This is a genomic window from Nocardia sp. NPDC058519, assembly GCF_042719755.1.
GTDB lineage: Bacteria > Actinomycetota > Actinomycetes > Mycobacteriales > Mycobacteriaceae > Nocardia.
Window position 1 is genome coordinate 1 of record NZ_JBHXNK010000043.1, and the last position, 56,299, is coordinate 56,299.

The following is a 56,299-nucleotide window of genomic DNA, read 5'->3' on the forward strand; positions in this document are numbered from 1 at the left end:
CGCACCGACACTGCGGTCACTGACCGCCTACGACCACTGATCCGGGTGTGGTGGCCTGCTCTGCGGGCCACCACACCCTGGAATCAATCATCTAGGGTGGCGGTCATGATCATCGTGAGCACCGACGGGTCCTGCCTGCGCAATCCCGGTGGTGCCATCGGCTGGGCATGGGTGAATCATTCCGGGCCCGCCGACAGCGGCGGCGCGGCCAGCGGCACCAACCAGATCGCCGAGCTCCGCGGCGTGCTGGAAGCCATCCTCGCCCACCCCGGCGCCGAACCGATGCTCATCGAGAGCGACTCCCAGTACGCCATCAAGTGCGCCTCGGAATGGATCACCAGCTGGCGTCGCAACGGCTGGCGCACCTCCACCGGCGGCGCGGTGAAGAACGTCGAGATCATCAAGCAGATCGACCGGGCCATCACCGGCCGCGAAGGACCGGTGCGTTTCCGCTGGGTGCGCGGTCACGTGGGCAACTACTTCAACGAACAAGCCGACAAACTCGCAGGCGAAGCGGCACGAGCGGTCCGGGAGAACCCGGCTCTCAGCCGAGAGTCAGCGCCGGTCGCACCGGAACCAGCGAGGCTTCGGCGCCGGGAACCCGCGGCGCCCGTCCCCACGAATTCGGTCTCCACAGGGAAGTCGGTCGCAGCGCAAGCACCGGTAGCAGGGACTCTCACCCTGTTCTAGGTGCGGTGCGACCGGAGTGGGACCGCACAATGAAACGCCGCGGGCGAGGAATCTGCCCGCGGCGTTTCGGTTGGCTCAGGTCCCGGTGCTCAGTTCCCCGGTGTCGGGGCGGGCGCGGGAGCCGGGGCAGGGGCCGGAACGGCCTGACCGGGTGCCGTACCACCGGCGGCGCTGCCGCCGCCGTTCTTGAGCAGCGGCGAGTCCAGCTTGCTGACCAGCCACTTGTCGCCGGAACGCTCGAGGCTCATCTCGATCGCGAACATCATCCGGTCGGGCTGGGTCTGGGTGAAGTTGGTGCGGTACTGGGTCATGGTGACCATGGCCTTGACGTCGTCGGTGCTGCCCGACATGTAAGCGCACTGCACGTCTTCGCCGGTCGACTTGACCTGGGCCTGCACCATGGCGCCCTTGAGCGCCTCGCTGGCATCGCTGAACTCCTTGAGGTAGTCGCCGGTGGCGCCCGCCTTCATCGACGCGATGTAGCCGTCGAGATCCTTGGAGTAGTCGTAGTTGGCCAGGATGGCGCCGTAGTCACAGGCGGCCTTGGTGGACTCGGCGATGGCGTCGAGCTTCTCGGCCTTGTTGTTGTTCTGCAGGAAGAACACCACACCCGCGGTGATCGCGCCGACTGCGACCACACCGGCCACACCTGCGGCGATCCAGCCCGTCGAGCTCGATGTCGCGCTCGGGGCAGCGGCCGGAGCCGGCGCCTCGGTCACGGTCTGTGCCTTGACAGTGGGCTGATCGACCTCCGGAGTCGCCGCCGCACCCTTCACGGTGTCGTCGGCCTTGGCCAGATCGGGCTTGTCTGCCGCGGCAGCATCGGACTTGCTCTGGGCATCGTCGCTGGTCATCGAATCAATCCTGCTCTTTCCCGGCGCACATATCGCACCGATTTCCTATGCATGGTCCGTGAGCCGGGCCACACGTCTTCCCCGCGAGTATGCCCGGTCGAGCTGTGAACAGCCTGGCCGGGCATCCTCTCACTTGGCGGGAATCGGCGTCCGCTCCTTCGGGTCGACGCCAGGGGGCATCTGCGCGCCGTTGTTGGGCACGTTCGGGCGCGGGGCGTTGGCCGAACCACGGATCTGCAGGTCAGAGGTCGGGTTGGTGCAGTAGTTCCACTTCGGAATGCTGCCGTCCTGTACCTCTTCGTTGCGCCGGTACTCGGTGTCGTAGTTACACGTCGGACGCGGCCAGACGTCGAGGATGGTGTGGAATTCACCGTCGTGCGCCGGGGCGCCGATGGACCCGAGACCCAGCGCCAGCGACGGGAACAGCAGCCGCATGGCGGGCGTACGCAACTGCGCCGCCCTGGTGATGGCCACGAAGTTGGCCGCCAGCGAGCTGATCGGATCGGCCGTCGAATCCAGCACCGCGCCAAGGGTTTCGAACTGAGCGGGCGCGTTGTCGAGCACGCCCTGCAGCTCGGCGTTGGCGTTGTTGAACTGCGTGAGCAGCGCACCCGAATTGCTGGTGAGCGTCTGCAGATCGGGCTGGGCGTTCGAGGTGGTCTCGGCGATCACCCGCAGGTTGGCGATGAGGTTCACCGTCTGCGGCAGCAGGTTGTCCAGACCCGCGACCACCAGGCTGACGCCGTTGATCAGGCTGCGCAGCTGGTCGGGACCGGCGCCGAGCGCGATGTCGAGCTCGTCGAGGATGACGCTGAACTGCTTCGGATCCACCGAGCCGATCAGCGCACTCGTATCGTCGAGCACGGCCCACACCGGAACCGGCGTCTGGATCTGCTCCGGGCTGTACTTGATCACCGCACCGTCACTGAGGAACGGGCCGACATCGCTCTTGGGACGGAAGTCGATGTACTGCTCGCCCGCCGCCGACAGCGCCGCCACCTGGATCATGGTGTCGACCGGGATCTTGAAGTCCTTGTCGATCCGCGCCTTGGCGGCGATCGCCTCGCCGTCGTTGATCAGTTCGATCGAGGTGACCTTGCCGATCCGGAATCCGCGCATGGTCACGTCGTTGCCCGGCTGCAGACCGCCGGAGCGGTCCAGGTTGACGGTGACGTCGTACTCGGACCGCAGCGGATTGACCCGCATCACGTTGACCAGCAGATATGTCCCGCCGAGCAACAGCACGACTACGAGCGCGCTGTTCGCCAGCAAGATCTTGCTGCTCGCGAACTTCTTCAGCCTGCTCATCGGTGGCCTCCCACTCGGCCCTGAACGACCTGCAGCACCTGAATGAAGCTGCCGACGAAATCGTTCACATCTTTCATGTCCCAGAGCTTGCTGTTCGCCGGGTCGGTCAGCAGGCCGACATCGAGGTTGGTCAGGGTCGCGTACGGCGCCAGACCCTTACCCTGGAACGTCTGGTTGGCTCCGGGACGGATCGCGTGCAACTGATCCATCACATAACCGAAGTCGTTGCCGGTCGCGGCCAGCGCGTTCATCAGGTTGTCGAGATTGGTGAGCAGGTCGGAGAGCTGGTCACCGGTGGTGTTGGAGTAGTCACCGATGGCCGCGGTGGCCGTGGCCAGCTTGGTGAGCAGGTCGCCGATCGCCCGGTTGTTCTCGGCGATCGCGCCGATGGCCTGGGGGAGGGTGTCGGCCACCTGGCCGAGCTGACCCTTGTTGGCCTCGATGGTGTTGGCGAGGGTGTTGAACTCCGTGAGCACCGAGTCGACCTTGGTGCTGTTGGCGTTCAGTTCGCCGATGACGCCGGTCATCTCGTAGATCAGATGCCCCAGCTCACCGCCGTGCCCGTTGAGGATCGAGCCGAGTTCGGTACCGAGCCTGCTCAGGCTGGCGACACCGCCGCCGTTGAACAGCATCGACACCGAGATCAGCAACTCTTCCACCGTGGCGCCTGCCGAGGTGGAGTCGAGGCCGAGGGTCGCGCCCGCGGGCAGGGTCTCCGCGCTGGTGATGTTCTTCGGCTGGTTCAGCGAGATGAAGACGTCACCGAGCGGGGTGGCCTGGCGCAACTCCGCGGTACTGCCCTTCGGCAGCTTGAACTCGGTGTTTATCTCCATGTCGACCACGGCCTCGAAGTTCTTGGTCCTGATCGACGACACGACGCCGACATCGGAACCACCGACCTTCACCTTGGCCTGGTCAGGCAGGTTCAGGGCGTTCTCGAACTTCGCGTGCAGGGTGTAGGTCTCGCCGCCGGTGCCCGGCTTGGGCAGCGGCAGATCCTCCACGGTGAAGCCACAGCCGGTCGTGATCGTGACCGTGGCCAATGCGGCTGCGGAGAGCAGCGCGCGGCGGGCCTTCATCGTCATTCGCTGGTTCATTTCGTCAGTCCGAGCAGTGCGGCGGTGAGCCCGTAATCGGGGCCGAAATCCTGGACGTTTCCGGTGCGGCAACCATCGGCCCGCATCTGGATCCGCTCACAGAACACGCTCACGAGCTCGCCCGAGAGAGCGGTACCGATCAGCGCGTGCAGGCGGACGAAGCCCTTTTCCTTGTTGATCGCGCCGTCGATGTTCTGCATGAGCAGCGGCACCACGTCGACGATCTCGACCATCGCGCCCGAGTTGGCACGCAACTGGTTGGTGACGGTGGTCAAGCCGGTGAGCGAGGCGGCCAGTTCTTCCTGATGCCCGGCGAAGGTCGTCGAGGTGTTGTTCAGGAACTGGTTGAGCTGGTCGAGGGTGGCCTGCAGACCGGGTGCCTGCTCGGCGAGCAGCCCCGACATGGCGGTCATCCGGTCGCTGAAGTCGCGCACCGACTGGTCGTTGTCGGCCAGCATCGTCGTCAGCTCGTTGAGCTTGATGATGATGTTGGCGATGGCGTCCTTGTTGTCGACACCGACCTTCAGCGCGCCGGAGAGCGCGTCGAGGGTTTCCCTGATTTTCTGGCCGTTGCCGTTGAGCACCGGGTAGAGCACCCGGCCCGACAGCGGGCCGAGACCCTCCTGGCCGGGTTCGGGCTTCAGCGCGGCGGCGAACTGGTCGATGGTCTTGATCATCGTGTCCAGCTCGACCGGCGTCCTGGTCCGCGCCTTGGGCAGGTGATCGCCGGACTTCAGCGCCTCACCGCCGGTGAAGGGTGGGCTCACCTCGATGTGCCGGTCGGTGACGATCGAGGGCGAGATGATCGCGGCGATCGCTTCCTTCGGGATCTTGACGCCCGCGTCGATGGTCATGTGGACCTCGACGTAGGTGCCCTTCGGCACGATCTTGTCGACCTTGCCCACCGCGAGGCCGAGGACCATGATCTCGTTGCCCTCGTACATGCCCGCGATGTTCTCGAAGTCGGCGGTGATCTTGGTCGAGCGGCCGAGCGCGTCGTCGAACTGGCTCGGCAGCAGCGAGCAGCTACCGAGTGCCAGCGCGGTGGTGGCGATCATCATCGTCCGCGCGATGCGGAGCTTGTTGGTCAGTTTCATCCTTGGCACCCCTGGATCACCTGAACGAAGCACAGCCAGTTGTCGGGGAACAACCACGGCAGTGCGACCGAACCGTAGTTACCGTTGCCGAGCGCGTTGTTGAAGTAGCGCGCGGTGGGCTGACCGATCTGCAGCAGCTTGTCGAGATTGTCCTTGTTCTTCTGCAGGCCCTCGGCCATGGTGTTGAGCTGGCTGATGGTGCCGCCGAACTGGTCGCCGTTCTGGGCGCCGATCTCCTCCAGCTGACGGGTCAGCGTGGCGACGTTGTCGAGCAGCTGACGCAGCAGGCTCTGCCGTTCCATCACCCGGTTGGCGATGGCCTCGCCCTGGGTGATGACGAGCAGGATCGAGTTGCGGTTGTCGGCGAGCAGCTGCGTGACCCGGTTGAGGTCCTTGATCAGGCTGTCGACCTCACCCTTGCGCTGGTCGACGACCTTGGCGACCGCGCCGACGCTGTCGAGCGCCTGGGCAACCAGCTCCGGCGAATCGCCGAGCTGGGAGTTGATGGTGTTGAGCGAGGCGGCGAGCTTCTTGGTGTCGAGCGCTTGGAACTTCGGCGTCCCGACCTGGACCACATCGGCGATGTCGTACGGCACGTCGGTGTTGCTGCGCGGGATCGTCTTGTTCTTCAGACCCGATCCGTCGCCGGGCTGCAGGTCGACGTAGCGCGCGCCGAGCAGGGTCGCCATCTTGATCGCGGCGTGCGCGTCGGGACCGAGCTTCAGCGAGCTGTCCACGTCGAGGGTGATCACCACGTGGTCGCCCTCGATCTTCGCACCGGAGACCGTGCCGACCTGCACACCGGAGACCGCGACCTTGTCGCCGGTCTTGATGCCCGCGGCCTGCACGAATTCCGCGTCGATGGACTGTTTTCCGAGCCCGATGAACTGGAAGATGCTCGAACCGACCAGCAGCAGCACGATGCACAGCGCACCGACCACACCGAGCCAGAAGTTGCGGTTACCGACGAAGGCTGACTTGATCTTGCTCATCTGCACACCTCGGAATGGCCGTTGCCACCGATCTGGCTGAACAGACCGCGCGGGAAGAGGACTCCGTAGAGCGATACGTCCAGGCCACACAGGTAGGCGTTGGCGTGGGTGCCCTCCGATGTCATCCGGCCGAGGTCGGCGAGCATGGACGGCATGTCGATGGCGACCTGGTCGAGCTTGGCGCCGTTGGCCAGCAGCAGATTCAGCGCCGCGGTGGTCGAGTTCTGGGTCGTCGCGAGCTTGGGCTGGATCTTGCTCATCATCCCGACCAAGGCGGTCGTCGAATCGGCGAGGGTGACCGTGGAAGCCTGCAGCGACTGCCCCTGGTCGTAGAGCCCACCGATCAACGCCCTGGTCTGGGTAATCAGGGTCTCCAATTCATCCCCTCGCTTTGCCAACCCGGCCATCACACCGGACAGGTTGGTGATCACGTCGGACAAGATCGCGTCGCGACGCTGGAAATCGGTGGCCAGCTGGGCCGCCTGAATGATGAACGCCGACAGCGAAACCCCATCGCCCTGCAGCGCCTGGATCAGGGTCTCCGACATCGCGTTGACCTCGGCGGGCTCGAGCGCCTGGAACAGCGGCTGGAAACCGTTGAGCAGGGCCGAGATATCGAACGAGGGCTCGGTGCGGTCGAGCGGAATGGTGGAACCGCTCTTGAGCGGCTCCGGGCTCGGTGCCGCGCCCGGGGTCAGCGCGACGTAGCGCTGACCGATCAGGTTCTGGTACCTGACCAGGGCCTTGGTGTCGTTGAACAGTGTCTGGTCGCTCTGCACGATGAACGACACCTTGGCGTCGTTCTTGCCGTCGAGCTCGATCTTCTCGACCTTGCCGACGCGCACGCCGGCCATCCGGACATCGTCGCCGGGCCGCAGCCCGAGGACGTCAGTGAAGATCGCGGTGTACTTGCGGGTGTCACCGTCGACCGTGCGGGCCAGTGTGTTCCACACGACCACGGTGACGAGCAGTGAGACGAGCGCGAAGATACTGAACCCGATCAGTGGCTTGCGGATACTCATGCGCCACCCCCGTTTTCGGACACTTGCAGGGTTCCGCCCTTCAAAATCGGACCGAGCAGCAGATATTCGGACGCGTTCGGCTTGCGACCGAGCAGCTGAGTCATCGCCGCGTCACCGGAGTAGGAGATCGGTGTGGCGGCAGGCACCGTCGCCGGAGCGGGCGCCGCGGCCGGAGCGGCCGCGGGAGCGGGCGCACCACCCAGACCGGGCAGCCCCGGAATCTGGATCGACGGGACGAGACCCTCGAGCGGGGTGCCCTGGAACGGCTTGATCTCGGTGCCGTTGGCCGTGTGCATCGGCGAGACACCGGGACTGGTCAGACCCGGAATGTCGGGCATGCCAGGCAGCGATACCAGCGGCGGGAGACCGGCGGCCGCGTCGAGCTTGCGCGGACGCAGGTTGTCCGGAATCGGCGGCAGGGAGACCTCGGCCGGTGCGGTGAAGCAGCTCGGTCCGAGCAGATCGCCGTAGCGCGGGCAGTCGGCGACGGTGTTGGGCTGGTACGGCGTCAGCGTGATGCCGGCGTTCCACACCATCTGCTTGCCGCTCGGGCCACCGTGGAAGGTGGTGTTGAGCTGGGCCAGCGAGGGACCGAAGACCTGGAAGGTCTTGGTGATCGACGCGGGATCGGCGGCCAGCGCACCGAGGGTGGCGTTCATGCCGACCGTGACTTCCTTGCCCACATCGGGATTCGACGCGAACAGGTCGTTCACCCGATCGGTGGTGGCGCTCGCACCGGCCAGCAGCGCGATCAGCTGTTCACGCTTGGTGGCGATGGTGTTCGCGGTCTGCACCGAGGAGCCGAGCACGTTGAGCAGTTCCGGCGCCGACTGGTTGAGCGCGTGCGCCGAGTTGGAGAAGTTGTCGAGCATGCCGCCCAGGTTCGGGCCGGCGTCGGCGACCGTGGTCAGCCAGTGGTCGAGGCGCTGGATGGTCGAGCCGGGGACCCGGCCGCTGCCGTCGAGCGCCTGGGTGAGCGAACCGAGCACGCGGCCGAGCTGCACCGGGTCGACCTCGTTGAGGATGTCGCGCACCGTGGTGAGCGTGTCCTGCAGCGCGATCGTGCCCTGGCTGCGGTCCTCGGGGATCTGCGAACCTTCCTTCAGGTGCTGGCTGTTCGCGCCGTTGTAGACCAGCTCCACGGAGGTGACCGCGAACAGGTTGGACGGCACGACGCGTGCGGTGACGGTGTTCGGGATGCCGTCGGCGAACTCGGGCTTGAGCTCGATGTTCACCTTCTGCTCGGCGTTCTTGCCGATCTCGACGTTCTTCACCACGCCGACGAGCACGCCGCGGAACTTCACGTCGGCATCCGACGGCAGGCCGTCACCGGTGGTCGACAGGTTCGCGACCACATTGACCTTGGGTACGAAGTAGCCCTGGTACCTGGCCGTGAGGAAGGCGAGGACGATGCCGAACACGATCAGACCGGCGGTACCGGCCACGTACAACTGCTTCATGGTGGGACCGCGCCCACTCGGATCGATGATCATCGCGCGCTTACCCCGAGATCCTGATGCCGGGGTTGATGCCCCAGATCGCCAATGTCATGAGAAGGTCTGCGAACACGACCAGGATGATGCACATCTTGATCGCGCGGCCGGCCGCCACGCCGACGCCTTCGGGACCGCCCGAGGCGAAGAAGCCGTAGTAGCACTGGATGAACGTCGTGATCATGACGAAGACGATCACCTTGAGCAGGGAGTAGAGCACGTCCGTCGGCACCAGGAATTGGAAGAAGTAGTGCGAGTAGGTGCCCGATGCGGTACCGCCGATCAACTGCACGGTGACCGAGCAGGCCAGGTACGCCATCGTCAGACCCACGGCGTACAGCGGCACGATCGCCATCACCGCGGCCATCATCCTGGTGCTGACCAGGTAGGGCAGCGGGCGAATCGCCACCGATTCGAGCGCGTCGATCTCCTCGGAGATGCGCATGGCGCCCAGCTGTGCGGTGAATCGACAGCCCGCCTGGGCGGCGAAGGCCAATGCCGCCAGCAGCGGGCCGAGCTCGCGGGTGGTGGCGAAGGCCGAGATCGCGCCCGTGATGGGGCTGAGCCCGAGCAAGTTCAGCGAGGTGTGGCCCTGAATGGCCACCGTCATCCCGCCGAAGGCACTGATGATCAGGATGACGCCGATGGTGCCACCACCGACGACGATATTGCCGTTACCCCAGGTGACGTCGGAGAGCAGACGCCAGACCTCCTTCGGGTACTGCTTGAAGGCCAGCGGGATGGAGCCGACCGAGCGCAGGAAGAAGAAGACCTGGTGGCCGAGGCGGGCGAGCAGGTCGCCGGGCGCCTTGCTGGCTTTCTGCAGCGACCGGATCGGCCGCAGTAGCGGAGGTACGTATGTAGATGACATGGCTCAGACCACCTGTGGGGGGAAGACTGCGGCGTAGATCTGGGTGATCGCCACGTTGACACCGAGCAGCATGACGGTGGAGCTCACCACCGCGGAGTTCACCGCGTTGGCGACACCACCGGGGCCGCCGCGAGCATTGAGCCCACAGTCGCAAGCGATGATCGAGGCGATCAGACCGAACAGCACCGACTTCAACAGCGCCACCGCGAGGTCGCGGGTGACCGCGAACGAGGCGAAGGTGCTCATGTAGGAGCCGGGTGTGCCGCCCTGGGCGAAGATGTTGAACATGTAGCCGGTGAGGAAGCCGACGAAGACGACGAAGCCGCAGAGCAGGAAGCTGACCAGCATCGCGGCGCCGAGGCGGGGAGCCACCAGGCGGCGCAGCGGGTCGACACCCATGACCTTCATCGCGTCGATCTCTTCACGGATGGTCCGCGAGCCGAGGTCGGCGCAGATGGCCGAACCGACGGCACCCGCGATCATCAGCGCGGTGACCAGTGGGGCGCCCTGCTGAATGATGCCGAGGCCGTTGGCCGCACCGATGAACGAAGTGGCACCGACCTGACCCGCGACCGCGCCGACCTGGATGGAGACGATCACCGCGATCGGGATGGCGACCAGCAGTGTCGGCGCCGCGGCGACGCTGGCCATGAACGCGGACTGCCGGATGAACTCATCGAAAGGAAAACGCCGACGGAAGATCGCGACGAACAACTCCGTGATCGCTTCGATACCCATCGTGATCTGTCGACCGAAGGTTTCCAGCGACTTCTTCGGATGGTCGTCCCAAAGGCCCTTCGTCCAGTCGACAGCCTCACTGGCTCGTGAACGTGTGGGCGGACTCTCGGTCGACTGCACTGCATAACCCCTCTCGACGCCGGACCCTCAACGCCCCGGCGACTTGTTTGCTTGACGCACCTTACTACGGAGTAGCGCAGAACACATCACCGACATGTGAGCGCTGTCATAGATAGAGGTCACTGTCCAAAACGGCTATGAGACCGGCCATGACGGACCCTACAGTCCGATATTCCGGGATTCCCGGGATTACGCGCGAAGGCCTTTTCCTACATGGTTTCCCAGTACCAGCGGTCGCGGTAAAGGAATATTGCGGAACTTTGTCATTCATAACGAAGTCCTCGCCGAATTATCCGAACACATCACGCGAGAAACACGAACGACGCGCTGCGGCAAGATTGCAATAGGGAATCGCTATGACAGCGACGGCGTGGAGGCGCGGGCGACTCGCCCAGCAAACGCACCGGTCCGGAGGCGCGCCCGGGACCGAATACAGGCACGATAGACAGACCGTATTGATATCGTGCGAACTTCCGACATCTGGAGGGACATGTTCAGCAAACTCGCCAAGGTGGCCAACGCCGCCTTCGCTCTTGCCCTCGGTGCAGCTCTGCTCGGCACCGGTGCGGCCAACGCGCAAGCAGGCCCCCCGGTGATCGGCGGCGGCTCCGGAATCGTGATCGACAACGCGTTCGAGTGCACCGTCACCACGGTCGGGTACGACGGCGCAGGCAGGCTGGTCGGCCTGACAGCGGGTCACTGCGGTGACGCCGGGGCCACCGTCAGCGCGGAGGTCGATCGCGGCTACGGCGAGATCGGCCGGTTCGTACACAGCAATTCCGAACTCGACTACGCGGTCATCGAGTTCACGCCCGGCCGGATCACCCCGGTCAACCGGATCGGCAACGTCACCATCACCGGTGTCGGCGGGCCCGCGCAGTTCCCGACGATCGTCTGTAAGGAAGGCCGGACCACCGGCAACACCTGCGGCATCACCTGGGGCGACGTCTTCGCCACCAATACCGAGACCTGGTCGCAGATGTGCGTGGTCGAGGGCGATTCCGGCGCGCCGGTCGTCGTCGGCTCCACCCTGGTCGGCATGGTGAACGCCTACCTGGCTGTGGCCTGCTTCGGGCCCGAGGTCGGGACGAATATGAACTCGATCATGGACGACATCAACGCCCGCGGCGGCGTGGGTTCGGGTTTCCACCCGATCTAGTCCCTCGGCTGTACTCCCCGGATGTCGAGCGGGTCGCGTGGTTGTCCACGCGGCCCGCTCTTTTCTATAGGTCCTGAGCGGCAAGCGATTTCGGTGCGAGCGCGGGTCCATCGGTGCCCGCGCAGTGCGGCAGGCAGTCGACGCGTTCGGGCTGTGGCGGCTGACGCGGCACGCGAAGCAGGACCGCGGCGATACCGGCGCCGAGCAGGAGCAGCAGCGCGCACCAGCGCATCGCGGTGTCGAAGCCCGCGGCGAAGGCGACCGGATTGTCGAACGCACCGGACAACCCGGCCAGACCGGGCAACGCCGCCACCGCGAGTAGCTGTGCCGTTCGCGCCACGGCGTTGTTCACCCCGGAGGCGATGCCCGCCTCGCCCTCGCGCACCGCGGCCAGCACCGCGCCGGTCAACGGCGCTACCAGCACCGAAAGCCCGAGCCCGAAGACGAATACGCCGGGCAGCACATCGGTGAGGTAGTCCGCGCCGGGTCCGATGCGCTGCAGCGCGAACACCCCGCCTGCGGCCAGCAGCGGACCGATCGTCATCGGGATCCGCGGCCCGTGCCGCTGCGCCCACCGTCCGGCGGGTGCCGAGAGCACCAGCATCAGCAGCGTGACAGGCAGTCCGGCGGCGCCCGACGCCATCGGCGAGTACCCGGCGACCAGCTGCAATTGCAGCACCAGCAGGAAGAACACGCCACCGAGCGCGGCGTACACCAGCAACGTCACCAGATTCGCCGTCGTGAACACCCGCGACCGGAACAGCGACGGCGGTACCAGCGGATTCGGGCTGCGCAGTTCCACCAGCACGAAACACACCAGCGCGGCCACCCCGACCGCGACCAGCACGACCCGGGAATCGATGAGTCCCAGTGTGAGGGCACCGAGCCCGAGGGCGACGATCACCGCGCCCGGCACGTCGATCCGGGCGGGCGCCTGCGGATCGCGGCTCTCCGGCACGGTCTTGATCGCGACAACGGCGACCACCAGCGCCAGCGGCACATTGAGCAGGAAGATCGCCCGCCAGCCGACCAGGTCGATCAGCCCACCACCGAGCAACGGCCCGAACGCACCGGCCACCCCGCCCAGACCGGACCACAGTCCGATCGCACTGCCCTGATCGCGGCGATCGATCGACGCCGAGATCAGCGCCAGACTCCCCGGCGTGAGCAGCGCGCCCGCCACGCCCTGCAGCAGCCGCGCGCCGACGAGCATCTCGATATTCACCGCGGCCGCGCACAACAGCGAGGTGATCGCGAATCCGATGATCCCCCAGATGAATACGCGACGTCGGCCGAGCCGGTCACCGAGCGAGCCGCCGAGCAGGATGAACGAGGCGAGCGTGAGGGTGTAACCGTTCACGGTCCACTGCAACCCGGCGACATCGGTGTGCAGCGATTCGCCGATGCGTGGCAGCGCCACGGAGACGACGGTGGCGTCCAGCGACGCCATCGAGGAGCCGAGGATGGTGGCGAGCAGAATCCACCGGCCCGTGGCCGAGTTCAGCCGAACCGTCTGGGGCACCACCCCAAACTAGCCGCCACCGGCGTCTTTCGTCGGAACTACAGGCTCTCCACGCAGACGACGACGCGGCGCTCGGCGTATTTGAAGCCCGAATCGGCGGCATCGGGGCAGTCGTCGACGCTGTCGGAGTTCTTGTTGATCGTGATCACCTTGACCGGTTCGGTCCCGCCCTCGCTGCACTCGATGCGCTTGGGTTCGTCGCCGCCCACGTCGATGCAGCCGCCGATGACCCAGTCGATGTCGAGGCACAGCGCGCCGGTCTCGATGCCGTTGAGCGTCTCGGCGTAGAAGTTGTCGCGGTCGCCGACGCAGCCGTTGCTGGTCTTGGCCTTGCCGATGACCTTGTAGTTCGACGAGCGGCTACCGCAGGCGGCCTTCTCGATCGTCGCGTCGTTGACGGTGCCGCCGAGCGACACGCAGTCGCCGATATTGGCCTGGAAGTCGGTCTTGCCGCCCTTGCTCGACGTGGGCGCCGGCTTGGTGGTGGTCGACTTGCCCGGCTTGGTGGTCGGCGTCGCGCTACTGGTCGCGGGGACGACATCGATCGCAGGCTGGGCGTAGCCGTCGATGGTGCCTCCGCAACCGGTCGAGACGAACGCGGTCACGGTGATGGCGATCGCGCCGACGAGCCGGCCGATGGACAAATCTGCAAACACCCATTGTGAATACACCACCGGAGCCACCCCCGTCGACTCCAGTCCGATAGCCGGGTCACTGCGATACCCTTGGGATTCCGGTCGCCACGGGCGGCGCAGGCCCCCGATCGTGTATCAGGAGGTCATCGTGAGTACCTCGGCACCAGTACCGACCGGCGATTTCGCGGCGCCACGGCAGATGGTGGTCGATCCGCGCTTCATCCGCCTCGCCGATCATTTCTTCGGGATGTTCGCCCAGCCGAGTCGCGGTGGCGGTGCGCTGGCCATCTATCTGGACGGCAGCCCGGTCGTGGATATCTGGGCGGGCTGGGCGGCCAAGGATCAGCGCTGGACCGGCGAGAACGTCGCGCTCACCTTCTCCACCGGCAAGGGCGTCGCCACCACCGTGCTGCATCGGCTGGCCGAGCGCGGGCTCCTCGATTACGAGGAGCCCGTGGCCACCTACTGGCCGGAGTTCGGGGCACACGGCAAGGACGACATCACCGTGCGTGACGTGCTGTCCCATCGCGCGGGCCTGCACCGGGTGCGCGGGCTGGTGCCAGGTCGCGAGGGCATTCTCGACTACGACGCGGTGGTGACCGCGCTCGCCGAGAGCCCCGCCGACCCGCGCCGCATCCGCACCTCCGGCTATCACGCGATCACCTTCGGCTGGCTGGTCGCCGAGATCGTGCAGCGGGTGACCGGCGATCCGTTCACCGAGGTCCTGCGTCGAGAAGTGGCGCAGCCCTTGGGAATCGACGAGTTCTGGTTCCAGGTGCCGCCGGGCGAGCGGTACCGGATCGCGAAGATCTTTCCGCATCTGGCGCCACCGGGGATCCGGTGGAACACCGCGTCGTCGGTGCTGTCGTGGGTGCGGCCCGCGCGCGGGCTGGCCGAGGCGGGCATGCCGGAGAGTTTCGACGAGCTCGTCCGCGACCCACGGGTGCACGATGCGGTGATGCCCGGCTGGAACGGCGTGTTCTCGGCGCGTGCGCTGGCCAGGATGTACGGGGCGCTCGCCAACGGTGGGCAGGTGGGCCAGGTGCGGTTCCTGCGGCCGGAGACGATCGAGACGATCAACCGGACCCAGCAGACCAGCAGCCGCGATTATGTCCTCGGACTACCGCTGCGATTCACCCTCGGCTATCACCGACCGGTATTGATGACCAAGCAACAACCGCGAAATGCCTTCGGCCACTATGGTGTCGGCGGCTCCGGGGCGTATGCCGATCCCGATCTCGGGATGTCGATCGCGTTCGTCACCAATCGGCTCGGCGGGGCCGTCACGGCGCTCGGTGACGCACGGCTGGCCAAGCTGGCGGCGATCGCCCAGGGGACCGTCCGCACAGCCCGTTCCTGATCGAACCACCGGGAGGAGCTCGCCGTAGTAAAGGACATGAGTTCGCCGAACCCCGCGCCCGCCGCGCCGCGCCTGTCGTTGCTGCACGGCGTCGCCGCGGGGCGGGATTTCGGCGGCTACCTGCGACGACGCGCTGCCCGCAGCGATCCGTTCGCGGTCGGGTTCCCCCGGTTTCCGGCGGTGCTGTTCACCGGAACGGCCGAGGGGGCGCGCGAATTGTTCCGGGCGCCGGTCGCACTGCTCGAGCCGCCGCGGCCCAATCCGATCGAGCCGATGGTCGGGGCAGCGTCGCTGATTCTCAGTTCGGGAACACGGCATCGCACGGATCGCGCGCTGCTGGCGCCCGCGTTGCACGGTGCGCGGGTGCGGTCGCTGGAGAAGGTGATCCGGGAAGCGACGCTGAACGAGATCCGTTGTGGCGCGGATGGTCCCTGGCGAATCGGCACTCGGATCGATTCGCTCAGGGCCGCGCGCACCATCACCCTGCGGGTCATCCTCGCCACGGTGTTCGGGTCCGAATCCGATCGCGAGGCCGAATACGGCGGTGTGGTGACCGATTTCCTCACCGCGTTCACCACCCCGCTCATGGTGGCGCCCGTATTGCGCTGCGGCATAGGTGGTTTCGGTCCGTGGGAGCGGTTCACCGCGGCACGGGCGCGGCTGGACGAGCTGCTCCTGGCCGACATCACCCGGCGCCGCCGCACCGGCCCGGCCAACGGCGACCTGCTCGACCTCCTCCTCACCACCCGCTACGACGACGGCACCAGCCCCACCGACACCGAACTGTGCGAACAGCTACGCACCCTGCTGGTCGCGGGCCACGAAACCACCGCGACCACCCTGACCTGGGCGCTCTACCACCTGCACCGCGAACCCGGCCTGCTCACCCGCCTGCTCGCCGAGCTACCCACCGCGGGCGATGACCCCGCCGAACAGGCCCGACTACCGCTGCTCGACGCCGTCTGCCAGGAAACCCTGCGCCTGCACCCGCCGGTCCCGATCGTTTTGCGCACCCTGAAGGAGCCGTTGCGCTGGCGCGGAGTCGACGTGGCGGCGGGCGCCACCATCGGCCTTGCCGTGGACGCACTCCACCGCCAGCCCGCTACCTGGCCCGCACCGCGCCTGTTCCACCCCGACCGATTCCTCGATCGCACGGTCACCCCGTTCGAGTTCGCGCCGTTCGGCGGTGGTCACCGGCGATGCATCGGCTCGACGCTGGCCGACCACGAGCTGCGGATCGTGCTCGCGACGCTGCTGACCGAGGTCCGGTTGACCCTCGAGCCCGAACTGGCACTCGGCCGTCGACCCCGCACGGTGCCCCGCAATATCGCGACCGCGCCGGATCGGGCGATCCACTTCACACGGACCGGGTGATCTGCCTCACGTGGCGTTTGGGAGTCACACCCATGTGCTTCCCCGCTGTTCGCGCGCACAGCTATCGACTCGCCGCTGTGAGCGCGGCGTTTGGCGGAAGCCGATGAATAACAGCGCGTTATGTGACGCACCGCACATAGTTGCGGGTCTGTTATCACCGCTCAACACGGCTGGCACCTGGTCACCTGGTGCGGGTAGTAATGGAGGGTCAGGGTCGGGGAAGTCGTTACCCCGTAGAGACCCGTTGCGGCCTCTGCGTCAAAGAGAACGAGCGTCACTGAGTAGATCTCGCGCCGCCGCACGCGGAACGAGAGATGGAATGGACGAGAAACCTATGCACTACGAGGCAAATACGCAGCAATCGCACTGGCTTCGCCGGGGTCTGCTGCTGTCGGCAGCGATCGCAGCGACCGGCGCGTTGATCGCCGTGCCCGCGCAGGCTCAGCCGAATCTGCCGTTCTTCGGCGGCGGTTCCAGCCAGCCCGCGGTGAACGAGCCCGCGCAGCAGGCGCCCTTCGCGCCGCCGAACATCAACATCGCCGACGGCGAGACCGTCGGCGTCGCGCAGCCGATCATCATCACTTTCCAGGAGCCGGTCGAAGACCGCGCCGCCGCCGAGCGGGCCATCAAGGTCACCTCGAGCACGAACGCGCCGGGCTACTTCTACTGGACCTCCAGCAAGCAGGTCCGCTGGAAGCCCACCGAGTTCTGGCCCGCCAACACCAACGTGACCGTGGTCGCGGGTGGCACCACCAGCTCGTTCCACATCGGTGACGCGTTCGTCGCCACCGTGGACGACGCCACCAAGATGATCGTCGTGACGATCAACGGCGAGGTCGTGCGCGAGATGCCGACCTCGCTCGGCAAGCCCGGCTACGAGACCCCCAACGGCACCTACATCGTGGGTGAGCGGCTCGAGAAGATGACGATGGACTCGTCGACGTACGGCGTGCCGGTCACCGATCCCGAGGGCTACAAGCTCGAGGTCCAATACGCGACCCGCCTGTCCAACAGCGGCATCTTCGTGCACGCCGCCCCGTGGTCGGTCGGTCAGCAGGGCTACTCCAATGCCAGCCACGGCTGCCTCAATGTGAGCACCGAGGACGGAAAGTGGTTCCTGGAGAACACCCGTCGCGGTGACGCCGTGGTCGTCACCGGCACCAAGGGCGGAACCCTCAGCGCGGGTGACGGTCTCGGCGACTGGAACTGATGGACTGAACAAAACTCGCTGAACAAAACCCGAACAATACGATCTTTCGAGGTCGTGCTGTTCGGGTTTTTGCTGTAATCGGTGCTGTGCGCCCGATGTTCAGAAAATCGGCGGGCAGGGTTAACCAACGGTTCGCCGTGCGCCGTAAAGCTGCCGCGGTGCGAAAGAGTCCAGAGCGGGTGCTCCCCGGGAGAAGCCGCCGGTGGCAGGACTACGCGCTGTTCGTGGTACTCGTGGTGCCGAACCTGGCGCTGCTCACCCTGTTCGTTTACCGGCCGCTTGCCGATAACATCCGGCTGTCGTTCACCGACTGGAACATCGCCGATCCGGTGGCGAATTCGGTCGGATTCGACAACTACATCGAATGGTGGCAGCGCGACGACTCATGGAAGGTCGTCAGCAATACGCTGATCTTCACCGTGGCCGCGGTCGTGGTGAGTATGGCGCTCGGTCTCGCGCTCGCCATGCTGCTCGATCGAAAACTGTTCGGGCGCAATGTAGTCCGCTCGGCTATTTTCGCGCCATTCGTTATTTCGGGCGCGGCGATCGGCGTAGCTTTTCAATTCATCTTCGATCCGAGTTTCGGTCTGGTACAAGACGTTCTGCACCGGCTCGGCGTCGACAATGTGCCGGATTTCTATCAGGACCCGGAGTGGGCCCTGTTCATGGTGACGCTCACCTATATCTGGAAGAACCTGGGCTATGCCTTCGTGATCTATCTGGCCGCGCTGCAAGGTGTGCGCGCCGAATTGCTCGAAGCGGCCGAAATGGACGGCGCGAGCAGTTGGACCCGATTCACGAAAGTCCTTCTGCCACAACTACGTCCGACAACATTCTTCTTGTCGATCACCGTGTTGCTCAACTCGCTACAGGTCTTCGACATCATCAATGTGATGACGCGCGGCGGACCGCTCGGCAACGGCACGACGACGATGGTGTTCCAGGTGTACGAGGAGTCGTTCCGCAACTTCCGGGCCGGCTACGGCGCCACCGTGGCCACGATCATGTTCGTGGTGCTGCTGGTGGTCACGTTGATCCAGGTGCGCGTGATGGACCGAGGCGAGCGATGAAACACATAGGCCCGGAGACACTTTCGTACCGGCGTCGCGAGCGCGCCGTCACCCTGCTCGGCTACGCGGCGATGGTGTGCGTGCTGATCATCGTCGGGGTCCCGCTGTTCTGGATCCTGATCACCTCGCTCAAGGACCGCTCCGACATCTACACCCAGCCCGCGGTCTACTGGCCGCACAGCTGGCGTCCGGAGAACTACAGCCACGCCACCACCACCGTGCCGTTCTGGACGTTCCTGCGTAACTCGCTGATCGTCACCGGCGTGGTGTCGGCGGTGAAGTTCGCGCTCGGTGTGTTCAGCGCGTACGGGCTGGTGTTCCTGCGCTTCCCCGGCAAGAACATCGTGTTCCTGGTGATCATCGCGGCGCTGATGGTGCCCAACCAGATCACGGTGATCTCCAACTACGCGTTCATCGCGCAGCTCGGCTGGCGAAACACCTTCCAGGGCATCATCATTCCGCTCTGCGGCGTCGCCTTCGGCACCTTCCTGATGCGCAACCACTTCCTGTCGCTGCCCGGTGAGGTCATCGAGGCGGCGCGAATGGACGGCGCGAACTGGTGGCGGCTGCTCACCAAGGTGGTGCTGCCGATGTCGGGGCCGACGATGGTGGCGTTCGCGGTGGTGACGCTGGTCAACGAGTGGAACGAGTACCTCTGGCCGTTCCTGATGGCCGATTCCGCCGACGTCGCGACGCTGCCGGTCGGCCTGACCCTGCTGCAGAACACCGAGAACCCCAGCGTCACCAACTGGGGGCCGGTGATGGCGGGAACCGTGCTCACGATGCTGCCGATCCTCATCGTCTTCCTTGTCCTGCAACGTCACATGATCAAGGGCCTCACCTCCGGTGCGGTCAAGGGTTAAATCTCGAACAGGAGTTCGCCAGTGTCCAACTCACGATTCCCGGCGTTGAGTCGCCGTGGCTTCCTCGGCCTGACCGGCGGCGTTGCCGCTGCCGCAGCCCTGACCGCGTGCGCGGGCACCGGCGGCGGATCCGGCGATTCCGGCGACGCCGACACCATCACCTTCTGGTCCAATCACCCCGGCACCTCCAAGGAGCTGGAGCTGGAGCTGATCAACCGCTTCCAGGCAAAGCACCCCGATCTGAAGGTGAACCTCGTCGACGCGGGCAAGAACTACGAGGAGGTGGCGCAGAAGTTCAATGCCGCGCTCACCGGTGGTGAACTGCCCGATGTCGTTGTGCTGTCGGATGTCTGGTGGTTCAACTACGCGCTGAGCAAGGCCATCGAGCCGCTCGACGGGCACTTCGGTGCCGCCGGTGTGCAGCTGGGCGACTACGTCGACTCGCTCGCCGCCGACTACCTGTTCGACGGCAAGCACTACGCGCTGCCGTACGCCCGCTCGACGCCGCTGTTCTACTACAACAAGGACGTCTGGGCGAAGGCAGGCCTGCCCGACCGCGGCCCGAACTCCTGGCAGGAATTCGACGAGTGGGGCCCGAAGCTGCAGTCCCTCGTCGGCGCCGACAAGTTCGCGCACGCGTGGGGTGACGCCAAGAACTACCTCGGCTGGACCTTCCAGGGCCCGAACTGGACCTTCGGCGGCGCCTACTCCGATCAGTGGAAGCTGAAGTTCACCGATCCGGGCTCGATCGCCGCGGCCACCTACCTGCGTGAATCGATCAATGTCAAGAAGTACGCCGCGATCCGCCCGCAGATCGCGGTCGACTTCGGCACCGGCGTCGCCGCCTCGACCATCGCCTCCACCGGCGATCTCAAGGGCATCAAGAAGAACGCCGACGGCAAGTTCGAGGTCGGCACCGCGTTCCTGCCGCACCCGAACGGTCCCGGCGTCACCACCGGCGGCGCCGGTCTAGCGATTCCGTCACGGATCTCGGACGCTCGGAAGGTCAACGCGCTCAAGTTCATCGAGTTCATCACTAACGCCGCCAACACGGCGTACTTCACGCAGAACACGGGCTATATGCCGGTGCGCAAGTCAGCCGTGACCGACCCGAGCGAGATCGACTTCCTGGCGAAGAACCCCAACTCCAAGGTCGCCATCGACCAGCTCGCGGTAGCGAAGTCGCAGGACTACGCGCGAGTGTTCGTGCCCGGCGCCGATCAGATCATCGGCACCGGCTACGAGCAGATCGGTCTCCAGAACGCCGATCCGGCAACGGTTCTCGCGAAGGTGGCCGCCGACGTGCAGGCGATCATCGACCGGCAGATCACGCCCAAGCTGCCCAAGTAGTTCCCCCACGGGCCGGTGGTTCGTTGTGACCACCGGCCCGTTTCGCTTTCCCCGCTAGGAGAATTCGCCATGGCGACAGTGCAGTTCGACGGTGTGACCCATCGCTATCCCGGCGCCGACGCCCCCGCCGTCGACGCACTCGACATCGACATCGCCGATGGTGAATTCCTCGTGCTGGTCGGCCCTTCCGGCTGCGGCAAGTCGACGAGCCTGCGCATGCTGGCGGGGCTGGAGTCGGTCGAGGCCGGCACCATCCGGATCGGTGAGCGCGATGTCACCGACCTGCCGCCGCGCGCCCGCGACGTGGCGATGGTGTTCCAGAGCTACGCGCTGTACCCGAACATGACCGTCGCCGAGAACATGGGCTTCGCGCTGCGCAACGCGGGAATGTCGAAGTCCGACATGCTGGTTCGGGTGAAGGAAGCCGCGGCGATGCTCGAACTCGAGCCGCTGCTCGACCGCAAACCGGCCAAGCTCTCCGGCGGCCAGCGTCAGCGCGTCGCCATGGGCCGCGCCATCGTGCGCCGCCCGCAGGTGTTCTGCATGGACGAGCCGCTGTCCAACCTGGACGCGAAGCTGCGGGTGAGCACCCGCTCCCAGATCGCCGCGTTGCAGCAGCGTCTCGGTACTACCACGGTCTACGTGACGCACGACCAGGTCGAGGCCATGACGATGGGCCACCGTGTCGCGGTGCTTCGCGACGGCACTTTGCAGCAGATCGCCTCTCCGCGTGAGCTTTACGACAACCCGTTGAACACCTTCGTCGCCGGGTTCATCGGTTCGCCCGGCATGAACCTGCTCGAAGCGCCCGTGGTCGACGGCGAGGCCGTCCTCGACGGTCTGCGAATCCCGGTTCCCCGCACTATTTCCGGTGCTCGCGCGGTTCTAGGCATCCGCCCCGAATCCTGGGAAGTCACCACCGATCCCGCCGGGATCACCGTCGTCGCCGAACTACTCGAGGAACTGGGCGCCGAATCGTTCGTCTACACCCACGGCGCGGGCACCGACTGGTCCACCCGCTCCGGCAAGATCGTCGTCCGGGTGGACCGGCGCTTCCAGACCACCCTCGGCGAAACCCTGCATCTGCGGCCGAAGCCCGACGAGATCTTCTTCTTCGACGCGGAGACCGAACTACGCTTGCGCTGAACTATCAGAACATCGCCTCGGCGGAGCGACGGCCGATGGCCGCACTGAGTGCGTCGAGTTCGGCGAGCACGTCGGTGGCCGCCCAGACGCGGTTTCGTTTGGACTCCGAGAGCACCTCGAGAATTCCGACCTCGACAAGTCGGTCGAGGGCGCGATAGGTGGCGGCCTCGGTGGTGCCGGTCAGGCTGTTTGCGATGTCGATGTTCAGAATCGGATAGTCGAGCAGGTGCACGATCAGCATTTCGTCCGAGGACTTTGCCCGCGGCCTGGCGATATCACGCCAGCGAGCAGGCAAGTCGGCCAACGAAAGTGCTGAGTCGGCGGCCGCCGCGCTCGAGTGCACTGCCGCCAGCGCGACGTACTCGACGAACTGGTCGACCTCGCCCGCGCGATACGCGGTCAGCTCTGCGAAATAGCGCCGGGTGTCGGCGAGCATGACCGAGGCGAGTGGGACCGTGACCCGGTCGGTCAGGCCGCGACGCCGAAGAATCGCGCTGATCAGGGCACGGCCGATCCGGCCGTTGCCGTCGTCGAACGGATGGATCGACTCGAACTGTGCGTGCGCGATAGCGGCCTGGGCCACGATCGGCAAGTCGCTGCGTGCGGCGAAGATCAGCAGGTCGTCCATCAGTTCGGCGACAAGCTCCGGCGGTGGTGGCACGTACAGCGCGTTGAGCGGGGTGTAGTCGCTGCCGCCGATCCAGTTCTGAACCTGCCGGAACCGGCCCGACTCGCGGGCCGCGTAGTAGTCCGGGCTCATGAGGAGGCGGTGGGCATTGAGCAGACCTGCCTTTGTGATCGGCCCCGCACCTGCTGCATCGACCATGGCAACCAAAGCCTGCACCGCCGCGAGCTGCGATTTTGCCTCGCCGCTCGCCTTCGCGCCGCCGACTGCTCGCCCGAACGCACGCCAGCCGGCGTCGATGTGCTCGATCTTCGATGACGCCACCGACTCACTGCGCAACAGGAAATCCGCGAGCGGCGCCAGGTACTGACCGTGCCCAGCTTCCAGCCTGGCGACCGCGATCAGCGCGGCCTCGTTTGCGCTGGCCACCAGGCCACTCAGGTGGTAGTCGAGATCAGCGATGCGCGGCGGGATCCAGACGTCGACGTGCTCCAGCATTCGGTCGTCTCGGGAACCCTGTCGACGCTGCGGATTCCACGGACGTTCTTCGACTCGATGCGGCGGCCATGTCATCTGCGGCCGCGCACGTAAAGTATAGCAACCATGCTCATACTATACTTTAGCTACACAAACGCGACTAAGGATTCCGATTTTCGCGTTTCGCGGCTTGGAGTACAGCAACCGCTTGCCTACTGGACCCAGTCGCCAGCTCAACGCAGAAGGTTGGCGGCGTGCGCGCGGGCGTGTGCGACCGCCTCGGCGATCCCCTCGGTGAAGGGGTCGCCGTGGCCGGGGAGGACCAGATCGGCGGCGAGGGATTCGAGAGCTTCGAGGGCTGTCAGGGTTTCCGGGGTCGAGTGGTTGAAGAAGTTGGGGAGTAGTTGGGGGCCTGTGGTTTTCGAGGTGGGATGCGCGGTAACCAGGGTGTCGCCCGTGGCAACGGCGCCGACCTCGGGGAGGTGGAAGGCGGTGTGGCCGGAGGTGTGGCCCGGTGTCGGAATGGGGACGGGATGACCGGGGAGGTCGAGTGCGCCCTCGATGGGGAAGGTTTCGATGTGGGGGACCGGGTTCTTGCGGAGGCCGCCGGCGGCGGTGATGCGAGCTGCCCAGCCGATCGTGCTGCGGTCGGAGAGGCGTTTGATCACGTCGAGGGGTGTGGCGGATTCGTGCACCTCGCCGCGGGCGTGGGCCACTTCGATCTCGCTGGTATAGACCGGGGTGCCGTAATGGCGGCGTAGGTGGTTCAGGGCGCCGACATGGTCGAGGTGGGCGTGGGTCAGCAGGATCGCCCTGATGTCCTCGGGGCGGTGGCCGAGGGCCCGGATCGACTTCTCGATGGTGGCGGCGTCGCCGTGCCAGCCCGCGTCGATGAGCGTGAGGTCGCGGCCGTCGCGGAGCAGGACCATGTTCACATGGGTGCCCGCGATGGTGAAGACATTGTCGGCTACCTGCTGGTGACGCATGGGTCCCTCTCCGGAGCAATGGATTTCGACCCTGCCGATGACCGGCACCGGCAGGGTCGAGTCGCATCACCAGATTGTCACGCGTTCCTCGGGCTTCAGGAACAGCTTGTCGGCGGGGGTCACGTCGAAGGCTTCGTAGAAGCTGTCGATATTGCGGATCACCGCGTTGCAGCGGAACTCCGGCGGGGAGTGCGGGTCGACGGCGAGGCGGCGGATGGCTTCCTCGGTGCGCGCCTTGGTGCGCCAGACCTGCGCCCAGCCGTAGAAGACGCGCTGCAAGCCGGTGAGGTCGTCGATGACCGGGGCTTGCCCGCCGTCGAGCGAGATCTTGTAGGCGGCAAGGGCGATCGAGAGGCCGCCCAGGTCGCCGATGTTCTCGCCGATGGTGAACTCGCCGTTCACGGTGTGCTCGTCGTCCAGGTCGGCGGGGGAGAGCACGTTGTACTGGTCGATCAGCGCCTTGGTGCGCTTGCCGAACTCGGCGCGGTCCTCGTCGGTCCACCAGTCCTGCATATTGCCGTCACCGTCGTACTTCGCGCCCTGATCGTCGAAGCCGTGGCCGATCTCGTGGCCGATCACCGCGCCGATACCGCCGTAGTTGGCGGCGTCGTCGGCGTTCATGTCGAAGAACGGCGGCTGCAGAATCGCGGCGGGGAACACGATCTCGTTCATGCCGGGGTTGTAGTAGGCATTCACGGTCTGCGGGGTCATGAACCATTCGCCGCGATCTACCTCGCCACCCAGTTTGCCCAGGTCACGATCGTGGTCGGCGGCGTAGCCACGGCGGTAGTTGCCGACGAGGTCTCCCGCGTCGATCTCGACCGCGGAGTAGTCACGCCACTTGTCGGGGTAGCCGATCTTGGGGGTGAACTTCTCCAGCTTGGTCAGCGCGGCGGCGCGGGTGTCGGGGCCCATCCACTCGAGATCGGTGATATTGCGGCGGTATGCCTCCTGGAGATTGGCCACCAGCTCGACCATGCGGGCCTTGGCCTGCGGCGGAAAGTGCCGGGCCACATACAGTTTGCCGACCGCTTCACCGAGCAGTTCCTGCACCAGCGACACACCGCGCTTCCAGCGCTCGCGGTTCTCCTCGGCGCCGGTGAGGGTGCGGCCGTAGAAGTCGAAATACTCCTCGACGATCTCGTCGGTGAGGAAACCGGCGCGCGCGTGCAGCACCTGCCACACCGTCCACGCCTGCCAATCCGCCTGCGGTAGCTCGGCCCACGCGGTGGCGAAGGCGCGCAGGTAGTCGGGCTGACGTACGACGAGCTCGGCGAACAGGTCCTCGCCGTCACGGTCGAGACCCTCGGCGACGACGTCTACCCAAGCAGCCCAGTCGAATTCCGGGTTCTCGGCGACCAGGTCGGCGAAAGTCGTGAGGTTGTAGCTCTTCTCGGCATCACGGCGCCGTACGACATCCCAATGACCAGCGGCGAGTTTGCGTTCCAGCTCGAACACGCGGCGAGCGGCGTCGGCCGGGTCAGTGGGCAGCAGCCCTTCCAACGACGCGTCCTCGGCGGCGATGGTGAACATCTTGACGATGTGCGCGATGTAGGCGTCGCGGATCTCCGCGAACTCGTCGGAGCGGTAGTAGGACTCGTCGGGCAGCCCGATGCCCGACTGGGTCGCGTGCACGAGGTAGCGGGTGGAGTTCTTGTCGTCGGTGTCGACGTAATAGGCGAGCGCGCCACGAACACCGGTGCGCTGCAACCGGCCGAGCAGCGCCGCGAACGCACTCGGATCGGCTACCTCGGCGATCGAGCGCAGCTCATCGGCGATGGGGGAGAACCCCGCCGCCGCGACCACCTCGGTGTCCATGAAGCTCGAGAACAGGTCCCCGATCTTGCGGGCATCGGCATCATCGGCCGCACCGGAGGCACTGTCGGTGATGATCGCCTGGACATCGAGCTCGGCCTGGTCGTACAACGTGCGGAACGCACCGTCCACGGCCCGGTCGGCCGGGATCTCGTACCCGGCCAACCACTGCCCGTTGACATGCGCGAACAGATCGTCCTGCACCCGCACATCTTGATCGCGGAAGGACAGATCAATTCCGGAGGGAGCACTCAGATCAGAATTGACATTCCCACCCTCGGAGAGACGGAGGTTCCCACCCTCGCGGGTCGGGGTTTCCTGGTTCATCGACAGATGCCTCCTCGCATCAGCTGCGGGGCGGTCTCACACCATCTCCGCAGGCCAGCACCGCAAGCCCTGCGGCACGTATATTTTTGGCCGCGTTCACATCGCGGTCGTGAATCGCCCCGCAAGGGCATACCCACTCCCGGACATGGAGCGGCATGTCCGAATTGATCAGCCCGCAGGCCGAACATGTCTTCGACGACGGATAGAAACGGTCGACAGCCACCACTGTCCTGCCGTACCAGTCCGCCTTGTACTCGAGCATCGAACGGAACTGCGACCAGCTCGCGTCCGAGACGGCACGGGCCAACGACCGGTTGCGGACCATGTTCCGCACGCTCAGATCCTCGATGGCGATCACTTGGTTTTCGCGCACCAGACGAGTCGAGAGCTTGTGCAGGTTGTCCCGGCGCCGGTCGGCGATTCGGGCATGGATTCTCGCAACTTTCAGCCGAGCTTTCGCCCGATTCTGCGAACCCTTCTGTTTCTTGGCGAGAACGCGTTGCGCGTTCGCTAATCGCACCCGGTCGACCTTCTCGTACCGGGGATTCGATACCTTCTCCCCAGTCGAAAATGTGTACAAACTGGCAACTCCTGCGTCCACACCGACCGTGACATCGTTCGGCGCATGCTCGACGATCGCGACCTCGACCAGAATCGAGACGTGGTACCGGCCACCTGCATCCTTCGACACCACGACCTGCGATGGTCGCGCGCCTTCCGGAAGCGGCCGAGACCAGTGAATATCCAGCGGCGCGGACTGCTTCGCGAGTTTGATCTGCCCGTCGTGGAAGCTGAAGCAGTTCGAGAAATAGGTCGCTGAGTCCTTCGACCTGAACTTCTTTTTGAACTGAGGGTATCCAGTCTGCTTCCGCCAGAACTTGTCGTACGCGCTTTGCAGGTTCCGCAGCGCCGCTTGCAATGGCCCTTTCGACGGCTCGGTCAGCCATGCCGTTTCGGGGTCGCGCTTCCACTGTGTGAGCAGTTTGTCGGATTCGGCGTAGCTGATGCGGCGCTGCTCTTGCGTCCAAGCACGCGAACGCTCTGCGAGCCCCCGATTGTAGACGTAGCGAACGCAGCCGAAGGTCCGTTCGAGTTGTTCTCGCTGCTCGTCCGTGGGATAGAAGCGGTACCTGAATGCCCGCTTCACCACGGTCGCCCCCATGTGTGGCAATGTAGCACGCTATCCTGTCACAACCTCCGGTGACAATCCTTCTCACGGCGTCCAGTATGCCGAAATATCGAGAGATGTCGCTGCAGCCCTACATGTCCTGCGTCGGCACGAACGCAAAGAACCGATCGACCCGACGGCCTCTACGCCGCCAGACTCGACATCGTGCTGCTCACCGGCGACGCCGAACTGAGCAGAGCCCCCGGCCTCCCGTGCCGCATCGAACTGATCGAGTGACTTGTAAGGTCTCAACACTCGCGGCAGATAACATCCTTCTGAACTGGCGATTTCCGGTTTGTCGCAGGTGGTGGCCAGAGTGGTTGTCTCAGTTCAGTGGCATTTCTATCCTGTGCGTATGACTACCCCACCATCGCCACCTGGCGCGGAGCAGACTGATGGATCACCCGTCCAGATCGGCGCTCTCGTTCCGCTGACTCGGCCTGGCTGGGTCGAGGCAGGCCGGCACTTACTTGCTGGGCTGGAGCTGGCGGTTCACGAAGTCAATAACTCCGGTGGGATCGTCGGAAGACCACTCGAACTAGTGGTCCGGGACACTGCGGCTGATCCGCGAAAGGCCGCGGCGGCCGTAGATGAATTGGCTCGCCTTGGCGTGGCTGCCTTGGCGGGGGAGTATCACAGCGTCGTCGCTCGAGCCGCTGCTGCCAGGGCCGACGCCCTCGGCCTGCCGTTCCTCTGCTCATCCGCGGTTCTTGATTCGCTCACCGAACAGCCAACCGAATGTGTCGCTCGCCTGGCTCCGGCGCAGTCCCACGGCTGGCGGATCTACGCAAACTTTCTCCTCGGCGCGGGCCACAGTCGAATCGCCACAGCAGCGGAGTCGAGTGTCTACTGGGCATCTGGGGTCCGCATTCTGCGGGACTACCTCGCTCCACGCGGCGGGACCGTCATCGAACTCGATATGCGCGAGCTCGACCCCACGGGGGTGTGCGACGAACTCCTCGCCAATCGCGCGACAGCCCTCCTTCTTCTGGTCGGCCACCCAGAGCCGGCAGTGTCGATTGTCAAGTCAGTCCGCCGCGACCAACGCCTCACCGGAATCATGATCGGTGCACCGGCTGGACAACCGGAGTTCGCCGAATGGGCGACGTTGCTGGGCGAGGACAGCGCTTCGATCCCGTTCTTGCGGTACCTGCCCGAGCGCCTCAGCCCACTCGGTGCACGAGTCGAGACTGCCCTTCGCGAGCGTTTAGCCCAAACGCCATCCTTCGTCGCCTTCGAGGGCTACGACACGGTCGCCGTCCTCGCCGATCTGCTGCGTACTCACGGCGCAGACTGGGTGCGCACTGCCGAATCCTGGCCGCGCGTTGCGGTCGAAGGCACCCGCGGACAGATCCAGTTCTCCCGCACGCCAGGCATCAGCGTTTGGCAATGGGCTTGGACGCCGATCCAAGTCGTTGATCGAGATCCGGCGGATCCCGACCGCTTTCGGATCCTGCACGCGGACTGAGTGAGCTCGGAGGCTGCTCAGATCTGTCCGAACTCGAGTCTTTCGACCTGTCTGCGTTACACGCAGGCGAACTCGTTGTCTCGGGCGCCGGCTACGAAGGCTTGCCATTCGGCGGCGGTGAAACGCAACTGCACGTCTTTGTGGCGGAGGGTGGTCGAGCCGTCGGGGGAGACGTGAGTGATGAGGTCGGGGTGGCGGTGTTCGGTCAGGAGGGAGTGCAGGAAGGCTGTCCACACGGGGGCGTCGACGGTGATGATGGGCTCGGCCGAGTCGGCGTTCATCGGGTCGCGGCGGAATTTGCTGTCTCGTACCTGGACAGTGTTTCCATCGAAACGAACCTCGACACATTGGTTGCCGTTGTTGGAGCGTGACGAGGAGAACCAGCCGTGTTCGGCCGGGCGGCGACGAGCGGTGGTGGACATACCCCGAATCTTACACGCTCGCATACTCCCTGATCAGGGCGAGAGATTCGGTGCGGGAAAGGGATTGCTCGCGGGCGCGCACGTAGGCGAAGCCGAGATCGCGGATCTGTTCGGCGTCGTCGACATGACCACCGAACACCGCGCTCTCGGCCCAGGCGAAAGTTGGTAGCTGATCGCTTGCGAAGTCGAGCAGATGGAAGCTGGAACCGCCGAGCACGGCTCCTTCGGGCGCACTGAACGGGATGACGCGCACATCGACGGTGTCGAGCTCACGCACCAGCGCCACCAGGTGCCGCAACTGCTCGCGCAACACCGCGCTGCCGCCGGTCTGCTGACGGAGAGTCGCCTCGCCGAGCACGGCGGTGAGCTCGAGGGGATCGGGCTCGCGCAGCCGCCGCTGACGGCGCAGGCGTATTGCGACTAATTGGTCTACTTGCACCGGGCGGATCATCACATCGGCGCTGATCAGGGCACGCGCGTAAGCCTCGGTCTGCAACAACCCGGGAACGATCATGCTGTCGTAGCTGCGGATGCTCTGCGCGCCCGCCTCCATCCCGTACAGCCGCTGCAACTCGGAACCGATCAGGGCCGAGGAGGCCGTCGCCCACCAGCCACGCTGTTTGCTCGCCTCGAGCAGGGCGAGCAGTTCGTGGCGCTCGTCGGGCGTGACATCGAGAACGTCGAGGACCGGTTCGATGGTGGTGCGGGTGAGCACCCGCCTGCCCTTCTCGACATGGGACCAGTTGGCGGGCGTGAACCCGACGCGGCGGGCGAAACCGGCCGAATCGAACCCGCGCTGCTCGCGGAGTTCACGCAGACGCAGGACGAGTTCCCACCGCGCGACGGTCGGCGAAACGGGAGCCATGGGCGAATATGGTACGCCGATCGACACGCCAGCTACTGACTATTGTCAGCATGGTTGTGCGGCTATAGGCTGTGCAGAACGGTCTTTTTCCCTCACGTCCTGCCGTTATGAAAAAGTTTCCCGCGCCACCGGGTCGTGATGCTTCAACTCTCACCGAGATTCGCCCCGATCGAGCGAACTCACAGCTACATCGAACCAGCGTCGACAGAGACGAGGTCGTGATGAGCACGTTGCGCACTGATGAGGACAAGGGCGGGTACACGGCGGCCGAGGAATACTCGGCCATCCAGGACGCACTGGCGCGCTGTCGCCAGTACCGCAAACACCATGGCCTCTACGGCGTCGTCGACGCGGCGCTCGGCCGGATCGTGCTCGAGATCGGCTCGGTCGGCGCGGTGGTGATGCCGTCGACGCTGGGCGAACGGGTCCGCGGGCTGCTCGTCACGCGCGGTATGCGCTGCGGGCCGATCATCGCCCACCCGCGCTCCGGTCGCTGGACCTTCCTCACCGGGCCGGTCGACAACTCCTACCTCGACACCGTGCTGTTCGCCGAGCTGTTCCGGGTGTGCGCCTCGGTCGCCTTACCCGGCAGCGATATCGTGCTGCCGTCGCCGGCCGACGAGCGCAGCGGTTATCGCACCTGGATGCAGGCGCCCGACGGTGATTTCCGGCCGGATTTCGCGCAGATCGTCGCCGCTACCCGGACCAATGCCAAGTCGGCGACCCTCTTGCGGCAGCCGGGTTCGGCCTGAGCTCACTGTCCTCCGAGACGCGCGTGCATCTCCCAGACCAGCACTTCGGCATCGCCGTGCGGACGGATCAACTGCCCGCCGGAGCGGGTCAGCCGGACCGCGTCGCCCTGGGACAAGGTGCCGAGCCCCTCGACGTCGATCTCGCCGCGCGCGACGAAAACATGTAGGTAGGGCGCATCGGGGATGGTCACACCGGGGCTGTCGGCCGTCATCCTGGCGACGTGCATGGCCGCGTGCGAGGAATTGATCGCGATGGCGGTGCGGTCGCGATAGCGGGGTAGGCCGGAGGCGACCGTCACCAGATCGCCGCGTGCTAGTTCGTCATCGATCTCCAGCTGCTGGTAGCCGGGGTCGACGCCGGGCTCGTCGGGGACCACCCACATCTGCACGAAATGCACGGGCTCGTCGTGGGACTTGCCGTCGAGGCGCCACGAATCGTTCTTCTCCGAGTGCTGGATGCCGGTGCCCGCGCTCATCCGCTGGGCCAGACCCGGATAGATGACACCGTTGTGGCCGAGCGAATCCTGATGCACGAGACTGCCGCCGAGCACCCAGGTGACGATTTCCATGTCCCGGTGCGGATGGGTGTCGAAGCCCTCGCCGGGCAGCACCACGTCCTCGTTGTTCACCAACAGCAGCCCGTGATGGGTGTTGTCGGGATCGTAGTGCTCACCGAAGGAGAACGAATGCTTCGAGTCGAGCCACGGGATCCGCGTCTTCATCCGGTCGCCACCGCGGTGCAGTTCGATCCGCGGGGGCGTCGTCGATGTGGGCGTCACAGTTCAATTCTGGCACCAATTGTGAAGGTGTACAGCCCACGGGTGTGCGGCGGTTCGCCTCGGCGCCGGTGATGGTGTACTGCTCACGGGTATGAGTGCTCCCTTGGACGGTTCTCCTTGGCACTATGGTCATGGCGTGTCGACTCATCCCTCGGACGGCTCGAATACGGCGGATGAGCAGCCGATCTCGATGAGACATCTGCTCCGCGACACCCACGCGGTGGTCCGCCGTAACCCGCGGATGCCGCGTCTTGCCCTGCTGCGGCTGGCCGCGCAGTTCGGTGACGGGATGTTCCAGGCGGCCCTGTCGGGCGCGATCCTGTTCAACCCGGAACGCGAGACCGATCCACTGGCCATCGCCGCCGGTTTCGCGGTGCTGCTGCTGCCGTATTCGGTGCTCGGGCCGTACGCGGGCGCGCTGCTGGATCGGTGGGATCGGCGCAATGTGCTGCTGGTCGCGAGTGTGGCGCGGGCGGTCTTGATCGGCGTGGCCGCGATCGGGTTGTTCCTCGGCGTGGGGGAGACCCCACTGCTGGTGCTTGCCCTGGCGACGGTCGGGATCAGCAGGTTCGTGCTGGCCGGGGTGTCGGCGGCGCTGCCGCGAGTGCTCGAACAGCGCTGGTTGGTGCCGATGAATTCGGTGCTGGCGACGGTGGCCTCGGTGTGTGCCGGGATCGGCGCGGCGGCCTCGGTGGCGGTGATCGCGCTGATCGGCGCGGGTGACTCGGCCTCGGCGGTGGCGGTGGCCCTCAGCGGGATCGGTTCGCTGGTCGGTGCGGTGCTGGCACTCGGGTTCCGCCCGCAGGTGCTCGGGCCCGATCGCGGTTCGGCCGGGAGCGAGAGCACCGTGCACGCCATCGCGACCGGTCTGCGCACCGGAGCGCGGGCGGTCTGGCATTCGGTGCAGGTGACGACGGCGATGATCGGAATCGGAGCGCATCGCATCGTGTTCGGGATGAACACACTGATCATGGTGCTGGTACTGCGTCAGCCGACCGACGGCGCGCAGATGAGCGGCGGGTTGGTCGGCTTCGGGGTCGCGATCGGGTTCGCGGCGGCGGGCATGCTGGTGGCCGCGATCGCAACGCCGATACTGATTCCCCGTCTCGGCAGGCCGCGCACCGTGCTGCTCGGCCTGACGACAGCGGTGATCGTGCAGCTCACGCTCGTGACACCGATCGCGCTGGCGACCGGCTCGGCGATCGACAACGCGCACCGGCTCCTGCTGATCGGCGCGTTCGGGCTCGGCCTCGCCGGTCAGACGATCAAACTGACCGGCGACGCGAGCATGCAGATCGATATCGACGACGATCAGCGCGGCCAGGTATTCGCCCTGCAGGACACGGTTTTCAACGTCTGTTTCGTGTTGGCGATCGCGGTGGCCGCGCTGGTGATTCCGGCCGATGGACGCTCCATCGGGGTAGTACTGGCCGGTGCCGGGGTCTACGCGCTCGGCATCGTGGCCATCGCGCTCAACTCCCGTCGAGCCAGGGTGGCCTGCTGAGGGTGCCCGCGGGTTCCTGCGCCAGGACCGTTCGATGGTCGACGGTGGCCAGCGGGATGTCGGGGAGGAAAGCGTCGCTGTCGATGCCGGAGTCGTAGTCGATCCATAGGGCGTCGAAGACGCTCGCGTCGGCCAGTTCGTCGTGGCTCGACCAGTGGTGCACGACCGCGTCGCCGGTTCCGAAGACGTACTCGATTTCGTTCACATCTGTTTGGACGCACGGCAACAGCGATCGGTTCCGGTAAGTTCACACAAGATCACAGGTGTTCCTCGCCGACACCGATTCGAGGGAGCCAGATGCGCGCAAGACCCGTATCGCACGGAACTGCCGCCGTGGGTGTGGCACTGTCCGCGATCCTCGCTGTTCCCGCGCAGGCGGGTCCGCTGCCGTGGGTGCCGCCGCCGGTAAACATCTGCGGCGAAACGGGATTCGACCCGGTCAACCGGCTGCCGGATCCCGCAGCGCCGCCCGCGCCGGTCCTGCCCCCGAGCATCGATATCCCGGTCTGGGTGCCGGAGCTGACGCCGGTGCCGATTCCCGACCCGCCGCACGACAACACGCGCGTCGCGCAGGTCCCGCTGCCCTCGGATCCATGCCGCAATCCGTGCCCGGAGGTGCGGGACACGCCGGAACCGGAACCGGAAAATACCCACGAGACAACGTCGACCGGTTCGGCGACCGGTTCAGGGACCGGTTCAGCCACCCCGTTGCCCCGGATCAGGATCAAACCGGAGATCGAGCCGATTCCGATCCCGGTACCCGGTGGCGAGGGCGAGCCTGCCCAGGAGCCGCCGGCGCCGGTGGTCCGGCCGATCGAGCGTGGCCCGCTGTCGGCGCCCGTCGTGCCCGCGAAGGTGGAATCCGTGCGGCTCGTCGACCAGGTCACCGGGCACGGCTCGGCCAACCGAACCGATATGCGCTGGCAGGTCGACGGCACCGATCTCGGGCTGTTCTGGGAAACCGAACCGGGCAAGGTCGCCATGGTTTTCGGTGACACCTTCGGCGAGGGCTGGGCCTACGGCGGCGCGGGCGCCGATACCGCCGACTGGCGGTCGAATGTGCTCGCCTACAGCACCGACAAGGACCTGAGCGACGGGATCACCATCGACTCGATGGTGCAGGACAGCCCCTGCCACGCCGCCGAGCTCCTCGGCAGCCGCAAGATCAAGAACTGGGAGACCACCACGATCCCGACCTCGGGTTTCGCGCTCGGGAAAAGGCAGTTCCTGAGCTACATGTCGGTGAACCACTGGTCGAAGATTCCCGGCATGTGGATGACGAACTACGGCGGACTCGCCTACTCCGACGACGGCGGCCAGACCTGGACCAAAGACCAGCATGCCCGCTGGGAGAACATGTTCGGGCTCGGGCAATTCCAGGTGGCCGCGATGGTGCCGCACGGGGATTACGTCTACATGTTCGGCACGCCCAACGGCCGGATCGGGATGATCGGGCTGGCCAGGGTGCGCAAGGACGACGTGCTCAACAAGACGGCCTACCAGTACTGGGTGGACGGCAGTTGGGCACCCGCGGCGGAGAACTCGGCGACACCGCTCGTGCACGGCACCGCCAGTGAGCTGTCGGTGCGGTTCGACGAGGAGAGCCGGCAGTGGCAGATGGTCTACCTCGACTCGGTCGCGGGCCAGATCGTGTTGCGGACCGCGAGTCAGCCGCAGGGCGCGTGGACTTCGGGGGTGCCGCTGGTGTCCACCGAGATGTATCCGAAGGCGTACGGCGGTTTCATCCATCCGTGGTCGACCGCGCAGGATCTGTATTTCACGATGTCGGCGTGGGACAGCTACAACGTGTATCTCATGCACGCACGATTGAATCCGCCGCGCTGATCGCCGGTGCTGCCACGAACAGCAGTTTGTCTCCCGGACGAGCCTGCGCGACCCGGTCGATATCGGCATCGAGGACGACCGCGATCACCGGGTAGCCGCCGGTGATCGGGTGGTCGGCCAGGAACACGACCGGCTGACCGCTCGGTGGTACCTGCACCGATCCCAGCGCCACGCCCTCCGAGGGCAATTCGCGCGCGACCGAACGCACCAGCGGTGGTCCGTCGGCGCGATCCAGGCGGGCGCCCACGCGGTCCGTGTCGGCGGAAACGATCCAGGAACCGCGGAACAGCTGGTCGGGGTCGGTGAACCAGTCAGCGCGCGGGCCCGGACAGGCGCGGACCGTGAGTATGTCCGGCCGCAGCGGAACCGGCGCGAATTCCACGGTCGGGAGGGTGCGCGGCGGGGGACCGACGGGTAGTTGCGTGCCGACGAGTAACGGGTCGGGGCCGATGCCGGACAGCGTGTCGCGGCTGCGCGAACCCAGCACCTTGGCCACGTCGATACCGCCGCGCACCGCCACATAACTGCGTAGACCGGTGTTCGCCAGGCCGAGTCGCAGCACCTGGCCTTCATCGAGTTCGAGCACGCTGGCATGCCCGACCGGGGTGCCATCGACGGTGGCGGGGGCGGGCGCGCCGGTGACCGCGACGGTGAGGTGACCGTCGGCGCGGAGGGCCAGCCCGCCGAGCAGCACCTCGATGGCGGCGAAGTCCTCCGGATTGCCGACCAGCCGGTTCGCCAGCCGGAGCGACCCACGATCGGCCGCGCCCGCTTGCCCGACGCCGGAATCGAACCAGCCCTGTCTGCCCAGGTCCTGCACCGTCGCGAGCGGCCCCACCCGCTCGATAAAGATCAGCATGCGATCTCTCCCCGAATTGCTGTCGAGGCGGCGCACCGTTGAGCAGCCCTTGATTGTCCGCCGAAGCAGCTATTCCTCGGAAGCGACGAACCTGATCGCCGAACCCGCCCGCACCAGCGCGGGCGGATCGCGGTCCACCGCCCACATTCGCAGATCGGTGGTGCCGATCAATTGCCATCCGCCCGGTGTGCCGCGCGGATAGACCGCCGAATATCCGCCCGCGAGTGCCACCGCGCCCGCGGGGATGGCCGTGCGGGCGCGGGTGCGCCGCGGCACTGTAAGCCTGCCGTCGGGCGAGGTGAGATAGCCGAAACCGGGCGCGAACCCGACGAACGCGCACCGCCAGACGGTGCCGGTGTGCGCCGCGATCACCGCCGGGATCGACAGGTCGAGCAGCCGGGCCACCTCTGGCAGATCCGCGCCGTCGTAGCGGACGGGAATCTCCACGACAGGCTCGGTATCGGGCACTGTTCCACGGGAAACATCCGGCGAATCCGCTTGTGGTGGCTCGTGATCCAGCCGGTCGAGCAGCGCGACGAGCTCGCGGCGGACCTGCACGCCGTAGCTCACCGAATGCATGGTGACCAGCACGGTTTCCGCCGCCGGCAGCACATCCTCGACACCGGCGATCGCGTGCACGCGCAATGCCGAGGCCAGCCTTTGCACCGGGCGCGGGTCGTCGAGGGTGATGAGCATGGCGCGGTCACCCGCGGGTCGGATCCGCGCGTTCCAATCGATGTCCATCCTGCCTCCCGCCCCTCAGCTGAACGGCTCCACCGGTATCCCGGCTTCGTCGAGCGCCCCCCGGATCCGGCGGGCCATCTCGACGGCCGCCGGAGAGTCGCCGTGGACGCACACGCTGGCCACGGTCACGGCGACCGTACCGGGACCGTCTACGGTACGCGCGGTCCCCGACAGCGCAAGAGTTGTCGCCTGCGACACGGCGTCGTCGGGCGACAGCACCGCCCCGGCAACTCCGCGCGGGGCCAGCGAACCTGTTGCAGTGTAGGCCCGGTCGGCGAATCCCTCACCGACGAAACGCACCCGCTGCGCGGCACGCTCCAATTCGGTGCCCGCCGGACCGAGCAGCGCAAGGCCCGGTTCGGCCTCCGCCACAGCCGCGACAAGGGCCTCGGCGAGCAGCCGGTCGCGGGCCGCCGCGTGATAGAGGGCGCCGTGCGGTTTCACATAGCGCACCCGATCGCCCGCGGCCCGCGCGAAGGCCGCGAGCGCGCCGATTTGATAGAGCACCTCGTCGCGCAGATCGGCCGGGGAGATGGCGATATCGCGACGGCCGAACCCGACCAGATCGCGATAGCCGACATGCGCGCCGATCCGCACGCCCTTGGCCACCGCCAGTTCGCAGGTGCGGCGCATGATCGTCGGGTCGCCCGCGTGGAAACCACACGCGATGTTGGCGCTGGTCACGATGTCGAGCATGGCGGCGTCGTCGCCCATCCGCCACGGGCCGAAGCCTTCGCCCAGATCACTGTTCAGGTCCAGCGGCATGCGATGCCCTCCGGTCTTCGCGGGTCACTCGCCGGGTAGGTACCCCGGTAATTCGAGCATGAACGCACAGATTCATACCGTTATTACCGGGGCGTGGTTCAGCAGGCGTACCCGCGCGGGAGCACCGGCTCAGAGCGGCGCGCTCGGACAAAAAATCGGGTCACACTTCGTGGCAACCGGCGATTCCGCCAAGTACGCTCGGAGCCATCATGGCCACGTATTTCGATCCGAAGTCCTGGTCACTGGCGGGCGCTGTCGACATGGGCAAACGCCTGCTCGACCCGTCTTGGATCGACCAGTGGCTCGGGTTCACCACGTCCTGGGCCGATCCCGTCGCCGACCTGGGTTCCGGCACCGTCACCGCCCTTATGCCCGATGTGCTGATGACAGTGCTCAGCGAGGGCATCCTCAGCCGTTTCGGCGGTCAGGAGATCAGCGCCACGCTGCTCGGGCACGACCTCACCGCCACCCTCGACACGTTCAAGGTGCGCAGACGCGGCGCGCACTTCCAGAGCAAGACGGTGCTGTCGAACCTGGTCTGGGACTCGCATCCCTTCGACACGGTCACCGTGGTCGCGCACGGCGTGCGGCTGATTCCCGGTGTGCCGACCAAGGTCCGGGTCCAGCAGCTCGATATCGAGGGCACCATCGGGATCGGGGCGATGGCGGACTGGGTGGACGCGCAGAACCTGGACTGGCGGGTGCGGCTCGACGATCGCGGACAGATCGTCGCGACCCATCGCACGCGCAAGATGCGGGCGGTCGTCGACGGGCAGGTCTACGACAACCTGCTCACCATCGACATCCGAAAGGCCAGCTGGTACGGCATCCGGCTGCCCAAACGCGTCGTGCCCGCGCCCGCGCTGCTGCTCGACGATCTGCCCAACCGGGCGAGCATTTCCTACGCGCACCGGCGCGGTGACGAGGTGAAATTCCGGCTCGAACTGCCGGAGACCACCGGCTCGTTCGACCTGACCCAGATCCGCGACGCCATCATCGCGGGAACAACGCTGATCGTCTTCTGATCAGTTCTGGGTATTCCACCATTCCTGGAGGGCGGCTTCGGCTTCTTCCCTCGTCATCGGACCGCGGTCAAGGCGCAGATCCTTCAGGAACTTCCACGCCTTACCCACCTGCGGACCCGGTGGCAGACCGAGCAGTTCCATGATCGCGTTGCCATCCAGATCCGGGCGCACCCGCGCCAGATCCTCCTGCGCGCGCAGCGCCGCGATCCGCTCCTCCAGCTCGTCGTAGGTCGAGCTCAGCGCGGCGGCGCGCCGCTTGTTGCGGGTGGTGCAGTCGGCGCGTACCAGCTTGTGCAGCCGGTCGAGCAGGTCGTCGGCGTCGGTGACATACCGGCGCACCGCCGAATCCGTCCACTGTCCCTTGCCGTATCCGTGGAAACGCAAGTGCAGAAACACCAGGCGCGCAACCTCTTCGGTGAACGCCTTCGGATACTTCAGCGCCCGCATCCGCTTGCGCACCATCTTCGCGCCGACCACCTCGTGATGGTGGAAGCTGACCCCGCCCGCGGGCTCGTTGCGCTTGGTGTCGGGCTTGCCGATGTCGTGCAGCAGCGCCGCCCAGCGCAACACCAGGTCGGGGTCGCCTTCCTCCTGGTCGATCGCCTGCGAGAGCACCGTCAAAGAGTGCTGGTACACGTCCTTGTGCTGGTGGTGCTCGTCGATCTCGAGCTTCATCGCGGGCACCTCGGGCAGCACCCGCTGCGCCAGACCGGTGTCGCACATCAGGTTGATGCCGTCGATCGGGTGGGCGGCACCGATCAGCTTGTCGAGTTCGGCGCGCACCCGCTCGGCGGTGATCCGGTCGATCTGATCGGCCATCTCGATGATCGCCGCACGCACCCGCGGCGCCACCTCGAACCCCAGCTGGGCGACGAAGCGCGCGGCCCGCAGCATGCGCAGCGGATCGTCGTCGAACGAATCCTGTGGCGCCGCAGGGGTATCGAGCACACCATCGAGCAGCGCGTCGATGCCGTTGAGCGGATCCACGAATTCCAGCGACCCGTCGGCGGCGATCTTGACCGCCATCGCGTTCACCGTGAAATCGCGCCGCACCAGGTCGCCGTCGAGGGTGTCGCCGAAGGTGACCTCGGGATTGCGCGAGACCCGGTCGTAGGTATCGGCGCGGAAGGTGGTGATCTCGAGCTGCTGGTCATCCTTGGCCGCGCTGACCGTGCCGAAAGCCAGGCCGCCGGTGTCCCACAGATGGTCGGCCCACCCACGCATCAACTCCTGCACGACCTCCGGCCGCGCATCGGTGGTGAAATCCAGGTCGTTGCCGAGCCGGCCGAGCACCGCGTCGCGCACGCTGCCACCGACCAGATAGAGACTGTGCCCCCGCTCGGCGAACATTCCCCCCAATGGCGCCAAAACATCATTGAGCTGCCCCAAAGTCACCGCCGCCCCCGCCAGCAGGCGAGCACGACGATCCGCCACAGCATCAGGGACAACGTCAGGAGAAACCACGAAAAGTAGCCTACCGACCCCGTCGAACCGATTACCCAACCCACCCGGCCCGCACCCGCGACCCCTGGGGAGCGGCGGCCACGAAGCGGACGCCGACAACACAGCTAAGCTGGCGGAGTGTCTCCTCCGGCCGATCGCGCGAACAGTCGACGCCGCCAGCCGCGGCGGCGTGGTTCGGCGAACTCTGCCGGCAAACCTCGCATGCGCACCGTGCGGGAAACCTCGGCAGGCGGACTGGTCGTCGAGGGCCTCGACGGTCCCAAAGACCAGCGCACCGCCGCCCTGATCGGCCGCACCGACCGACGCGGCCGGCTGTTGTGGTCGCTGCCCAAAGGACATATCGAGCAGGGCGAGACCTCCGAGCAGACCGCCATCCGCGAAGTCGCCGAGGAGACCGGGATCGACGGCGAAGTGGTCGCCGAACTCGGCAGTATCGATTACTGGTTCGTCACCGAGGGCAGACGGGTACACAAGACCGTGCACCATTTCCTGCTGCGATGTCTCGGTGGTGAATTGTCCGATGCCGACGTCGAAGTCACCCAGGTTGCGTGGGTTCCGTTGAGCGAGTTGGATTCCCGATTGGCCTACGCCGACGAACGGCGGCTGGCCGAAGTGGCGAATCGATTGATCGACCGGATGGAGACCGGCAAGCGATGACGGGTGGACTGATCCGGCTGATCACGGCGGTCCTGACCATCTTGGGTTCGATGACGCTGCTGCCCGCGGTCGCGCACGCTCAAACGGACGGGTCGGGAACGCCGAAGTTTCTCAAGCTGACCCTTGACGCGGTGGCGCCGGGCACGGTCACCACCGGCAGCGACCCGAAGCTGACGGTGTCGGGCACGGTCACCAATATCGGCGACCGGGTCGTCGACGATGTGAGCGTGCGAATCCAGCGGGCTGCCGCGGTGGATTCGCCGAGTGGGTTGCGCAGCTCGCTGCGTCTGGACCAGGTGAACTACGAGGTGACCGGTCCGTTCCAGGATGTGGCGCCGCAGTTGAGTCCCGGTCAGCGCAAACAGTTCTCGGTGAGTATCGCGTTGCGCGCTGGCTCGGAGGCATCGCTGGGGCTGACCGATCCCGGTGTGTATCCGCTGCTGCTCAATGTCAACGGCGAACCCGCCTACGGCACCCAGGCCCGGCTCGACGACGCGCGGTTCCTGCTTCCCGTGCTTGGGCTGCCCGGCACCGACGACACGAATCCACCGGTCGGGGCACCGCCGGAAGCGTCGCCCGTCGCGACCACGATGATCTGGCCGCTGGCCGACCGGCCGCGCATGGTCGCGGGTAAACCCGGCGCGGTGAACGGCCAGGTCGAACTGATCGATGACGAACTGGCGGCCTCGGTCGGCAAGGGTGGACGCCTCGAACAGCTCGTCGCGGCCCTGGAATCGGTGGTGCCGACGCCGGGCAAAGACAAAGGGGTCGCCGGATCGGTGTGTATCGCCATCGATCCCGACCTCGTCTCGACCGTGCAGACCATGACGCGCGGCTATCGGGTGCTGGCGAGTCCGTCGGATCCGAGCGGGGCGACCAGGGAGGGGACCGGGGCGGCGAACGCGCAGGCCTGGCTCGACCGGTTGCGCGCGCTGGCGGGGTCGATGTGCACGGTGGCCTTGCCGTTCGCGCAGGTCGACATCTCGGCGCTGGCCTCGGTGAACGATCCTGGTCTGTCGGCGCGGGCGCTGCTCGCGCCCGCCGATGTAGTGGACTCGATCCTCGGCACGCAGTCGTTGCGCGGGGTGAGCCTGCCCGACTCGGGCAGCATCGACGATCCGGCCGGGCAGTTGTTGCGCCAGCACGGGTACGGGACGGCGGTGCTTGCCGGTTCGGCGGTGTCGGGTGACGGGTCGCCGCCCGATACCGACAACGCGCTCACCACCGCGCCGACCATGCTCACGCCCGATGTCGTCGTGGGTGGGGAACAGCCCGCGCCCGATGTCGTGCGGGTGCCGAATGTGAGCGTCGAACCGCCCGCCGGTGCCGCCGTGGGGACCGATCCCGCGCTGCGCGTGACCACCTTCGATATCTGGTCGGCGACCGCGCTGGCCGCGGTCGGTTCGAATCCGCCGACGCCGTCGTTCACGCCGTCGAAGGTGCGTTTCGACGTCACCAACGATTCGCGCTCGGCCCGATTGCAGGACGCGCTCGGCGCGATGGCGTGGAGCGCGCTCAATCCGTCGCCGGACCGGCCGCGATCGCAGTTGCTGATGCCGCCGCAGCAGTGGGGTGCCAGCCGGGAGGAGGGCGTCGCGCTGCTCAAGCAGGTCGAACTGCTCACCCGCAACAACCTCGCGAGCCCGCGCGCCTTCACCGACCTCGTCGCCCAGGCGCCCGATCCGCGGCCGTTCGCGCTGGAATATCTGCCGCGCGCCGCCCAGGACGCGGCGCCGGAAGAGTTCATCGGACCGATTCACGCCCAGGGCGCCCGGGTGACCGAGCTGATGCGCGCACTGGTCGAACTGCCCGAATCCGAGCTCACCCCACACGCGTTCCTGACCCCGGCGCGCGAGGATCTGCTGCGCGCCCTGAGCCTGTCCGACCGCAGGGCCGACAACGACACACTCGCCGACCTGCACGCCCAGCGGCGCATCGACCAGGCGACCCGGGAACTGGACACGATGTTCTCCTCGGTCTCGGTGCTGCCGCCGGGCGGGGTGTACACGCTGGCCTCCGAGCAGAGCCCGTTGCTGCTGGTGGCGCGCAATGAACTGCCCGTCGCCATCCGGGTGATGTTCCGGATCGAAGCGCCTGCCGAGACGAACATCACCGATATCGGCGAACAGCTGCTTCCGCCGTCCGGTACCCGGTCGTTCCAGATTCCGACCGAGGTGAGCGACAGCCGTAAGCTGGTGATTCCGATCGCCCTTACCACCCCGGACGGGATAGCGCTAGGAGAGGCGACCTCGGTCTCGGTGCGCTCGAACGCCTACGGTCAGGCCCTGGCCATAATTACCGCATGTGCCGCGATACTGCTGTTGCTGCTGGCCGGGCGCCGACTGCTGCGGCGGTTCCGCGGGCAACCCGACCCCGCCGACGAAGGGTTCACCCCGGAGACGGTGGAACGGGCGGGTCGGCTGCGGCGCGCACGTCAGCGACTGCAGCGGCAGTGAACGCCCGCGCCTGACGCGCGGTCAGGGCACCATGACAGACAAGGACGAGAGTGGCACTGGTGAGCGAAACGCTCATCGGACCGGCGGGATTCGCGGGTTACGCCGGGTACAGGAGGCATGATGGGCGACGATGATTCCGCTCATCGGCGTGACCACGACGACGACCCGACCCTGCGCCGGGCCCCCAGCGCGCCGTGGGAACGCGGGATGACGGCCGGGCAGGACGCTGATCACGACGAGGCTGTGCCACACGTGGATCGACCCGGGGATCGGCGCCCTGGTGTACCCGGTCATCGACCCGACTTCGCCGCGCCCCGAGATGGGCGTCCGCCGGTCCGGCCCGGTGATCCGGGGTTCGATCCGCATGCGATGCCTCGTCACCCCGGTGCCGGACCGCAGCCCGAGCAACCGGGCCAGGCCGGTTACCTGCCCTTCGAACAGACCGGATACCGGCCGGGTTCCGCCGACCCTGGCGCACCGGCGCCGCCCTCCGGTCAGCGCACCCCCCGCCCCGCCATGCCGCCGGGTCAGCCGGCTTATCGCCCTGAACCCCCGCCGCCCGGATACCGCCCAGGACCGGACCAACCGCCCGCTGGACACCGCCCAGGACCGGGCAGGCAAGGCGCGCCCCAACCGCCCGGCGGCTATCGCTCACCGGATCCGCAACGTCCGCCGCACGGCGAACGGCCCGGACAGGTCCCGAACCCGCGTCAACAGCCACCCGGCCCGGCGAATCGCTCGGGTGAATTCCCGCAGCAGCAACGTCCTGTACCGCCCCAGCGCCCCGGCGTAGGCGGTCCTTCCGGCGCACCACAGCACCCTGCCGGCCGCCCCGGCGAGCCACCGCGCCCAGCGGCATACGGCCCCGACGGTCGCCCCGCGCCTCCACAGCAACGCCGCGCGCCCGGTTCCGCAGGGCGCTCGGGTGAGTTCCCCCAGCAGCAACGCCCCGGCCCGGGTTCCGCCGGTCGTTCAGGTGAGTTCCCGCAACAGCAACGCCCCGGCCCGGGTTCCGCCGGTCGTTCAGGTGAATTCCCGCAACAGCAACGCCCCGGCGCCGGACCGGACGGGTTCGCCCAACGGCGGCCCGGCCCGAACCCTTCGGGCGAGTTCCCCCAGCAACGCCCCGTCCCGCCGCGTGGTGCGCAGTCCGGCGCCATTCCGAGACAGGATCGACCCGATCAGGCCGGTGGGCGGCGGCAGAGTCCACCGGAGCAGGGGCGACCCGTGCCCCCGCGTGGAAGTTTCCCCGGGATGCCCGCTGCGGATTCCGCGCGGGCAGGTGCGGGATCCCGCGACCGCAGGCCGGGAGCGGGCGGTTCGCCTGCTGTTGATCGGTCTGCGGAGCGGACTCAGGTCATCGCCCGGCCGAAGAAGGTGGCCGCCGAACCTGCGGCGCAAGAAGCGGGCAAGGCCCCGATGAGCGCCAATGCCAAGCTGCTCAAGGACTCGGGTTCGATCGCGGTCGCCACGCTGATCAGCCGGATCACCGGGTTCGCCAAGCAGCTGTTGCTGCTGACGGTGCTCGGTCCGGCCATCGCCAGTGCGTTCATCTCCGCGAACCTGATCCCGAACATGATCGCCGAGCTCGTCCTCGGCGCCGTGCTGACCGCCATCGTCGTGCCGACCTTGATTCGCGCCGAGCAGGAGGACGCCGACAACGGTGCCGCGTTCGTGCGCAGGTTGGTGACAGCGGCCTTCACCGTGCTGTTCATCGCCACCGTGCTCACCTTGGCGGCCACGCCGATCCTGGCCGGTCACGTGCTCGTCTCCGCCGACGGCAAGGTGAACACGGACCTGACCGTCGCGCTGACCTACCTACTGGCACCGGCGCTCCTCTTCTACGGCATGTCGGCGTTGTTCACCGCGATCCTCAACACCAGGCAGGCGTTCAAGCCGGGTGCGTGGGCCCCCGTGATGAACAATGTGGTCGCGTTGACAGTGCTGGCGGTCTACGCGCTGACACCCGGCGAGATCACCCTCGATCCGGTGCGGATGAGCGATCCGAAACTGCTGGTTCTCGGCCTCGGTATCACCGCGGGCGTAGCGACACAGGCGCTCTGTCTGCTGCCCGCGATCCGCAGGCACGGGATCAACTTGCGTCCACTGTGGGGTGTCGACGCGCGCCTCAAGCAGTTCGGCAAGATGGGCATCGCGATCATCTTGTACGTGCTGATCAGCCAGGTCGGCTTGGTGGTCGCGAACAACATCGCTTCCCAGGCCGACGTGGCGGGTCCCGCGATCTTCGCCAACGCTTGGGCGCTGTTGCAGCTGCCCTACGGCGTGATCGGGGTAACCCTGCTCACCGCGATCATGCCGAGGCTGAGCCGCAGCGCCGCCGACGACGACACCCCCGCGGTGGTCGACGACCTGTCCGTCGCCACCCGGCTCACGATGATCGCGATGATCCCGATCGTCACATTCATGACCCTCGCGGGCCCGGAGATCGGCCAGGCGCTCTACGGCTACGCGCGATTCGCCGGGGACGCCGAACGGCTCGGCGATGCCGTGAGCTGGTCGGCGTTCTCGCTCATCCCGTATTCGCTCGTGCTCATCCATCTGCGGGTGTTCTACGCGCGCGAGCAGGCGTGGACACCGACCTGGATCATCCTCGGCATCACGACGATCAAGATCCTGATCTCGGCACTGGCACCGGTCATCGCCCGCAACAGCGACGATGTGGTGATCGTTCTCGGTGTCGCCACCGGCCTCGGATTCACCGCGGGCGCGGTGATCGGCGGCGTACTGCTGCACCGCAGCCTCGGCGACTTGCGCATGGTCAATGTCGGCCGAACTGTGACCAGAGTGTTGCTCGCCTCGATCGCCGGCGGCGCGGTGATGCTGATCGTCGATACGGTGACCGGACTAGACCGCGTCTCGGGGGGCGCGGGCTCGTTGCTGCGCGTTGTCATCGATTCGCTGGTCATGTTCTCGGTGGCGTTCGGCCTGATGCGTCTGGCCGGTATCCCCGAGGTCGTCGCCATCACCGTCGCGATCTCGCGCAAGCTCGGTATCACCCCGCCCGCGCCGGATCTCGGACTCGACGACACCCCGGCAGACGACATCTACGCGACCACCGTCCTGCGCCGTCCCGATACCTATGGATTCCCCGCATACGGGCAGTCTTTGGACACCCAGACCATGGTGCTTCCCGTCATTCGACCGGGCGCTGTTGACAGCACCGGTAAAGCACAGTTCCCGTACGCTGTTCCGCAGACCGACACGGGTTTTCAGGCCGAAGGAGGACCGAGGGTGAGCGATGACGCGGTGGGCGGCGTCCCGGCCGCTGATTCTGCGGCGCGCGCGGCAGCAGGAATGTCCACCGAGGTCGGGCCCGATGCGCCGAACTCGACGGATTCCGAGCATACCGACGCGCCAGACGAAGGCGATACGCACGAGGAAGACGCGCGTTCGGCCATGCCGCCGCACGATCCGACATACGACACCGGCATGTTGCCGATCCCACCGCAGGTGCCCCCGAGCGCCGCGGCCAACCGTGGTCAGCGCGGCCCCAAGCTCATCCCCGGCGCGTCGGTCGCCGGTGGCCGGTACCGGCTGCTGGCCGGTCACGGCGGTGCGCGCGGGCTGAAGTTCTGGCAGGCACTCGATATCAAGCTCGATCGCGAGGTCGCGCTGACCTTCGTGGACGCCGATCAGACCTCCAGCGAGAACTCCGGTCACGACGGCCCGCAGGCGGTGTTGTCGCGCACGCTGCGACTGGGCCGGATCAATTCGCCGGGCCTTGCCAGGGTCCTCGATGTGGTTCGCGGCAGCTCCGGCGGCATCGTCGTGGCCGAGTGGACCCCCGGCCGTTCGCTGCGCGAGATGGCCGAGACCGTGCCGTCGCCGATCGGCGCGGCCAGGGCCATCAGGGCACTCGCCTCGGCGGCCGAACTCGCCCACCGTGGCGGCGGCTCGCTGTCGATCGATCACCCCGATCGGATCCGGATCAGTGCCTCCGGTGACGCCGTCCTCGCGTTCCCCGGCACACTCGGCGATTCCGACGCGCAAGGCGACGTCCGTGGCCTCGGCGCGATGCTCTACGCCCTGATCACCGCGCGCTGGCCGATTCGCGTCGGCGGTGTCACCGGCTCGGCGGCCACCATCGGCGGGCTGCGGCTGGCCGATTTCGGGCCCGACGGCACCCCGGTGGAACCGCGGCAGATCCGGCCGGAGGTGCCGTTCGAGATCTCGGCCGTCGCGGTTCGCTCGCTGGAATCCAACAAGGGCGTTCGCACCGCTGCCACCGTGCAGCACGTGCTCGAGCAGGCCTCGGTCGTCGACCAGAAGACCGACTTCATTCCGGTCTTACGTCTGGGTCAGCGGGCGGTTGCCCCCGGTGCCGATTCGCTCGCCGACCCGGAACTGCTCGCGGCCGAGCGGGAACGCTCCAAGCGGATGATGTGGATCATGGTCGCCCTCGGCGTGCTCGCCGCGCTGGTGGTCGGCGTGCTGATCTGGTGGATGGTCAGCATCTTCGCGCCCGGCGCGTCGGACAAGCCGCTTGACCAGCAGATCAATATCGGGCTCACCTCTAGTGTGGCGCCGCCCGCGGCGTCGGCACCGCCCGCCGATGACCCCGCGGCACCGCCGACGAGCGTGCCGGTGCCGGTCACCGGTGCCGCGGTGTTCTCCCCGGAGGGCACGCCCGACGGCGCCGCGGCGGCGGGCGCGGTGCTCGACCACAACGCGACGACGGTGTGGCGCACCGATCAGTACTTCCAGCAGTTCCCCGCCCTCAAGAAGGGCGTGGGACTGCTGGCCACGCTGCCGACACCGGCGAAGCTGACCAATGTGTCGATCACCTCCCCCAGCGCGGGGAGCACCGTCGAGATCCGCACCTCGCCCACCGAGGCGCCCACCCTCGACCAGACCCAGCTGATCGGCTCGGCCAAGCTCGGTGACGGGGTCACCGATATCGCCGTGCAGACCGATCAGGCCGCTCGTTTCGTGCTCGTGTGGATTACCGGACTGGCGAACTCGGGCGGTCAGTTCCAGACCGCGATCGCCGACGTCCGCTTCGACGCGGCACCTTAGTCCGTAAAACCCGGACCGCACCCCTCCCACCTCCGCATCGACGCAGGTGGTCGATCATTTCTGGGCCCGTTGCCGATCTTCATCGAACCGCGGTCCGGTTGGTGCGTAATTGTTATCAACGATATGATCCCTGCGCGCTCTCGGTTGGGAGTTACCCAGGATTTGTCGACGTCGATCCTGGATGCCGCGTAGTAGTCAGGTGATGGATCGGCCTTGTTTCGCCGACTTGAAGTCGCCGTAATGAGCGCTGTCCAAGGGGTCAGTTTTGTCGCCGGATGTCAACGAGCAAGTCCGCGGTGTGCCACCGCGGCAGGTCGCGCCAAGCGTCCGCTCGTTCCTGGAGAACGGCAGCGACAAGCAATTGCTTGCCGCCCACGTGCGCGGGGAACCGCATGTCTTCGCCGAGCTGCTGCGCAGGCATTCCGACCATCTCTGGCAGACCGCGCTGCGCACCTCCTACAACCGCGAGGACGCCGCCGACTGCCTGCAGGACGCGCTGTTCTCGGCCCATCGCACCGCAGGCTCGTTCCGCGCCGAATCCGAGGTGCGCAGCTGGCTGCACGCGATCGTGGTCAATGCCTGCCTCGACCGGATCCGGCGCAACAAGACCCGTCGCGCCGTCTCGATCCTGCCCGACACCATGCCAGAGGCGATCGACCCGCATGATGCGTTTGCTCACTACGAACTGTCCACCGTTGTGAGCGAGGCGTTGTTCACCCTCCCTGACGAACAGCGGTTGGCCCTGGTGATGACCGAGATGGAAGGTCGCAGCGTCGCCGAAACCGCCGCTGCGCTCGGCGTGGCGCCGGGCACGATCAAGAGCCGATGCGCCCGAGCGCGCGTACGTTTGCAAGAACGTTTGGAATTTTTCCGGGATCCAGGGAACCGGATGTAGTCGGGATGCGTCATTAACAGTGACGAACAAGTCAGCGATGTAAATCCTGCGATCCGATATCGACAGAACAGGGGAGGTGCGAGGGTGTCTCGATCCGTGCCGCAGCCTCCGTTCCCGTCGGAACTGCTGGCCGATCTGCATGCCGACAATCTCGCGCCCGAACTGTGCGAGCAACTGTGGCCCGTGGTCCGCACCGACGTAGACGCGCTGCACTACCTGAACAAGCTCGACGAGGTGAACACCCACCTCCGCACGCTCGCCACCGACGAGCGGGTCATGCACCGCATGCCCGACGACGTGGCCGACCGCATGTTCCGTTTCGTCGCCCAGCTCGACGCGGGGGATGGGCCGACCGACCGAATCACACCGCTATCGGCCGTTCCCCAGACGTCGGCCGCCGAGCCGCCCGCACCAACCGCCGACGAGGCCCCGATCTCGCTGGACCGATACCGCTCCCGGCGCCGACTGGGGCTGCTCGCCGCGGCCGCCGCTACGGTGGCCGTCCTGGCGGGAGCCGGTGCCGTGTTCAGCACCCTCGACACCACCGAGGGCACCCCCACCGCCGCGCCCTTCACCGAACCGGCGGCCCCCGACGACGAACTAACCACCGCCGCCGCACTGCGCGCACTGGGCAAGCGCGATGTGATCGGGCCGCTGGCCGACGACGCCGCCCTCACCCGCTGTGTGCAAGCCAACGGCATCGACCGGGCGGTGCTCGGAGCGTCGAATATCACCTTTCGTGGCTCCGACGCCGTCCTCGTCCTTGTCCAGGGCGCCGAGGCCCCGACGATCACCGCTCTCGTTGTCGGCACCGGCTGTACCACCGGAACCCCCGAACAGCTGACCCTGCGCGACATCGGCTGACATCAGGTAAAACCGGGCCAGGGGCGGTGTACCTTGCTGTGTTTGTTGGAGCGCTGACGCGCTCGAGTCGGGGCCCTTCGGGCCCCCGATCTTCCCTCCCTCCGGGTACTCCTTCGTCGCACCCTCCGGTCAGTCCAGATCGGGGCGGGCCCCTCCGGGTAGGGACATATCAGGGTTACTCGGACCAGGTTGTGTACTTGGTTGTTTGTTTGTGCGCCTTGCACCACTTGTGGGCAGCACCGACGTGCTGTGGGAACAACACCGTTTAGGCTGTTGTTAATCGACACGTCCCCACATTGCTTTTTCGGAAGGGCCCCATGAGCACGCCAGTTCGCGACCTGATCATCGTCGGCTCAGGACCCGCCGGCTACACGGCGGCCGTCTACGCCGCCCGCGCGGAGCTTTCGCCGCTGGTCTTCGAGGGCACCCAGTTCGGTGGCGCCCTGATGACCACCACCGACGTGGAGAACTTCCCCGGCTTCCGCGACGGCATCATGGGTCCCGACCTCATGGAACAGATGCGCGACCAGGCCAAGCGTTTCGGCGCCGAGCTGCGCACCGAGGACGTCGACGCGATCGACCTGTCCGGTCCGGTGAAGAAGGTCACCGTCGGTGACGAGACCTTCGAGGCTTACGCGATCGTCCTCGCGATGGGCTCGGCCGCGCGCTACCTGAACGTGCCGGGCGAGCAGGACCTGCTCGGCCGCGGCGTGAGCGCCTGCGCCACCTGCGACGGCTTCTTCTTCAAGGGCCAGGACATCGTCGTGGTCGGTGGCGGTGACTCCGCCATGGAGGAAGCGACCTTCCTCACCAAGTTCGCCGCGAGCGTCACGGTCGTGCACCGCCGTGAGGAGTTCCGTGCCTCGCGGATCATGCTCGAGCGCGCCAAGGCCAACGAGAAGATCAAGTTCCGGCTCAACTCCGAGGTCGTGAAGGTCAACGGTGAGAAGAGCGTCACCAGCCTCACCCTGCGCGACACCCGTACCGGCGAGGAGTCCGAGCTCGACGCGACCGGGCTGTTCGTGGCCATCGGCCACGACCCGCGCAGCGAACTCGTCAAGGGCCAGGTCGCACTCGACGGCGAAGGCTATGTGCAGGTGACCGATCCGGGTACCGCCACCGACGTGGCCGGCGTGTTCGCCGCGGGCGACCTCGTCGACCACACCTACCGGCAGGCGATCACCGCCGCGGGTACCGGCTGCCGCGCCGCGATCGACGCCGAGCGCTGGCTCGCCGAGCAGGGCGACATCACCGCCAACACGCTCGACCACGCCGACGGCCCGGCCGCCGTGCGCACCAACTGATTTCGAGTATTTCGAGTTCCACCCCTGTCGAGGAGACACCCATGGCCGAGAGCGCCAACACCATCACCGTCACCGACCAGTCCTTCGCTGATGACGTCCTGCTCAGTGAAAAGCCGGTGCTGGTCGACTTCTGGGCCGACTGGTGCGGCCCGTGCAAGATGGTCGCCCCCGTGCTGGAGGAGATCGCAGGCACCCACGCCGACAAGCTGACCATCGCCAAGCTCGACACCGAGGCCAACCCCGGCATCGCCCGCGACTACCAGATCCTCTCGCTGCCCACGATGATCTTGTTCCAGGGTGGCAAGCCGGTGAAGCAGATCGTCGGTGCCAAGGGCAAGGCCGCACTGCTGCGCGAGCTCGACGGCCTCATCTAACACAGAGCATCCGATAAAAGCGTCTCCTACCGGCCGACGCGCCGTAGGATGCCTGGACCCGGGATTCCCGCAAAGCGGCCCGGGTCTGCGACAATTGACGCCACGCTCCGGCCGAAGGAAAGGGCTCTCACGCATGCACCGACTTCGTCACGGCGATTCAGGACCAGCCGTCGCAGAGGTTCGGAGCACCCTCGCAAGCCTCGGCTTCCTGCATCTCCCACACGTCGAATCCACCGACGTCCCGGAGTATTGGAAAGACACCGAGGCGGTGTTCGATCGGCCCCTCGATTCGGCGATCCGCGCGTTCCAGCAGCAGCGCGGTCTCCTCGTCGACGGGGTGGTCGGTCCGGCCACCTATCGCGCGCTGAAGGAAGCCTCCTACCGGCTGGGTGCTCGCACGTTGATCTACCAATTGTCGGCACCGCTCTACGGTGACGACGTGGCCACCCTGCAGCGCAAGCTGCAGGATCTCGGCTTCTACGTGTACCGGGTGGACGGGCACTTCGGCCCGCACACCCACGACGGTCTCAGCGCGTTCCAGCGCGAGATCGGTCTGTCCGCCGACGGTATCTGCGGACCCGACACCTTGCGCTCGCTGGATCTGCTCGGCGCGCGTGTCACCGGTGGCAACCCGCACCGCATCGCCGAGGAAGAAGTGGTGCACCGGGCAGGCCCGCAGCTCACCGGTAAGCGGATCGTCATCGACCCCGGATTCGGCGGCACCGACAAGGGTTTCGCGGTACCCACCGAATTCGGCGACGTCTTCGAGTCGGAGATCCTGTGGGATCTGGCTTCCCGCCTCGAGGGCCGGATGGCCGCGACGGGCATGGAAACCTTCCTGTCCCGGCCGTGGGGCGCCAACCCCACCGATGTCGAACGCGCCGATACCTCCAACGCCTTCGATGCCGATCTGATGATCTCGCTGCGCTGCGCGACCAGTGACAACCCGTCGGCGAAGGGGGTGGCCGGCTTCTACTTCGGCAACTCCCACGGTTCGGTGTCGATGATCGGTCAGGTACTCGCCGGCTTCATCCAGCGCGAAGTAGTGGCCCGAACCTCGGTGCAGGACTGCCGGACTCATCAGCGCACCTGGGACCTGCTGCGCCTGACCAAGATGCCGACCGTTCAGGTCGACCTCGGCTACCTCACCAACGACTACGACGCCTCGGTGCTCACCAACCCGCGCATGCGCGACGTGATCGCCGAAGCGATTCTCATCTCGGTGAAGCGGCTCTACCTACTCGGCCAGGACGACCAGCCCACCGGCACCTACACCTTCGCCGAGTTGCTCGCCGAAGAACTGGCGGCCGCCGACGCGGGCCACGTTCCCGCCCCGCGCGTCTAGCGCCTGCAAAGACCAACGGCCCCGCGATTTCTCGCGGGGCCGTTCTTGTTGTCTCGGGTCAGAGTGCGCCGACGCGCGACGGCGGTTCCATCGAGGCAGCCGCCAGCAGCTGGTCGAGTGCGCGCTCGACGTCTTCCTTCCAGCCGTGATCGGAGTTGAGCTCCAGCCGCAGGCGGGGGAAGCGGTGATGCGGGGCCACCACTTCGAAGCCGACCTCGGCGAGGAAATCCGCGTCGATCATGCAGGTTTCGGGAGTGCACCTCGTCGCCGACGACGGGTCGCGCAGTGGCGCCGCGATCCGTTCCATCAGCCGCATCGACGATCCGAAGCCCCGATCGGCCACCGAACTGGACGGTGGGCCGTTGCGAATGCCGAACGCCTCCAGCGCACGCACGCCACGACGCACCAGATCGGCCACCACGGCCTGAACAAGGCGATGGGCTACATCGGCCTCGTCGTAGGGGAATTCGGCCTGCAGCGTGGTCAGCAGGACCGCATCCGGGCTCACGGGGGAGGTGGGGAACAGTGCCGACCGCGGCACCGCACTCGGGGGGGAGTACAGCGCGCAGCCCGCGAGGTTGTTGTCCACGTGGGCCACCTGCCCGCACGAGCCCCATTCGAGCATCACCGTCGAGAGCCAGGCTTCCTTCTCGAAGACCGGATCGCTGAACGCGTGCGAGTCAGCGGCGACGGCCGGGTCGAGCTCCCAGAACACACACCGCCGGGTGTGCGCCGGGAGCTGACCGAGCCCGTCGAGAGTCAACGCCGTGACGCTGGTCGACACCGCTCTGTTCAGCCTCCAGCTGTCGGATTCATCCACGCTCACGCCACATCACTATCCACAGTACGTGCCGCCTCTTTCAGTCACAGTGACGTTTCGGGGCCGACTTGCTCCATCAGCGCCACGATGCGCTCGAGATCTTCGACCGAACCGAACTCGACAACGATCTTGCCCTTGTTCTTACCGAGGCTGACCGTGACCCTGGTGTCGTAAGACCCCGAGAGTCGCTCGGCAACATCCTGCAGTCCCGGCATGTGGATCGGTTTGCGTTTCGGTGCCGGGGGAGCGGTCGGCGAGGGCTCGCGATTCGCGAGTTGCACCGCTTCCTCGGTAGACCGAACCGACAGCCCCTCTGCGACGATCCGCGCCGCCAGTACTTCCTGTGCGTCCGCGCCGGCATCCAAGCCGAGCAGCGCCCTGGCGTGTCCGGCCGAGAGCACCCCGGCGGCCACCCGACGTTGCACGGGAATCGGCAGTTTCAGCAAACGAATCATATTCGTCACCACCGGCCGGGATCGACCGATTCGCGAAGCCAATTCCTCGTGGGTGACATCGAATTCCTCGAGCAGCTGCTGATAGGCCGCCGCCTCTTCGAGGGGGTTCAGCTGCACGCGGTGGATGTTCTCGAGCAGCGCGTCACGCAGCATCGAACCGTCGTCGGTGTCGCGGATAATCGCCGGGATGGTGGCGAGTCCGGCTTCCTGGCAGGCGCGCCAGCGGCGCTCGCCCATGACCAACTGGAACTTGTCGACGCCCGGTTCGATACGGCGCACGACGATCGGCTGCATGAGACCGAACTCGCGAATCGAGTGCACCAGCTCGGCCAGTGCGTCTTCCTCGAAGACCTGACGCGGCTGCTTCGGGTTCGGCTCGATCAGGTCCGCGGGAACCTCGCGGTACACCGCGCCGCCGGGGGAGACCAGATCGGATTCGGGCTCGGGTTCCGGCTCGGCATCCGGAACCCGATGCAGGAATGCCTCGGCCGGTTGCGGGCCGATCGGATTGATCCCGATCACGCTTGCCGCGGCACTACTCAAGCCCGGCGTCACGGCCGGACCCGTCGGGATCAATGCGGCCAACCCGCGACCGAGACCGCCCTTTTTCGCCTGACTCATCGGCTACCGATCCCTTCTTCGTTCCAACTCACGCTCACGCTACGACGCGTCTTGCTTCAGCTGCGCACGACTGGCGAGCTCGCGTCCCGCGTCCATGTAACTCATCGCACCACGGGAGCCTGGATCGTAATCGAGCACGGTCATCCCGTAGCCCGGCGCCTCCGAGACCTTCACGCTGCGCGGGATCATCGACTTGAGGACGACGTCGCCGAAGTGGTTGCGCACCTCCTCGGCAACCTGGTCGGCCAGCTTGGTGCGGCCGTCGTACATCGTCAGCAGGACGGTCGACACGTGTAGTTCCGGGTTGAGGTGCGCCTGCACCAGCCCGATATTGCGCAGCAGCTGACCCACGCCTTCCAGCGCGTAGTACTCGCACTGGATCGGGATCAGCACCTCCTTGGCCGCCACGAGCGCGTTGACCGTGAGCAGGCCGAGCGAGGGCGGGCAGTCGATCAGCACGTAATCGATGTCGAAACCGACCATGCCCGCCTCGCGGATCGCGGTCTTCAACCGGCCTTCCCTGGCGACCATCGAGACCAGTTCGATCTCCGCGCCGGCCAGATCGATCGTGGCCGGAACACACAGCAGGCGCTCGCTGTGCGGGCTCACCTGGATCGCGTCCTTGACCGTCACCTCGCCGATCAACAGCTCGTAGCTGGACGGCACACCCGAGTTGTGTGCGACGCCCAGCGCCGTACTCGCGTTCCCCTGCGGATCAAGATCGACCACAAGGACCGTCATTCCCTGGTGCGCTAGCGCCGCAGCGAGATTGACCGTCGTAGTCGTCTTACCGACGCCGCCCTTCTGGTTGGCGATAGTGATGATCCGTTGCTCGCGAGGTTTCGGCACATTGACCTTTCCTGGATGCAGAATCTGGCTGGCGCGTTGCGCTTCCGCCGCGATCGGGGTCTCGGCCGGGGAGATATGCCCGAAAGGAGTATTCCCGAACGTCTCCGCGTCGAAGTTGCTGGAATCCAGCATCCCCGGGACCCGCGACGTTGTTTCCCGTGAAACATTCGCCGGACCGCTCGACATAGATTGCTCCTAACCCGAGAAACTTCAGATCACGTATCCCCGACGAGCGTCGGCGCCGTGTCGTCACAAACAAACTGTGTCGGTGGAGAACTCGAAGACTCGAGGAGGGTGGCTCACTCCCGCCCGACTCTGACAGCTTGCCAGCCCTAAGTCAGTTAGGAAAGCTGAATCGCGGCACGCCGAGAAGGACACGCTCATTCCGCCTCTCCGAGCCTTCAGCGTGCCGTCCGGTAGCGCGACTGTTCTCCTTCGGCCTCACGTGATGCGGGTAGCCATTGGGAGGTGGTTGAGGAGTTACCCATGTCCTCGGGAAATCAGTCGGTTGCATCCCGCGGCCCAATCTCCGCAGCGCACAACAGTCCGCGTTCCACGTGAAACCATCCACCCCACTCCCCCCGCCACACTGAACACACCCAAGACCGCAGTCACACCGCACACACCAGGTCTGCCATGACCACACTCCCAGCCCCCACCCGCGACCCCTAGGGAGCGGCGGCCACGAAGTGGCCGGTCGCGGCCGGGTCGCCGGTTAGCCGCCGTTGCGTAGGCGACGAAGGAGCAAGCAACGGTGGCTA

Annotated in this window: 49 protein-coding genes; 22 read left to right on the forward strand and 27 right to left on the reverse strand. The window is 66.5% G+C overall.

Annotation, left to right across the window (positions count from 1 at the left end):
* The first annotated feature begins 105 nt into the window (after positions 1-105).
* Positions 106-690 carry a ribonuclease H gene (locus ACFWPK_RS31555; protein ID WP_378921993.1) on the forward strand — a complete coding sequence of 195 codons (585 nt, stop codon included), beginning with the start codon at positions 106-108 and terminating at the stop codon, positions 688-690.
* An 89-nt stretch (positions 691-779) separates the two neighbouring features.
* Here ACFWPK_RS31555 and ACFWPK_RS31560 read toward each other — a convergent pair whose 3' ends face one another.
* From ACFWPK_RS31560 to ACFWPK_RS31600, 9 genes are all read right to left on the reverse strand, one after another.
* Positions 780-1,544, reverse strand: a complete 765-nt coding sequence (locus ACFWPK_RS31560; protein ID WP_378921995.1) for a hypothetical protein — start codon at positions 1,542-1,544, stop codon at positions 780-782.
* A 129-nt stretch (positions 1,545-1,673) separates the two neighbouring features.
* On the reverse strand, positions 1,674-2,852 hold the full coding sequence (locus ACFWPK_RS31565) for an MlaD family protein (RefSeq protein ID WP_378921996.1): 1,179 nt from the start codon (positions 2,850-2,852) through the stop codon (positions 1,674-1,676).
* Complete coding sequence (locus ACFWPK_RS31570; RefSeq protein WP_378921998.1) at positions 2,849-3,937, reverse strand: MCE family protein; 1,089 nt, start codon at positions 3,935-3,937, stop codon at positions 2,849-2,851. The genes ACFWPK_RS31565 and ACFWPK_RS31570 overlap by 4 nt, the downstream gene beginning before the upstream one ends.
* Before the next feature lie 8 nt (positions 3,938-3,945).
* A complete protein-coding gene (locus ACFWPK_RS31575) occupies positions 3,946-5,046 on the reverse strand; it encodes an MCE family protein (protein WP_378921999.1) in 1,101 nt (366 codons plus the stop codon).
* Positions 5,043-6,038, reverse strand: a complete 996-nt coding sequence (locus ACFWPK_RS31580) for an MCE family protein (RefSeq protein WP_378922000.1) — start codon at positions 6,036-6,038, stop codon at positions 5,043-5,045. The genes ACFWPK_RS31575 and ACFWPK_RS31580 overlap by 4 nt, the downstream gene beginning before the upstream one ends.
* Positions 6,035-7,060 (reverse strand): MCE family protein, encoded by a 1,026-nt coding sequence (locus ACFWPK_RS31585; RefSeq protein WP_378922002.1) that lies wholly within the window; start codon positions 7,058-7,060, stop codon positions 6,035-6,037. Before ACFWPK_RS31585 ends, ACFWPK_RS31580 begins: the two co-directional genes overlap by 4 nt.
* On the reverse strand, positions 7,057-8,553 hold the full coding sequence (locus ACFWPK_RS31590; protein ID WP_378922004.1) for an MlaD family protein: 1,497 nt from the start codon (positions 8,551-8,553) through the stop codon (positions 7,057-7,059). The genes ACFWPK_RS31585 and ACFWPK_RS31590 overlap by 4 nt, the downstream gene beginning before the upstream one ends.
* Before the next feature lie 7 nt (positions 8,554-8,560).
* Positions 8,561-9,424, reverse strand: a complete 864-nt coding sequence (locus ACFWPK_RS31595) for an MlaE family ABC transporter permease (RefSeq protein ID WP_378922005.1) — start codon at positions 9,422-9,424, stop codon at positions 8,561-8,563.
* Between the two features lie 3 nt (positions 9,425-9,427).
* Complete coding sequence (locus ACFWPK_RS31600) at positions 9,428-10,282, reverse strand: MlaE family ABC transporter permease (RefSeq protein WP_378922007.1); 855 nt, start codon at positions 10,280-10,282, stop codon at positions 9,428-9,430.
* Positions 10,283-10,772: 490 nt separating this feature from the next.
* On the opposite strand from ACFWPK_RS31600, the gene ACFWPK_RS31605 reads away from it, so the two are divergent.
* Positions 10,773-11,441, forward strand: coding sequence for a S1 family peptidase (locus ACFWPK_RS31605; protein WP_378922009.1), 669 nt, complete (start codon positions 10,773-10,775; stop codon positions 11,439-11,441).
* 64 nt (positions 11,442-11,505) lie between these two features.
* Here ACFWPK_RS31605 and ACFWPK_RS31610 read toward each other — a convergent pair whose 3' ends face one another.
* Together ACFWPK_RS31610 and ACFWPK_RS31615 are read right to left on the reverse strand one after the other, a co-directional pair.
* Positions 11,506-12,966 (reverse strand): MFS transporter, encoded by a 1,461-nt coding sequence (locus ACFWPK_RS31610; protein WP_378922010.1) that lies wholly within the window; start codon positions 12,964-12,966, stop codon positions 11,506-11,508.
* A gap of 35 nt (positions 12,967-13,001) precedes the next feature.
* Positions 13,002-13,619, reverse strand: a complete 618-nt coding sequence (locus ACFWPK_RS31615) for a hypothetical protein (protein WP_378922011.1) — start codon at positions 13,617-13,619, stop codon at positions 13,002-13,004.
* A 178-nt stretch (positions 13,620-13,797) separates the two neighbouring features.
* On the opposite strand from ACFWPK_RS31615, the gene ACFWPK_RS31620 reads away from it, so the two are divergent.
* The 7 genes from ACFWPK_RS31620 (at position 13,798) to ACFWPK_RS31650 (ending at position 21,971) form a co-directional block, all read left to right on the forward strand.
* Positions 13,798-14,958, forward strand: coding sequence for a serine hydrolase domain-containing protein (locus ACFWPK_RS31620; RefSeq protein WP_378922073.1), 1,161 nt, complete (start codon positions 13,798-13,800; stop codon positions 14,956-14,958).
* A 36-nt stretch (positions 14,959-14,994) separates the two neighbouring features.
* The gene (locus tag ACFWPK_RS31625) at positions 14,995-16,332 is read left to right on the forward strand and encodes a cytochrome P450 (RefSeq protein WP_378922013.1); all 1,338 of its coding nucleotides are present in this window, start codon (positions 14,995-14,997) and stop codon (positions 16,330-16,332) included.
* Positions 16,333-16,651: 319 nt separating this feature from the next.
* Entirely contained in the window at positions 16,652-17,542 is an 891-nt protein-coding gene (locus ACFWPK_RS31630; protein ID WP_378922015.1) for a L,D-transpeptidase, read from the forward strand.
* A gap of 158 nt (positions 17,543-17,700) precedes the next feature.
* Entirely contained in the window at positions 17,701-18,612 is a 912-nt protein-coding gene (locus tag ACFWPK_RS31635) for a carbohydrate ABC transporter permease (protein ID WP_378922017.1), read from the forward strand.
* Positions 18,609-19,475: a carbohydrate ABC transporter permease gene (locus ACFWPK_RS31640; protein WP_378922019.1), complete on the forward strand. Its 867-nt coding sequence runs from the start codon at positions 18,609-18,611 to the stop codon at positions 19,473-19,475. The genes ACFWPK_RS31635 and ACFWPK_RS31640 overlap by 4 nt, the downstream gene beginning before the upstream one ends.
* A 21-nt stretch (positions 19,476-19,496) precedes the next feature.
* Positions 19,497-20,825 carry an ABC transporter substrate-binding protein gene (locus tag ACFWPK_RS31645; protein ID WP_378922021.1) on the forward strand — a complete coding sequence of 443 codons (1,329 nt, stop codon included), beginning with the start codon at positions 19,497-19,499 and terminating at the stop codon, positions 20,823-20,825.
* A gap of 69 nt (positions 20,826-20,894) precedes the next feature.
* Positions 20,895-21,971, forward strand: a complete 1,077-nt coding sequence (locus ACFWPK_RS31650) for an ABC transporter ATP-binding protein (protein ID WP_378922023.1) — start codon at positions 20,895-20,897, stop codon at positions 21,969-21,971.
* A 4-nt stretch (positions 21,972-21,975) separates the two neighbouring features.
* Here ACFWPK_RS31650 and ACFWPK_RS31655 read toward each other — a convergent pair whose 3' ends face one another.
* The 4 genes from ACFWPK_RS31655 to ACFWPK_RS31670 form a co-directional block, all read right to left on the reverse strand.
* Positions 21,976-23,169 (reverse strand): Fic family protein, encoded by a 1,194-nt coding sequence (locus tag ACFWPK_RS31655; protein WP_378922025.1) that lies wholly within the window; start codon positions 23,167-23,169, stop codon positions 21,976-21,978.
* A gap of 137 nt (positions 23,170-23,306) precedes the next feature.
* Positions 23,307-24,059 carry an MBL fold metallo-hydrolase gene (locus ACFWPK_RS31660; RefSeq protein ID WP_378922027.1) on the reverse strand — a complete coding sequence of 251 codons (753 nt, stop codon included), beginning with the start codon at positions 24,057-24,059 and terminating at the stop codon, positions 23,307-23,309.
* Between the two features lie 66 nt (positions 24,060-24,125).
* Entirely contained in the window at positions 24,126-26,201 is a 2,076-nt protein-coding gene (locus tag ACFWPK_RS31665; RefSeq protein ID WP_378922029.1) for a M13 family metallopeptidase, read from the reverse strand.
* Positions 26,202-26,220: 19 nt separating this feature from the next.
* Positions 26,221-27,363 (reverse strand): RNA-guided endonuclease InsQ/TnpB family protein, encoded by a 1,143-nt coding sequence (locus ACFWPK_RS31670; RefSeq protein WP_378922031.1) that lies wholly within the window; start codon positions 27,361-27,363, stop codon positions 26,221-26,223.
* Positions 27,364-27,724: 361 nt separating this feature from the next.
* Between ACFWPK_RS31670 and ACFWPK_RS31675 the strand changes: the two genes are divergently transcribed.
* A complete protein-coding gene (locus ACFWPK_RS31675; RefSeq protein ID WP_378922075.1) occupies positions 27,725-28,837 on the forward strand; it encodes an ABC transporter substrate-binding protein in 1,113 nt (370 codons plus the stop codon).
* 56 nt (positions 28,838-28,893) lie between these two features.
* Here ACFWPK_RS31675 and ACFWPK_RS31680 read toward each other — a convergent pair whose 3' ends face one another.
* Both ACFWPK_RS31680 and ACFWPK_RS31685 read right to left on the reverse strand, forming a co-directional pair.
* The gene (locus ACFWPK_RS31680) at positions 28,894-29,259 is read right to left on the reverse strand and encodes a DUF397 domain-containing protein (protein WP_378922034.1); all 366 of its coding nucleotides are present in this window, start codon (positions 29,257-29,259) and stop codon (positions 28,894-28,896) included.
* Between the two features lie 10 nt (positions 29,260-29,269).
* On the reverse strand, positions 29,270-30,124 hold the full coding sequence (locus tag ACFWPK_RS31685; RefSeq protein WP_378922036.1) for a helix-turn-helix domain-containing protein: 855 nt from the start codon (positions 30,122-30,124) through the stop codon (positions 29,270-29,272).
* A gap of 221 nt (positions 30,125-30,345) precedes the next feature.
* Here ACFWPK_RS31685 and ACFWPK_RS31690 point away from each other — a divergent pair, with 221 nt between their 5' ends.
* Positions 30,346-30,876, forward strand: coding sequence for a hypothetical protein (locus tag ACFWPK_RS31690; protein WP_378922038.1), 531 nt, complete (start codon positions 30,346-30,348; stop codon positions 30,874-30,876).
* 2 nt (positions 30,877-30,878) lie between these two features.
* Here the strand turns inward: ACFWPK_RS31690 and ACFWPK_RS31695 are convergent, their stop codons facing one another.
* The gene (locus ACFWPK_RS31695; protein ID WP_378922077.1) at positions 30,879-31,598 is read right to left on the reverse strand and encodes a pirin family protein; all 720 of its coding nucleotides are present in this window, start codon (positions 31,596-31,598) and stop codon (positions 30,879-30,881) included.
* Positions 31,599-31,845: 247 nt separating this feature from the next.
* Here ACFWPK_RS31695 and ACFWPK_RS31700 point away from each other — a divergent pair, with 247 nt between their 5' ends.
* Positions 31,846-33,159: an MFS transporter gene (locus ACFWPK_RS31700; protein WP_378922079.1), complete on the forward strand. Its 1,314-nt coding sequence runs from the start codon at positions 31,846-31,848 to the stop codon at positions 33,157-33,159.
* Here the strand turns inward: ACFWPK_RS31700 and ACFWPK_RS31705 are convergent.
* Complete coding sequence (locus ACFWPK_RS31705) at positions 33,128-33,364, reverse strand: hypothetical protein (RefSeq protein WP_378922040.1); 237 nt, start codon at positions 33,362-33,364, stop codon at positions 33,128-33,130. The genes ACFWPK_RS31700 and ACFWPK_RS31705 overlap by 32 nt on opposite strands.
* A gap of 92 nt (positions 33,365-33,456) precedes the next feature.
* On the opposite strand from ACFWPK_RS31705, the gene ACFWPK_RS31710 reads away from it, so the two are divergent.
* On the forward strand, positions 33,457-35,004 hold the full coding sequence (locus ACFWPK_RS31710; RefSeq protein WP_378922042.1) for a DUF4185 domain-containing protein: 1,548 nt from the start codon (positions 33,457-33,459) through the stop codon (positions 35,002-35,004).
* On the opposite strand, the gene ACFWPK_RS31715 is transcribed toward ACFWPK_RS31710, so the two are convergent.
* The 3 genes from ACFWPK_RS31715 to ACFWPK_RS31725 all read right to left on the reverse strand — a co-directional run bounded on the left by ACFWPK_RS31715 (position 34,973) and on the right by ACFWPK_RS31725 (position 37,372).
* Positions 34,973-35,863, reverse strand: a complete 891-nt coding sequence (locus ACFWPK_RS31715; protein ID WP_378922044.1) for a biotin-dependent carboxyltransferase family protein — start codon at positions 35,861-35,863, stop codon at positions 34,973-34,975. The two genes, ACFWPK_RS31710 and ACFWPK_RS31715, sit on opposite strands and share 32 nt — an antisense overlap.
* Before the next feature lie 69 nt (positions 35,864-35,932).
* Positions 35,933-36,607: an allophanate hydrolase subunit 1 gene (locus ACFWPK_RS31720; RefSeq protein ID WP_378922046.1), complete on the reverse strand. Its 675-nt coding sequence runs from the start codon at positions 36,605-36,607 to the stop codon at positions 35,933-35,935.
* A gap of 15 nt (positions 36,608-36,622) precedes the next feature.
* Entirely contained in the window at positions 36,623-37,372 is a 750-nt protein-coding gene (locus ACFWPK_RS31725) for a LamB/YcsF family protein (protein ID WP_378922048.1), read from the reverse strand.
* Positions 37,373-37,581: 209 nt separating this feature from the next.
* On the opposite strand from ACFWPK_RS31725, the gene ACFWPK_RS31730 reads away from it, so the two are divergent.
* On the forward strand, positions 37,582-38,397 hold the full coding sequence (locus ACFWPK_RS31730; protein ID WP_378922050.1) for a hypothetical protein: 816 nt from the start codon (positions 37,582-37,584) through the stop codon (positions 38,395-38,397).
* Here ACFWPK_RS31730 and ACFWPK_RS31735 read toward each other — a convergent pair whose 3' ends face one another.
* The gene (locus ACFWPK_RS31735) at positions 38,398-39,861 is read right to left on the reverse strand and encodes a CCA tRNA nucleotidyltransferase (RefSeq protein ID WP_378922052.1); all 1,464 of its coding nucleotides are present in this window, start codon (positions 39,859-39,861) and stop codon (positions 38,398-38,400) included.
* A 201-nt stretch (positions 39,862-40,062) separates the two neighbouring features.
* Here ACFWPK_RS31735 and ACFWPK_RS31740 point away from each other — a divergent pair, with 201 nt between their 5' ends.
* Complete coding sequence (locus ACFWPK_RS31740; protein WP_378922054.1) at positions 40,063-40,518, forward strand: NUDIX hydrolase; 456 nt, start codon at positions 40,063-40,065, stop codon at positions 40,516-40,518.
* Complete coding sequence (locus ACFWPK_RS31745) at positions 40,515-42,974, forward strand: DUF6049 family protein (RefSeq protein WP_378922056.1); 2,460 nt, start codon at positions 40,515-40,517, stop codon at positions 42,972-42,974. Before ACFWPK_RS31740 ends, ACFWPK_RS31745 begins: the two co-directional genes overlap by 4 nt.
* A 72-nt stretch (positions 42,975-43,046) precedes the next feature.
* On the opposite strand, the gene ACFWPK_RS31750 is transcribed toward ACFWPK_RS31745, so the two are convergent.
* Positions 43,047-43,340 carry a hypothetical protein gene (locus ACFWPK_RS31750; RefSeq protein WP_378922058.1) on the reverse strand — a complete coding sequence of 98 codons (294 nt, stop codon included), beginning with the start codon at positions 43,338-43,340 and terminating at the stop codon, positions 43,047-43,049.
* An 888-nt stretch (positions 43,341-44,228) separates the two neighbouring features.
* On the opposite strand from ACFWPK_RS31750, the gene ACFWPK_RS31755 reads away from it, so the two are divergent.
* From ACFWPK_RS31755 to ACFWPK_RS31780, 6 genes are all read left to right on the forward strand, one after another.
* Positions 44,229-48,011, forward strand: coding sequence for a murein biosynthesis integral membrane protein MurJ (locus ACFWPK_RS31755; protein WP_378922060.1), 3,783 nt, complete (start codon positions 44,229-44,231; stop codon positions 48,009-48,011).
* 298 nt (positions 48,012-48,309) lie between these two features.
* Positions 48,310-48,906 (forward strand): RNA polymerase sigma factor SigM, encoded by a 597-nt coding sequence (sigM, locus tag ACFWPK_RS31760; RefSeq protein ID WP_378922081.1) that lies wholly within the window; start codon positions 48,310-48,312, stop codon positions 48,904-48,906.
* 96 nt (positions 48,907-49,002) lie between these two features.
* A complete protein-coding gene (locus tag ACFWPK_RS31765; protein ID WP_378922062.1) occupies positions 49,003-49,770 on the forward strand; it encodes a hypothetical protein in 768 nt (255 codons plus the stop codon).
* 317 nt (positions 49,771-50,087) lie between these two features.
* Positions 50,088-51,074 (forward strand): thioredoxin-disulfide reductase, encoded by a 987-nt coding sequence (gene trxB, locus ACFWPK_RS31770; protein ID WP_378922064.1) that lies wholly within the window; start codon positions 50,088-50,090, stop codon positions 51,072-51,074.
* Between the two features lie 41 nt (positions 51,075-51,115).
* Positions 51,116-51,448 (forward strand): thioredoxin, encoded by a 333-nt coding sequence (gene trxA, locus ACFWPK_RS31775; RefSeq protein WP_056822621.1) that lies wholly within the window; start codon positions 51,116-51,118, stop codon positions 51,446-51,448.
* A 133-nt stretch (positions 51,449-51,581) separates the two neighbouring features.
* On the forward strand, positions 51,582-52,793 hold the full coding sequence (locus ACFWPK_RS31780) for a peptidoglycan-binding protein (protein ID WP_378922067.1): 1,212 nt from the start codon (positions 51,582-51,584) through the stop codon (positions 52,791-52,793).
* 58 nt (positions 52,794-52,851) lie between these two features.
* Here the strand turns inward: ACFWPK_RS31780 and ACFWPK_RS31785 are convergent, their stop codons facing one another.
* From ACFWPK_RS31785 to ACFWPK_RS31795, 3 genes are all read right to left on the reverse strand, one after another.
* Positions 52,852-53,577 carry a GNAT family N-acetyltransferase gene (locus ACFWPK_RS31785; RefSeq protein WP_378922083.1) on the reverse strand — a complete coding sequence of 242 codons (726 nt, stop codon included), beginning with the start codon at positions 53,575-53,577 and terminating at the stop codon, positions 52,852-52,854.
* Between the two features lie 80 nt (positions 53,578-53,657).
* Positions 53,658-54,689, reverse strand: a complete 1,032-nt coding sequence (locus ACFWPK_RS31790; RefSeq protein WP_378922069.1) for a ParB/RepB/Spo0J family partition protein — start codon at positions 54,687-54,689, stop codon at positions 53,658-53,660.
* A gap of 39 nt (positions 54,690-54,728) precedes the next feature.
* The gene (locus tag ACFWPK_RS31795; RefSeq protein WP_378922071.1) at positions 54,729-55,670 is read right to left on the reverse strand and encodes a ParA family protein; all 942 of its coding nucleotides are present in this window, start codon (positions 55,668-55,670) and stop codon (positions 54,729-54,731) included.
* Positions 55,671-56,299: the final 629 nt, after the last annotated feature.

Bases quoted from the DNA above. Each gene is read 5' to 3' on its own strand.
- ACFWPK_RS31555 (WP_378921993.1), top strand. From the start codon at position 106: ATGATCATCGTGAGCACCGACGGGTCCTGCCTGCGCAATCCCGGTGGT.
- ACFWPK_RS31560 (WP_378921995.1), bottom strand. From the start codon at position 1,544: ATGACCAGCGACGATGCCCAGAGCAAGTCCGATGCTGCCGCGGCAGAC.
- ACFWPK_RS31565 (WP_378921996.1), bottom strand. From the start codon at position 2,852: ATGAGCAGGCTGAAGAAGTTCGCGAGCAGCAAGATCTTGCTGGCGAAC.
- ACFWPK_RS31570 (WP_378921998.1), bottom strand. From the start codon at position 3,937: ATGACGATGAAGGCCCGCCGCGCGCTGCTCTCCGCAGCCGCATTGGCC.
- ACFWPK_RS31575 (WP_378921999.1), bottom strand. From the start codon at position 5,046: ATGAAACTGACCAACAAGCTCCGCATCGCGCGGACGATGATGATCGCC.
- ACFWPK_RS31580 (WP_378922000.1), bottom strand. From the start codon at position 6,038: ATGAGCAAGATCAAGTCAGCCTTCGTCGGTAACCGCAACTTCTGGCTC.
- ACFWPK_RS31585 (WP_378922002.1), bottom strand. From the start codon at position 7,060: ATGAGTATCCGCAAGCCACTGATCGGGTTCAGTATCTTCGCGCTCGTC.
- ACFWPK_RS31590 (WP_378922004.1), bottom strand. From the start codon at position 8,553: ATGATCATCGATCCGAGTGGGCGCGGTCCCACCATGAAGCAGTTGTAC.
- ACFWPK_RS31595 (WP_378922005.1), bottom strand. From the start codon at position 9,424: ATGTCATCTACATACGTACCTCCGCTACTGCGGCCGATCCGGTCGCTG.
- ACFWPK_RS31605 (WP_378922009.1), top strand. From the start codon at position 10,773: ATGTTCAGCAAACTCGCCAAGGTGGCCAACGCCGCCTTCGCTCTTGCC.
- ACFWPK_RS31620 (WP_378922073.1), top strand. From the start codon at position 13,798: ATGGTGGTCGATCCGCGCTTCATCCGCCTCGCCGATCATTTCTTCGGG.
- ACFWPK_RS31625 (WP_378922013.1), top strand. From the start codon at position 14,995: ATGAGTTCGCCGAACCCCGCGCCCGCCGCGCCGCGCCTGTCGTTGCTG.
- ACFWPK_RS31630 (WP_378922015.1), top strand. From the start codon at position 16,652: ATGGACGAGAAACCTATGCACTACGAGGCAAATACGCAGCAATCGCAC.
- ACFWPK_RS31640 (WP_378922019.1), top strand. From the start codon at position 18,609: ATGAAACACATAGGCCCGGAGACACTTTCGTACCGGCGTCGCGAGCGC.
- ACFWPK_RS31650 (WP_378922023.1), top strand. From the start codon at position 20,895: ATGGCGACAGTGCAGTTCGACGGTGTGACCCATCGCTATCCCGGCGCC.
- ACFWPK_RS31655 (WP_378922025.1), bottom strand. From the start codon at position 23,169: ATGACATGGCCGCCGCATCGAGTCGAAGAACGTCCGTGGAATCCGCAG.
- ACFWPK_RS31660 (WP_378922027.1), bottom strand. From the start codon at position 24,059: ATGCGTCACCAGCAGGTAGCCGACAATGTCTTCACCATCGCGGGCACC.
- ACFWPK_RS31665 (WP_378922029.1), bottom strand. From the start codon at position 26,201: ATGAACCAGGAAACCCCGACCCGCGAGGGTGGGAACCTCCGTCTCTCC.
- ACFWPK_RS31670 (WP_378922031.1), bottom strand. From the start codon at position 27,363: ATGGGGGCGACCGTGGTGAAGCGGGCATTCAGGTACCGCTTCTATCCC.
- ACFWPK_RS31675 (WP_378922075.1), top strand. From the start codon at position 27,725: ATGACTACCCCACCATCGCCACCTGGCGCGGAGCAGACTGATGGATCA.
- ACFWPK_RS31680 (WP_378922034.1), bottom strand. From the start codon at position 29,259: ATGTCCACCACCGCTCGTCGCCGCCCGGCCGAACACGGCTGGTTCTCC.
- ACFWPK_RS31685 (WP_378922036.1), bottom strand. From the start codon at position 30,124: ATGGCTCCCGTTTCGCCGACCGTCGCGCGGTGGGAACTCGTCCTGCGT.
- ACFWPK_RS31690 (WP_378922038.1), top strand. From the start codon at position 30,346: ATGAGCACGTTGCGCACTGATGAGGACAAGGGCGGGTACACGGCGGCC.
- ACFWPK_RS31695 (WP_378922077.1), bottom strand. From the start codon at position 31,598: ATGAAGACGCGGATCCCGTGGCTCGACTCGAAGCATTCGTTCTCCTTC.
- ACFWPK_RS31700 (WP_378922079.1), top strand. From the start codon at position 31,846: ATGAGACATCTGCTCCGCGACACCCACGCGGTGGTCCGCCGTAACCCG.
- ACFWPK_RS31710 (WP_378922042.1), top strand. From the start codon at position 33,457: ATGCGCGCAAGACCCGTATCGCACGGAACTGCCGCCGTGGGTGTGGCA.
- ACFWPK_RS31715 (WP_378922044.1), bottom strand. From the start codon at position 35,863: ATGCTGATCTTTATCGAGCGGGTGGGGCCGCTCGCGACGGTGCAGGAC.
- ACFWPK_RS31720 (WP_378922046.1), bottom strand. From the start codon at position 36,607: ATGGACATCGATTGGAACGCGCGGATCCGACCCGCGGGTGACCGCGCC.
- ACFWPK_RS31725 (WP_378922048.1), bottom strand. From the start codon at position 37,372: ATGCCGCTGGACCTGAACAGTGATCTGGGCGAAGGCTTCGGCCCGTGG.
- ACFWPK_RS31730 (WP_378922050.1), top strand. From the start codon at position 37,582: ATGGCCACGTATTTCGATCCGAAGTCCTGGTCACTGGCGGGCGCTGTC.
- ACFWPK_RS31740 (WP_378922054.1), top strand. From the start codon at position 40,063: ATGCGCACCGTGCGGGAAACCTCGGCAGGCGGACTGGTCGTCGAGGGC.
- ACFWPK_RS31745 (WP_378922056.1), top strand. From the start codon at position 40,515: ATGACGGGTGGACTGATCCGGCTGATCACGGCGGTCCTGACCATCTTG.
- ACFWPK_RS31750 (WP_378922058.1), bottom strand. From the start codon at position 43,340: ATGCGGATCGAACCCCGGATCACCGGGCCGGACCGGCGGACGCCCATC.
- ACFWPK_RS31755 (WP_378922060.1), top strand. From the start codon at position 44,229: ATGCCCGCTGCGGATTCCGCGCGGGCAGGTGCGGGATCCCGCGACCGC.
- trxB (WP_378922064.1), top strand. From the start codon at position 50,088: ATGAGCACGCCAGTTCGCGACCTGATCATCGTCGGCTCAGGACCCGCC.
- trxA (WP_056822621.1), top strand. From the start codon at position 51,116: ATGGCCGAGAGCGCCAACACCATCACCGTCACCGACCAGTCCTTCGCT.
- ACFWPK_RS31780 (WP_378922067.1), top strand. From the start codon at position 51,582: ATGCACCGACTTCGTCACGGCGATTCAGGACCAGCCGTCGCAGAGGTT.
- ACFWPK_RS31790 (WP_378922069.1), bottom strand. From the start codon at position 54,689: ATGAGTCAGGCGAAAAAGGGCGGTCTCGGTCGCGGGTTGGCCGCATTG.
- ACFWPK_RS31795 (WP_378922071.1), bottom strand. From the start codon at position 55,670: ATGCTGGATTCCAGCAACTTCGACGCGGAGACGTTCGGGAATACTCCT.